General features: G+C 53.9%; 58 protein-coding genes and 1 pseudogene (1 of these 59 only partly in view). 33 read left to right on the top strand and 26 right to left on the bottom strand.

What is annotated here, in order from left to right:
- Both WG929_RS05380 and WG929_RS05375 read left to right on the top strand, forming a co-directional pair.
- Positions 1–980 carry the 3' portion of a fatty acid--CoA ligase gene (locus tag WG929_RS05380; RefSeq protein ID WP_416205198.1) on the top strand. The gene continues 673 nt to the left of window position 1, outside the view, so the window shows 980 of its 1653 coding nt (coding positions 674–1653); its start codon lies off the left edge, out of view; the stop codon is at positions 978–980.
- Between the two features lie 105 nt (positions 981–1085).
- Entirely contained in the window at positions 1086–1736 is a 651-nt protein-coding gene (locus WG929_RS05375; RefSeq protein WP_416205197.1) for a transposase, read from the top strand.
- A gap of 53 nt (positions 1737–1789) precedes the next feature.
- Here the strand turns inward: WG929_RS05375 and WG929_RS05370 are convergent, their stop codons facing one another.
- From WG929_RS05370 to WG929_RS05360, 3 genes and pseudogenes are all read right to left on the bottom strand, one after another.
- A complete protein-coding gene (locus tag WG929_RS05370; RefSeq protein ID WP_416205307.1) occupies positions 1790–1975 on the bottom strand; it encodes a tyrosine-type recombinase/integrase in 186 nt (61 codons plus the stop codon).
- Positions 1976–2119: 144 nt separating this feature from the next.
- A pseudogene (locus WG929_RS05365) lies at positions 2120–2286 on the bottom strand (phage integrase N-terminal SAM-like domain-containing protein); the annotation flags it as partial.
- Positions 2287–2550: 264 nt separating this feature from the next.
- Positions 2551–2901, bottom strand: a complete 351-nt coding sequence (locus WG929_RS05360; RefSeq protein ID WP_416205196.1) for a hypothetical protein — start codon at positions 2899–2901, stop codon at positions 2551–2553.
- Between the two features lie 305 nt (positions 2902–3206).
- Between WG929_RS05360 and WG929_RS05355 the strand changes: the two genes are divergently transcribed.
- From WG929_RS05355 to WG929_RS05330, 6 genes are all read left to right on the top strand, one after another.
- Complete coding sequence (locus WG929_RS05355; RefSeq protein ID WP_416205195.1) at positions 3207–4343, top strand: adenylate cyclase; 1137 nt, start codon at positions 3207–3209, stop codon at positions 4341–4343.
- Positions 4340–4783, top strand: coding sequence for a three component ABC system middle component (locus tag WG929_RS05350; protein ID WP_416205194.1), 444 nt, complete (start codon positions 4340–4342; stop codon positions 4781–4783). Before WG929_RS05355 ends, WG929_RS05350 begins: the two co-directional genes overlap by 4 nt.
- Positions 4780–6795: a DUF3732 domain-containing protein gene (locus tag WG929_RS05345; RefSeq protein ID WP_416205193.1), complete on the top strand. Its 2016-nt coding sequence runs from the start codon at positions 4780–4782 to the stop codon at positions 6793–6795. Before WG929_RS05350 ends, WG929_RS05345 begins: the two co-directional genes overlap by 4 nt.
- A gap of 234 nt (positions 6796–7029) precedes the next feature.
- Positions 7030–7272, top strand: a complete 243-nt coding sequence (locus WG929_RS05340; protein WP_008252702.1) for a type II toxin-antitoxin system Phd/YefM family antitoxin — start codon at positions 7030–7032, stop codon at positions 7270–7272.
- Entirely contained in the window at positions 7269–7532 is a 264-nt protein-coding gene (locus tag WG929_RS05335) for a Txe/YoeB family addiction module toxin (RefSeq protein ID WP_369857859.1), read from the top strand. The genes WG929_RS05340 and WG929_RS05335 overlap by 4 nt, the downstream gene beginning before the upstream one ends.
- A gap of 232 nt (positions 7533–7764) precedes the next feature.
- The gene (locus WG929_RS05330) at positions 7765–8094 is read left to right on the top strand and encodes a transposase (protein WP_416205192.1); all 330 of its coding nucleotides are present in this window, start codon (positions 7765–7767) and stop codon (positions 8092–8094) included.
- Between the two features lie 209 nt (positions 8095–8303).
- On the opposite strand, the gene WG929_RS05325 is transcribed toward WG929_RS05330, so the two are convergent.
- Together WG929_RS05325 and WG929_RS05320 are read right to left on the bottom strand one after the other, a co-directional pair.
- Entirely contained in the window at positions 8304–9242 is a 939-nt protein-coding gene (locus tag WG929_RS05325) for a nucleoside recognition domain-containing protein (RefSeq protein ID WP_369857860.1), read from the bottom strand.
- 368 nt (positions 9243–9610) lie between these two features.
- Complete coding sequence (locus WG929_RS05320) at positions 9611–11011, bottom strand: aminotransferase-like domain-containing protein (protein ID WP_369857861.1); 1401 nt, start codon at positions 11009–11011, stop codon at positions 9611–9613.
- 356 nt (positions 11012–11367) lie between these two features.
- Between WG929_RS05320 and WG929_RS05315 the strand changes: the two genes are divergently transcribed.
- From WG929_RS05315 to tmpT, 9 genes are all read left to right on the top strand, one after another.
- Positions 11368–11850, top strand: a complete 483-nt coding sequence (locus WG929_RS05315; RefSeq protein WP_369857862.1) for an MSMEG_0572/Sll0783 family nitrogen starvation response protein — start codon at positions 11368–11370, stop codon at positions 11848–11850.
- A 13-nt stretch (positions 11851–11863) separates the two neighbouring features.
- Positions 11864–12862: a Nit6803 family nitrilase gene (locus WG929_RS05310; RefSeq protein ID WP_416205191.1), complete on the top strand. Its 999-nt coding sequence runs from the start codon at positions 11864–11866 to the stop codon at positions 12860–12862.
- Positions 12846–14015, top strand: a complete 1170-nt coding sequence (locus tag WG929_RS05305; protein WP_416205190.1) for an MSMEG_0568 family radical SAM protein — start codon at positions 12846–12848, stop codon at positions 14013–14015. Before WG929_RS05310 ends, WG929_RS05305 begins: the two co-directional genes overlap by 17 nt.
- Before the next feature lie 44 nt (positions 14016–14059).
- On the top strand, positions 14060–14659 hold the full coding sequence (locus WG929_RS05300; protein WP_416205189.1) for an MSMEG_0567/Sll0786 family nitrogen starvation N-acetyltransferase: 600 nt from the start codon (positions 14060–14062) through the stop codon (positions 14657–14659).
- Positions 14659–15660 carry a sll0787 family AIR synthase-like protein gene (locus tag WG929_RS05295; RefSeq protein ID WP_416205188.1) on the top strand — a complete coding sequence of 334 codons (1002 nt, stop codon included), beginning with the start codon at positions 14659–14661 and terminating at the stop codon, positions 15658–15660. Before WG929_RS05300 ends, WG929_RS05295 begins: the two co-directional genes overlap by 1 nt.
- A gap of 147 nt (positions 15661–15807) precedes the next feature.
- Entirely contained in the window at positions 15808–16104 is a 297-nt protein-coding gene (locus tag WG929_RS05290) for an MSMEG_0570 family nitrogen starvation response protein (RefSeq protein ID WP_416205187.1), read from the top strand.
- A gap of 71 nt (positions 16105–16175) precedes the next feature.
- On the top strand, positions 16176–17465 hold the full coding sequence (locus WG929_RS05285; protein ID WP_369857868.1) for an MSMEG_0569 family flavin-dependent oxidoreductase: 1290 nt from the start codon (positions 16176–16178) through the stop codon (positions 17463–17465).
- Positions 17466–18062: 597 nt separating this feature from the next.
- Positions 18063–18854 carry a type IV pili methyl-accepting chemotaxis transducer N-terminal domain-containing protein gene (locus tag WG929_RS05280; protein ID WP_416205186.1) on the top strand — a complete coding sequence of 264 codons (792 nt, stop codon included), beginning with the start codon at positions 18063–18065 and terminating at the stop codon, positions 18852–18854.
- Positions 18855–19211: 357 nt separating this feature from the next.
- Positions 19212–19853: a thiopurine S-methyltransferase gene (gene tmpT / locus WG929_RS05275; RefSeq protein ID WP_416205185.1), complete on the top strand. Its 642-nt coding sequence runs from the start codon at positions 19212–19214 to the stop codon at positions 19851–19853.
- A 21-nt stretch (positions 19854–19874) separates the two neighbouring features.
- Here the strand turns inward: tmpT and WG929_RS05270 are convergent, their stop codons facing one another.
- From WG929_RS05270 to WG929_RS05240, 7 genes are all read right to left on the bottom strand, one after another.
- On the bottom strand, positions 19875–20357 hold the full coding sequence (locus tag WG929_RS05270; protein WP_369857871.1) for a MarR family winged helix-turn-helix transcriptional regulator: 483 nt from the start codon (positions 20355–20357) through the stop codon (positions 19875–19877).
- Between the two features lie 292 nt (positions 20358–20649).
- Positions 20650–21411, bottom strand: coding sequence for a class II aldolase/adducin family protein (locus WG929_RS05265; RefSeq protein ID WP_416205184.1), 762 nt, complete (start codon positions 21409–21411; stop codon positions 20650–20652).
- Positions 21412–21423: 12 nt separating this feature from the next.
- Positions 21424–22428 carry a ketopantoate reductase family protein gene (locus WG929_RS05260; protein WP_416205183.1) on the bottom strand — a complete coding sequence of 335 codons (1005 nt, stop codon included), beginning with the start codon at positions 22426–22428 and terminating at the stop codon, positions 21424–21426.
- Positions 22429–22527: 99 nt separating this feature from the next.
- Positions 22528–23343, bottom strand: coding sequence for an ABC transporter ATP-binding protein (locus tag WG929_RS05255; protein WP_435873312.1), 816 nt, complete (start codon positions 23341–23343; stop codon positions 22528–22530).
- A complete protein-coding gene (locus WG929_RS05250; protein ID WP_416205182.1) occupies positions 23340–25142 on the bottom strand; it encodes a branched-chain amino acid ABC transporter ATP-binding protein/permease in 1803 nt (600 codons plus the stop codon). Before WG929_RS05250 ends, WG929_RS05255 begins: the two co-directional genes overlap by 4 nt.
- Complete coding sequence (locus tag WG929_RS05245; RefSeq protein ID WP_369857875.1) at positions 25139–26176, bottom strand: branched-chain amino acid ABC transporter permease; 1038 nt, start codon at positions 26174–26176, stop codon at positions 25139–25141. The genes WG929_RS05250 and WG929_RS05245 overlap by 4 nt, the downstream gene beginning before the upstream one ends.
- A gap of 124 nt (positions 26177–26300) precedes the next feature.
- The gene (locus tag WG929_RS05240; protein WP_416205181.1) at positions 26301–27446 is read right to left on the bottom strand and encodes an ABC transporter substrate-binding protein; all 1146 of its coding nucleotides are present in this window, start codon (positions 27444–27446) and stop codon (positions 26301–26303) included.
- Between the two features lie 682 nt (positions 27447–28128).
- Here WG929_RS05240 and WG929_RS05235 point away from each other — a divergent pair.
- From WG929_RS05235 to WG929_RS05180, 12 genes are all read left to right on the top strand, one after another.
- Positions 28129–29298 carry an amidase gene (locus tag WG929_RS05235; RefSeq protein ID WP_416205180.1) on the top strand — a complete coding sequence of 390 codons (1170 nt, stop codon included), beginning with the start codon at positions 28129–28131 and terminating at the stop codon, positions 29296–29298.
- A 17-nt stretch (positions 29299–29315) separates the two neighbouring features.
- A complete protein-coding gene (locus tag WG929_RS05230) occupies positions 29316–30461 on the top strand; it encodes an acyl-CoA dehydrogenase family protein (RefSeq protein ID WP_416205179.1) in 1146 nt (381 codons plus the stop codon).
- 21 nt (positions 30462–30482) lie between these two features.
- On the top strand, positions 30483–30845 hold the full coding sequence (locus WG929_RS05225; protein ID WP_369857879.1) for an IacB protein: 363 nt from the start codon (positions 30483–30485) through the stop codon (positions 30843–30845).
- A gap of 10 nt (positions 30846–30855) precedes the next feature.
- Positions 30856–31383, top strand: a complete 528-nt coding sequence (locus tag WG929_RS05220) for a nuclear transport factor 2 family protein (RefSeq protein WP_416205178.1) — start codon at positions 30856–30858, stop codon at positions 31381–31383.
- A gap of 61 nt (positions 31384–31444) precedes the next feature.
- Positions 31445–32749: an aromatic ring-hydroxylating oxygenase subunit alpha gene (locus WG929_RS05215; RefSeq protein ID WP_416205177.1), complete on the top strand. Its 1305-nt coding sequence runs from the start codon at positions 31445–31447 to the stop codon at positions 32747–32749.
- 6 nt (positions 32750–32755) lie between these two features.
- Complete coding sequence (locus WG929_RS05210; RefSeq protein WP_416205176.1) at positions 32756–33238, top strand: aromatic-ring-hydroxylating dioxygenase subunit beta; 483 nt, start codon at positions 32756–32758, stop codon at positions 33236–33238.
- Positions 33239–33270: 32 nt separating this feature from the next.
- Positions 33271–34026 carry an SDR family NAD(P)-dependent oxidoreductase gene (locus WG929_RS05205; protein WP_416205175.1) on the top strand — a complete coding sequence of 252 codons (756 nt, stop codon included), beginning with the start codon at positions 33271–33273 and terminating at the stop codon, positions 34024–34026.
- A 163-nt stretch (positions 34027–34189) separates the two neighbouring features.
- Complete coding sequence (locus tag WG929_RS05200; protein ID WP_416205174.1) at positions 34190–35149, top strand: PDR/VanB family oxidoreductase; 960 nt, start codon at positions 34190–34192, stop codon at positions 35147–35149.
- Between the two features lie 27 nt (positions 35150–35176).
- Positions 35177–35683: a flavin reductase gene (locus WG929_RS05195; protein ID WP_369857885.1), complete on the top strand. Its 507-nt coding sequence runs from the start codon at positions 35177–35179 to the stop codon at positions 35681–35683.
- Positions 35684–35886: 203 nt separating this feature from the next.
- Positions 35887–37110: an OprD family outer membrane porin gene (locus WG929_RS05190; protein ID WP_416205173.1), complete on the top strand. Its 1224-nt coding sequence runs from the start codon at positions 35887–35889 to the stop codon at positions 37108–37110.
- A gap of 57 nt (positions 37111–37167) precedes the next feature.
- Positions 37168–38154 carry a dienelactone hydrolase family protein gene (locus WG929_RS05185; protein ID WP_416205172.1) on the top strand — a complete coding sequence of 329 codons (987 nt, stop codon included), beginning with the start codon at positions 37168–37170 and terminating at the stop codon, positions 38152–38154.
- A 110-nt stretch (positions 38155–38264) separates the two neighbouring features.
- Positions 38265–39440 carry an alpha-hydroxy acid oxidase gene (locus WG929_RS05180; protein WP_416205171.1) on the top strand — a complete coding sequence of 392 codons (1176 nt, stop codon included), beginning with the start codon at positions 38265–38267 and terminating at the stop codon, positions 39438–39440.
- Here the strand turns inward: WG929_RS05180 and WG929_RS05170 are convergent.
- The 3 genes from WG929_RS05170 to WG929_RS05160 all read right to left on the bottom strand — a co-directional run bounded on the left by WG929_RS05170 (position 39397) and on the right by WG929_RS05160 (position 42941).
- Positions 39397–40671, bottom strand: coding sequence for an aldehyde dehydrogenase family protein (locus WG929_RS05170; protein WP_435873311.1), 1275 nt, complete (start codon positions 40669–40671; stop codon positions 39397–39399). The genes WG929_RS05180 and WG929_RS05170 overlap by 44 nt on opposite strands.
- Positions 40672–40698: 27 nt before the next feature.
- Positions 40699–42315 (bottom strand): GMC family oxidoreductase, encoded by a 1617-nt coding sequence (locus WG929_RS05165; RefSeq protein ID WP_416205170.1) that lies wholly within the window; start codon positions 42313–42315, stop codon positions 40699–40701.
- Positions 42316–42548: 233 nt separating this feature from the next.
- Positions 42549–42941, bottom strand: a complete 393-nt coding sequence (locus tag WG929_RS05160) for a DOPA 4,5-dioxygenase family protein (protein WP_416205169.1) — start codon at positions 42939–42941, stop codon at positions 42549–42551.
- A 387-nt stretch (positions 42942–43328) separates the two neighbouring features.
- Here WG929_RS05160 and WG929_RS05155 point away from each other — a divergent pair, with 387 nt between their 5' ends.
- The gene (locus WG929_RS05155; RefSeq protein WP_369857896.1) at positions 43329–43607 is read left to right on the top strand and encodes a hypothetical protein; all 279 of its coding nucleotides are present in this window, start codon (positions 43329–43331) and stop codon (positions 43605–43607) included.
- 361 nt (positions 43608–43968) lie between these two features.
- Entirely contained in the window at positions 43969–44187 is a 219-nt protein-coding gene (locus WG929_RS05150) for a helix-turn-helix domain-containing protein (RefSeq protein ID WP_416205168.1), read from the top strand.
- Between the two features lie 148 nt (positions 44188–44335).
- On the opposite strand, the gene WG929_RS05145 is transcribed toward WG929_RS05150, so the two are convergent.
- Genes WG929_RS05145 through WG929_RS05100 form a run of 10 tightly spaced genes read right to left on the bottom strand, consistent with a single transcriptional unit; the run spans position 44336 to position 54459 of the window.
- Complete coding sequence (locus tag WG929_RS05145) at positions 44336–45256, bottom strand: energy transducer TonB family protein (RefSeq protein WP_416205167.1); 921 nt, start codon at positions 45254–45256, stop codon at positions 44336–44338.
- Complete coding sequence (gene exbD, locus WG929_RS05140; protein ID WP_416205166.1) at positions 45253–45672, bottom strand: TonB system transport protein ExbD; 420 nt, start codon at positions 45670–45672, stop codon at positions 45253–45255. Before exbD ends, WG929_RS05145 begins: the two co-directional genes overlap by 4 nt.
- Before the next feature lie 3 nt (positions 45673–45675).
- Positions 45676–46716: a tonB-system energizer ExbB gene (gene exbB / locus WG929_RS05135; protein WP_416205165.1), complete on the bottom strand. Its 1041-nt coding sequence runs from the start codon at positions 46714–46716 to the stop codon at positions 45676–45678.
- A gap of 11 nt (positions 46717–46727) precedes the next feature.
- Entirely contained in the window at positions 46728–48149 is a 1422-nt protein-coding gene (locus tag WG929_RS05130) for an efflux transporter outer membrane subunit (RefSeq protein ID WP_416205164.1), read from the bottom strand.
- 2 nt (positions 48150–48151) lie between these two features.
- A complete protein-coding gene (locus WG929_RS05125) occupies positions 48152–50122 on the bottom strand; it encodes an ABC transporter permease (RefSeq protein WP_416205163.1) in 1971 nt (656 codons plus the stop codon).
- A complete protein-coding gene (locus tag WG929_RS05120; protein ID WP_416205162.1) occupies positions 50122–51228 on the bottom strand; it encodes an efflux RND transporter periplasmic adaptor subunit in 1107 nt (368 codons plus the stop codon). The genes WG929_RS05125 and WG929_RS05120 overlap by 1 nt, the downstream gene beginning before the upstream one ends.
- Before the next feature lie 45 nt (positions 51229–51273).
- The gene (locus WG929_RS05115) at positions 51274–51624 is read right to left on the bottom strand and encodes a hypothetical protein (RefSeq protein WP_416205161.1); all 351 of its coding nucleotides are present in this window, start codon (positions 51622–51624) and stop codon (positions 51274–51276) included.
- Entirely contained in the window at positions 51621–52472 is an 852-nt protein-coding gene (locus WG929_RS05110; protein ID WP_416205160.1) for a DUF3325 domain-containing protein, read from the bottom strand. Before WG929_RS05110 ends, WG929_RS05115 begins: the two co-directional genes overlap by 4 nt.
- Complete coding sequence (locus WG929_RS05105; RefSeq protein ID WP_416205159.1) at positions 52469–52846, bottom strand: hypothetical protein; 378 nt, start codon at positions 52844–52846, stop codon at positions 52469–52471. The genes WG929_RS05110 and WG929_RS05105 overlap by 4 nt, the downstream gene beginning before the upstream one ends.
- Positions 52846–54459, bottom strand: a complete 1614-nt coding sequence (locus WG929_RS05100; RefSeq protein WP_416205158.1) for a PepSY-associated TM helix domain-containing protein — start codon at positions 54457–54459, stop codon at positions 52846–52848. Before WG929_RS05100 ends, WG929_RS05105 begins: the two co-directional genes overlap by 1 nt.
- A 446-nt stretch (positions 54460–54905) precedes the next feature.
- Between WG929_RS05100 and WG929_RS05095 the strand changes: the two genes are divergently transcribed.
- Positions 54906–55205: a hypothetical protein gene (locus WG929_RS05095; RefSeq protein ID WP_416205157.1), complete on the top strand. Its 300-nt coding sequence runs from the start codon at positions 54906–54908 to the stop codon at positions 55203–55205.
- Positions 55206–55607: 402 nt separating this feature from the next.
- On the opposite strand, the gene WG929_RS05090 is transcribed toward WG929_RS05095, so the two are convergent.
- Entirely contained in the window at positions 55608–56138 is a 531-nt protein-coding gene (locus WG929_RS05090; protein ID WP_416205156.1) for a sigma-70 family RNA polymerase sigma factor, read from the bottom strand.
- Positions 56139–56334: 196 nt separating this feature from the next.
- Between WG929_RS05090 and WG929_RS05085 the strand changes: the two genes are divergently transcribed.
- Positions 56335–57085 (top strand): IS5 family transposase gene (locus WG929_RS05085; protein WP_416205155.1). Its coding sequence is split into 2 segments (ribosomal slippage): positions 56335–56664 and positions 56666–57085, totalling 750 coding nucleotides; the frame shifts between segments, so codons are not numbered across the junction.
- Positions 57086–57219: the final 134 nt, after the last annotated feature.

Here is a 57219-nt window from a genome sequence, read left to right as displayed (position 1 = left end):
TCCGTTCCGATGATGTGTACATGCCGATGACGCCGATGTTCCATGTTCATGCCTGGGGTGTGCCTTATGTCGCCACGCTGCTGGGTGCCAAACAGGTATACCCCGGTCGTTATGACCCCAATTTCCTCGTGGGTCTGTTTCAGCGCGAAAAGGTCACCTTTTCCCACGGTGTGCCGACGGTATTGCAGATGATTCTGAACTGTGAGGCAGCAAAGGAGGCGGATCTGTCTGGCTGGAAAATGCTGACTGGTGGCAGCGCCCCGACACTGGGCATGGCGAACGAAATGGCTGAACGCGGCATTCTGTTTTTCACCGCCTACGGCATGTCAGAAACCTGTCCGATTATCACCGCCAGTTACCTGCCTGCCAGTGTGCGGGCCTTGCCGATGCAAGAACAAATGCCTTACCGCATCCGCACCGGTATTCCGGTGGGTCTGGTAGATATGCAGATCCGCGATATGGAAGGGAATGAGTTGCCACACGATGGTGAACAGATGGGTGAGATCGTCGTGCGCGCCCCCTGGTTAACCCAAGGTTACTTCAAGGAGCCGGAAAAAAGCGCCGAGCTGTGGGAAGGGGGCTGGATGCACACCGGCGATGTTGCCAGCATCGAACCGAGTGGCGTGTTACAGATCAAGGATCGTATCAAGGATGTGATCAAGACAGGTGGTGAATGGGTATCGTCACTGGAAATCGAAAGCCTGATCAGCCTGCATCCCGATGTCAGTGAAGTCGCGGTTGTCGGCGTGCCCGACAAACGCTGGGACGAGCGGCCACTGGCCCGTGTTGTCGCCATGAAAGATAGCCAGCTCACTGCGGAGTTGCTGAAGGCGCACCTGCAAGGTTATGTGGACAGTGGTCGTATCAATAAATGGGCGATTCCGGAAATCATTCATATCGTGGCGGAAATTCCCAAAACCAGTGTTGGCAAGATCAACAAAAAACGCTTGCGTGAAATGATCGCCAATGACGAACACTGAATGAGTGGCTAGGAGCCTGTCGGACTCCTAGCAGGCTGTTGATTTTATCCCTGATGTCTACTGGCTTCGGTAAAATGCTCTTTTTCAATGGATTCCCGGACTCCCATGCATGGCGCTGACATTACTCAGGAACCCTTGTCCACCACCATCAAACTGGATGAACGGGTTCCACACGATCATCCTTTACGATCCATCAAAATCCTGTTCGATCAGGCGCTCACCCACATCGGTTGGAAACTCAGCCTAATCTATTCCGAGCGTGGCCGGGAATCCATTCCTCCGGAGCGTTTATTGAGAGCCTTGCTGCTGCAAATCCTCTTCAGTATTCGCAGCGAACGGCAACTGGTCGAACAGATTCAGCACACGCTGGTTATCGGCCTGAGCATTGATGAGCCGGTCCGGGTTTTAAAAGCACTGCCGGGAGCCCATCGTAAAACCGTGGGCGCGGATAAAAACTACGATACCAAAGGGTTTGTGAAGGAATGCAGGAAGCACCGCATCACGCCCCATGTTGCCCGCAATGACAAACGTCCCGGCGGCTCAGCCATCGATGGTCGAACCAGTCATAAAGTGGGATATGCCGCCAGTCAGATTGTGCGTAAACGGGTCGAAGAACCCTTCGGTTGGGGTAAGACCATCGGCCCCTTACGGCAGTTAAAAGTGAAAGGACTGGCGAAGGTCAACAGCGCTCTTGAGATGACCATGATGGCCTACAACCTGGTGCGAATGGCAAAGTTACAGGGTCAATCTGTCTGATAATCCGATAGACAGGGACCGCCGTTCACATCATCAACCGATCCATCGGACTTTCAGTGCCCGCAAAATGCTGGCCGATCACATGGGTATAGATCTGCGTGGTGGCAACATCTGCCGCTGTGTACGGTCAGTGCTCGCCGAGAAAAATCGAAATCCTTGATTCTCAGCCGTAAACATTCAGAAATGCGCAAACCGGAGCCAAATAGCAGCGAAAATATCAGCCGATCCCGATTATTCATCACGGCAAGAATGCGTCCGACCTCCTGCGATGAGATCACCACAGGCAATTTGGCAGGTTTGTTGGCATGTTGAAAGCCCAGGTCGCCCAGAGGCAATTCCAGATACGTGTTATAGAGAACCGCCAACGCATTCAAGGCCAGCTTCTGAGTATTGACCGAGACATGACGATCATTCGCCAGAAACCCCAGAAACTGCACCACCTCAGCAGCCCCCATCTCTTTGGGATGTCTCCGCTTTTGGTAACGATAAAGAACCGAATCCAGTAAACATAGGTTTTCTCGGTTCGCAGGCTGTAGCCGCGGGTGCGCATAAAGCGGCGAATGTCATTGAGAAAGGGGCTGGAAGTCATTGATCACTCCTTGATCTGATGTGTATGCATATCCAGTATAATTGAAAGTTTGCCCAAATCAATGCGCGCTTTTTCAGAAGCCTTGCGCGCTTTCTCGGACGTTGTTATCGTTAAGGCATTGATACACGGAAAGTTGTTGCGCAGGTTTACAGATTAATACGCAAGGCACAAAGGAGTTAATGCGCATGCTCGCTTTCACAGAATGGACTGATCTGGAAATGGATTTTACTTCCTATTATTCAAGTAGTTACGGTGATTTCCCAGAAACCGGCTTGCCCAGAAACCGCGCATGCGCACTAATAAACTGTTAGCCATACATGGAAGATATAAAGTGAACCGAGAAGTCGCAACTACAATTATCAGCATAATTTTTCTTTGTGTGGCTATTATTTTGTTACCTAACCAGTTCCTATTTTCAAAAACAGTACCAAATTCAGTTTGGACTGAGTACTTTTCTTTGCCGTTTGGCGCCGGATGGTTCATTGCATTTATTTCATTAATTCCTGCAATATGGTTTGCAAGCTCTACAGCAAAAGCATTCAAGGGCGGCATTACAGCAGTACTGACATCAGTCATGGTGGCTACCCCAATATCAGTGGCTATGATTGACGGCTCACTCACACTAAACAACTTGCTAAATCAATACATTTGGCTAGGCATCATATGTTTACCGCCATGTATTTTTCATCTTTCATTACGATGGACCGCAAGTGCACTAAAATTAAAATGGCTAACAAACCGCTCAAAACCGACGCCAAAAAGCGGCGCGGTTTAGCGGGGCGTTATACGCTAATGAAAATATTGTGCACATTCGCATTTAAAAAATGGAATCGTTTTGCTATTCGCAATTTACTATAAATGGATATTAGGAACTGAAAGCTATGAGTGGAGGAAAAACTAAAAATTCCGCGTTAACAACCGCCTTAGCTTTTCATTACCAAGTTTTGATTGGCTTGGATAAGTGCTTTGCATTGGAAGAAGGCCAATCCGTATGGTTTGAAAAAGACGGTGATGTGAGTCTTATGTCGCCTGATGTATTAGCTTCATCCCAAACGGAGGTTAAACATTATGCTGATCGGCTTACCGACCATCACGAAAATCTCTGGAAAACACTCAAGAACTGGTTAGCTCCCGAGTTCGATCATACCCAATATGGTGTTTTGGTACTGCATACCACTCAGGCTTTTGGAGCAACCACTCGGCTAAAGGATTGGAATACACAAACACCTGAACAACGTTTGGCTGTGCTACAAGATATTTTTGCCGAACGTACTGATGAACAGCTTAATGCTAAAAAGCCATCTGAAATCATAAAAATACAGAAAGCCGTTGTGGTGGATACAGCTCAAGAATGTTTGATGCACGTACTCGGAAAAGTCGTATTACATGTTGAATCGGCAGATTTAGGAACACTGAAAAAAATATATTTCAATAAGCTCAGTGGCTACATTCCGCCGTCTAATAGGCAAGCTTTTTCTGAAGGTCTAATTGGCTTTATCTATGAGCAGGCCAATGATACCGAATGGGTAATTGATAAAACCTCGTTTGACCAAAAACGAGAGTCCTTGACCGCAAAATGGGGGCCTACTTTATTTACTATTCCTGATTTTGATGTCAGAGATGCAACAGAAGATGAAGTAGATACATATATTGAAGAGTTTTTTGCCCAAAAAATCATTGAGATTGAGTATGACGATGTTTTACCAGAAGCCATAGGTAGCTGGCTTGAACTTAGAAACGCGTTAATCGAGGAACTAAATGGCTATCCTCAATTCAGGGAAGTGGTTAGCCAGTATCGAGAGAGGTGGATTAAAACTTTCTCTGCAAAATATCGCAGTGCTTGCCGAAAAAAAGGTAGTCCAGTAGCAATATCACAAGATCTATTTGATCAAGTCACTAGCGAAATTCCATTCGGTATCGAGGGCTACCCTAATCCAGATATAGTTTTTAGAAATGGTCTTATCCATGATGCAATGGACGATGACGAGCGTAATTTGAAGTGGAGGGTTGAGCCATGAGTAGCATTGTCGACGCTCTGTATGAATTAAAGTACAACCCATTTGAGTATGGTCCATACTTGGCTTCTTTTTATGCGACCCTAGAGGAATCTGAAAACAACTTGTTGCTTGCCCAGTTGGTCATACCGCTTTGTAGCCATCCCTTATATAGCCATAAGCTGTTGAACTCGAACAAGCGAAGCTCTATATTGTCTGTGTTTGACGACAGGCCAAAACTTTATGATCTTCAAGAACGCATTGACGGATTTCAAGCCTTAACGGAACAGTGTATTCAATACTGTTTAGTCAATGATTGGCTAAACGTTAATGAGCAGCGGTTATCCCTAACGAAATCCGATGAGGTTGTTATCACTCAAAAAAGTGCAGAAAAGTTAGGTCGGTTATTTAGTGAGCACTCAGTGGTCGAGATTTATGCGTTTTTAGGAGTGAAACCGCGATGAAAACCCTTATTCATGAAATTGGTGTGATCGATAAGCAAGGGCTCAAACACCCTGTTAGTTTTCAAGAAGGGCTCAATGTTGTTACCGGTAAGTCGTCAACCGGTAAAAGTGCCTTAATTGAAATTTTTGATTATTGCTTTGGTAGCGAAGAGAACACTATTCCCAAGGGGGTGATTACAAACAGTGCTGTGATTTACTATGTCGCGCTTGCTGTTAACAAACAAGATATGGTGATCGCCCGCGACCCCAGTGTTGCAACAAAAGCATTTTTTCGTCGTGTTGACGCATTCGATTCGGAAGAGATTGATCGCGAATACTTTAATGCCAGCTATTTTCGTCCGTTAAGCGAGTTTAAGAAGCATTTAAGAGACTTTTTCCTAGATATTGATGATGTTGATGAATCTTTGGCCGCGAGAGCTAACAGGAGATTTAATCAAAAATCGCCGACACCATCGGTGCGTAGTTTTTCATCCTTTATGCTTCAACATCAAAATTTGGTTGCCAATAAACATGCGTTGTTTTATCGATTCGACGAAAAGGAAAAGCGCGACCAAGCAATTGAACATACAAAAATATTTTTAGGGCTTGTCGATCAAAAATTCTTTCACTTATCACAAGAAAAAGAACGATTAAGTACAGGCTTAAAACGTTTAGAACGGCAAAAAGAAACCAATAAACGTACATCAGAAAGCTATAAACAAAAAGTCGCCCCTGCACTAAGCCAGCTTTTCGCCTTAATGGGGTTTAAAGATGAGCCCATATCACTGCCAAAGGTGCTCCAACATCCTCAAGACGCTAAGGATCAGCTTGATAGTATTATAGTTGCCGAGAAAATAGATCATAATTCCGATGCTATTACACAACGGTATGAGCAGTTGAAAATCGAGCGCAATCAAAAAACTGCTGAGTTACGAAAGTTGCAGCGTCAAACTGCATCAATTAATAAACATATCCAGGAAGAAGAACGATTTGTTGATAATGTAAAACGGTTTAACTCACCTCAGCAGGTTTATATTTCCGACTCGGCATGCCCATTCTGTCATACTGAAAAAGACAGCTTGCGACAAAGTGCAGAGAAGCTTCAGCAGGCCATTGCGAAAGTTTCGGGGAACCTTGCGCAAGCTCGCCCAATGAAAGCAAAATTTGAATCATCTTTGATTGAAGTGCAGCGTGATACAGAGATTGTTAGTAAGTCGCTAACCGATCTCAATCAACAAATAACAGAAATTGAAAAAGCAAATCAGCAGTTATCAGAACAGAAGAGCTTATATGAAAGCATTATTATGCAAAAAGCCAAGCTGTATGCACTTCTTGACACCTTAAATATGGCTGATGACGCTGAACTAGAAAAAGAAATCAAAGAGTTAAAAAAGAATCTCAAGAAGATTGCTGATTCACTAAAAGAGTACGATGTGCAAAAAGGTTTGGCAGCTGCATCGGATAAGGTAAACGAATATATGGCTAGCATAGGTAGCCATTTTGAATTTGAGAAAAGCTATAAGCCAATCAACCTAAATTTTTCATTTGAGACATTCGACCTTTATCATTTAACGCCTGAAAACGAAAAGATTTACCTACGTTCAATGGGCAGTGGTGCAAACTGGCTTTACTGTCATGTAACGTTATTTTTGGCATTGCATAAGTATTTTGCTGAATTAGGTGAAAAATGTGCCATCCCTTCGGTATTGTTTTTGGATCAGCCTACTCAGGTTTATTTTCCTAATTTTAACCGTGATAACTCTGAGTCTTTTGAATCTCAGAAAGCTAAGGAAAACGAACAACGCTCTGCCAATGAACGAGCTGTTGATGAGGATGTTGTTGCTGTAGAAAATTTGTTTAGTCAGTTATCGAACTATTGTAACGAGATAAAAAAGGCTTATGGCTTCAGCCCCCAAATTATCGTCACTGACCATGCTGATGAATTGAAATTAACCAATGGCGTATTGTTTGAGTCTTTGGTCAATGGTAATCGATGGAGAACGCGTGGCTTGATTCATCCTGTTCAAGAATAAAAGCAAGGGAAGAGTCAGTCGGATATGAAGGCGCATTGTTCTAACAGAATGATAACGTGTAGTTGCTCGCCTTTATTATTGCTGTTTCGGGTTAAATGGAGCAGCGTATAACAAGTTGCTGCACTCGGAAAAATTACTCGCTGCGCTCGCAATTTTCCGGTGAGCAAAGCGTTATAGCCTGCTGGTTGACTCGGCGTACGTTTAAGCGTACGCTTAGTTATTTGGAGGTGACTTATGACCACACTTAACGCTACAGAAGCCCGCACTAAGCTCTATGCCTTGATTGACGAGGCATCTGCCAGCCATCAACCTATTGTTATTACAGGGAAAAGGGGGAATGCAGTCCTTCTGGCAGAAGAGGACTGGAACGCCATAAGCGAAACGCTGAACTTGCTGGCTGTGCCTGGTATGCGGGAGTCCATCCGTGAAGGCATGGACGCTGGGCTCGACGAGTGCAATCAGGAGCTTGATTGGTGACCTGGAAGCTCTACTACACCAAGCAGGCTCAAAAAGATGCTCGCAAACTCGCCTCATCAGAGCTTAAAAATAAAGCTCAAGAATTGCTGCAAATTATCGAGCAAGATCCCTATCAGAAGCCGCCGCCCTATGAAAAGCTAATTGGTGACTTGGCGGGTGCATACTCCCGAAGAATAAATATCCAACATCGATTGGTTTACCAAGTGCTAGAAGAGGATAAAGCGGTCAAAATTCTTCGGCTGTGGACTCACTATGAGTAAAAGCTATAACAAATCAAAGCACTCGGACTTGGTAAAGCTGTCACCTTTTTTGTTCCAAAAAAGCCGCCAACTTCACCAAGCCCGTGTTTGAGGCGTTATATTTCCGAGTATGAAACTACTAACGAATAAAGGAATAGATGAGATTGAGGGTGCTCTAGCAGGCTGTTGATTTTATTCCTGATGTCTACTGACTTCGGTAAAATGCTCTTTTTCAATGGATTCCCGGACTCCCATGCGTGGCGCTGACATTACTCAAGAGCCTCTGTTCACCACCATCAAACTGGACGAACGGGTGCCACACGATCATCCTTTACGATCCATCAAAACCCTGTTCGATCAGGCGCTCACCCACATCGATTGGAAGCTCAGCCTGATCTATTCCGAGCATGGGCGGGAATCCATTCCTCCGGAGCGTTTATTGAGAGTGCTGCAAATCCTCTTCAGTATTCGCAGCGAGCGGCAACTGGTCGAGCAGATTCAGTACAACATGCTCTATCGCTGGGTTTGTCGTAAACGCCAATCGAAACACGCCCTAGCCGAATGCCACATTCCATGGCAATAACGCTTCAATATCCTCAACGCCTTGGGCGTTAGGCAGCTCGTTAAAAATTAGGGCTAAATAATCATACACATTCTGATGACCGGAAACAGGGTGGAGAATCCTGCTTCCAGAGGAAAAATCACTCAGAAAACAACCAGATAAGCGTGAATTATCGGGTTGAAAAGCTTCTGTCGGCGAAGCGAATAAGAATTTCAACAGCCTGCTAGGAGTTACAGATACAGCAGCCCGTGACAGACAACCCGAAAGGCGACACCAACCAGTGCGCCATAAATTGCCGGTTTGGCAACCGCAGCAACAGGCTTGCCCGCCGATAACAAAATCGCCACACCGGCGACATCGAGCGGGCAGAGCAGTAGCCCGGCGAGCAGGTTGATTTGTTGCGGCCCGATCAGGCCGTTGGCAAACTGATCCATGGCAATACCCATCATCGCCGTACCACCGGCGACGTATTTGGTGATCGCCAGTAACAGGGTTTCTGGCGGGTAGCCCAGCGTCAGAAAGGCGGGAGCCAGAGCCGCTTCCAGTAGCTCAATCACGCCGGTCAGGCGCACCAGATTGACGGCAACCAGAGCCACCACCAGTAACGGCAAGGCGCCAATGGCAATCTCCCAGGCGTCGCTGCCAGCACGGCGAATCACCGCCATCATGCCCCGTGGCGGTTCCGTCTCGGGCATCAGTTCCTGATCGTTATTCAGTTCCACCAGACTCAGGTGTCGGCCAAAGACGTAATACGTCGCCGCTGCCGCCAGCAGGCCACCACCAAGGGCAATCAGCAGAGTCATCGGGATATTCAGCCCGGCAGCCGCCATCGGGAACACCACGTTGGCTTGCGCCAGCGCCAGTACCATGGCTAATGTCGCCGCGATATGGCGCGGTGCAGAACCCGTACGGGCCATTACCGCCAGCGTTGCCAGTGGCGCTGCAAAACTCACCATCATTACCTGAATCAGCGCAAATACGCCGAGCCCGGTCAGGCCAAACGGCTTCAGCAAGGGCGCGGTCAGCGTGACAATCCGGTTAAGCCAGCCATTGGATTCCATCCAACGCATCAGGCTCAGCATCACAATCATAATCGGCAGTAAGACGAATAACGCCAGCTCGACGGCAGACTTGCCAGAGGCGAGAATCGTTGTGGCAATCTGATCCATGCAAGCTTCCTGAAAGGTGTATTGACTGGCAGCGCAGCTAGGTCGGGCTTCGGGCTGCTCTACTGCGGAAAGCTGAATTTGGCTCTTTTTTGAGCAAATTATTGTTAAATAGAACCACTATTCGCCTCAATTCGCCTCAAATTTGCGCAAACATCGCTCAAGCCAGTCTTTCCCTCGCGACGAACGCCTAAGTCCGACAGGCTCCTGATCCGCCTATGGTACGGAATTGTTGCCGCCAGAGTAGTGGCCCATAGTAGGAGACAGAGTAGGCGACAGAGTCGTGTTCTACTGAGCCAGAGCGGTCTTTGGTGGCAGCGTTTTGGGTCACAGAGTTTTGGGTCACAGAGTTTTGCGGCCGCTGCGGAAGATTAATGCATACCGGTTGCCAGGTAGGCCGGTTGGTCAATCAGATCGGTCACCTGGTGCAGGCTTTCTTGCCACTGATCGCGGCCGATGGGGCCACCAAAACATAAACGCACCGCATCTGGAGGGTTGTTGTCGGTTGAAAAGGCGGCGCTGGAGACCGCGCTGACGCCCAGCTGGCGTAGCTGAACCGCCAGCTCGGAAGGGTTCCAGCCGGAGGCCTTGGGCAATTTTAACCAGAGATGGAATGCGCCTTCGGCTGCCACAATACGCTGCATGCCCAATTGTTCTTCAGCGATCCGCAAGCGGGCAATCGCCTCGCGACGGGTTGCCTTCAACATGGCGTCGGCGGTGCCATCGAGAATCCAACGGCTGACCAATGCATCCGTGAGTGGGCTGGACATCACATTAATTGCCCGCATTGCCGCCGCCACCCGTTGGGAATGCCGCTTGCTCGGTGTGTGCAAAAAGGCAGATCGAACGCCAGGGCCAAAACACTTGGAGGTGCCGGTAATGTACCAGGTCAACTCCGGTGCCAGTTCGGCAAAGCTGGTGGGCGGACTGTCTGCCAGCATGGTGTAGGCATCGTCTTCAATAATCGCAATCGAATAGCGTAACGCCACGTCCGCCAGGACTTCGCGGCGGCTTTGACTCATGGTGCAGGTGGTCGGGTTCTGGATGGTCGGGTTGAGGTAAATAGCCCCGACGGTGCCCTGCTTGCAGGCATCCTCAAACGGGCGTACCAGCGGGCCATCGCTATCGCGTTCCAGGGAATGCAGCTTGATGCCAAATTGCGCGGCAATGGCCTTGATTCCGGGATACGCCAGGCTTTCGACACAGAGCTCCATGCCGGGGTCGATCAGGGTGCTCATCAGGCCGACCAGTGCCGAATGGATGCCAGGGCAAATCAACAGCCGTTCGGCGCTGGCGTCGGGCAGACGCTTGTCCAGCCAGATCAGCGCGGCCTCTTTGTTTTCCTGGGTGCCTCCAAACGCCTGATAGCGCAGCATGGAGTACAAATCCTTTTGTGCCAGAACACTGATGGCGCTGTCGCGCACCTGCTCGATCAGGGTCGGAATCGCCGGTTCGATCATCAGGTTCATGGTCATCTCGTAGCTGCCGAGACTGGGGCGGACACTGGCGGTCTTGCCTTTGACAAAGGTGCCGGAGCCGGGATGGGAGTCAATCAGGCCGCGATTTTTGGCTTCCGCATAAGCGCGGGCGGCGGTGGTGTAGTTAATACCGGTCGCGGCGGCGAGATCGCGCAGGGTTGGCAGCCGGTCTCGTGCCTGCAACCGGCCGCTGTCGACATCTTCAGCGATCAGGTCGGCAATCAAGCGGTAGGCTGGTTGGCCCTTGCTGTTTCTGAGTCGGCGTGTCCAGCGTTGCAATTCGGTATTGTTCATCGCAATAGATCCAATCAATTTTAAGTGATCGTATCACAGCTTTTGATCAGAGCTGGAATATTGCTTTGTAATTATATTGATGGTGTTATTTTGGTGCTATCTCCGGTTTTTTGGCCCTTATTTCGGGCATTTATTCATAATTTAAGCACAATAATTGATGGCTTATTGATCGCATAAAACCGGGTCAGAAAAAATTTAGCGCTTTTTGAAGGGAGACTATTAACGTTTGATTGTATCTTGATTGCAATCAATGTTGGCGATATTGGCAAGCTGATTGCTCTAGTTTGATTGCATTAATTGATCGCATAAGCCGACAGGGTAGCGATCTGATTCTTATATCTAACAGGAGCATGACAATGCCAAAAGTGACTCAGCCAAAACACAAAGACGGTGATTTTTTTGTTGATTACGAAGAAAAGGTATTCGAAGACGTCAAGGCACGAGAAGGTGAGAAAGCCCTGGTCACTTTCCACACCGTTGCGTTCGAAGGTTCCATTGGCCTGGTGAACATGCTGCAAGCAACCCGCTTGCTGCGCAAAGGTTATGAAACGTCCATTTTGCTGTACGGCCCAGGTGTCACGCTGGGGTTGCAACGGGGTTTTCCGACCCTGGGTGATGAAGCCTTTCCGGGTCATCTGAACTACGCCAGCCAGCTGAAAAAATTCATGTCCGAAGGTGGCAAGGTCTATTGCTGCCGGTTTGCCCTGCAAGCCCTGTATGGCCACGGCGAGCCATCCCTGATCGAAGGTATTGTGCCGATTAATCCGCTCGATGTGATGGATCTGAAGTTGCTGCATATGCGTGACAACGCGGTGATTGTCGATACCTGGACTTTGTAGGAGCAACGCGGCCATGACGACCCATCAACAGGTGGTAAGGGCCGCGGCCGTTCAGATCGCTCCGGATCTCCGGAGCCTTGACGGTACGCTGGCCAAGGTATTGGATGCGATGGATGAGGCGGCAGCACGCGGTGTGGAGCTGATCGTGTTTCCGGAAACCTTTTTACCCTATTACCCGTATTTCTCCTTTGTGTATCCGGCGGTGGCCTGTGGTGCTGAACACCTGCGGCTGTATGACGAAGCGGTGGTGGTTCCCGGCCCGGTCACCGATGCCGTCGCAGCGCGTGCCCGCAAGCACAGCATGGTGGTGGTACTGGGTGTCAATGAACGCGATTACGGCAGTCTGTATAACACCCAGCTGATTTTTGATGCTGACGGTCAGCTATTGCTGAAACGGCGCAAGATTACGCCGACCTACCATGAACGCATGATCTGGGGGCAAGGGGATGCAGCCGGACTGACAGTGGCTGCAACCGCCGCTGGTCGGGTCGGCGCATTGGCTTGCTGGGAGCATTACAACCCGCTGGCCCGCTATGCGCTGATGACCCAGCACGAGCAGATTCATTGCAGCCAGTTTCCTGGCTCGCTGGTCGGCCCGGTGTTTGCCGACCAGATTGAAGTGACTATCCGCCATCACGCGCTGGAGTCGGGCTGCTTTGTGGTGAATGCCACGGGCTGGCTGACCGACGAGCAAATTGAGTCGATTACCCCGGACGAAAAACTGCAACAGGCGTTACGGGGTGGCTGCAACACGGCGATTATTTCCCCGGAAGGCAAGCATCTGGCTGCACCGCTGACCAGCGGTGAAGGCATGGTGGTCGCCGATCTCGACTTTGCCCTGATTACCAAACGTAAACGCATGATGGACTCGGTTGGGCATTACGCCCGTCCAGAGTTACTCAGCCTCGCCATTAACGACCAGCCTGCGCAGTATCGCCAGCCACTCGCCGCACCCGCGCTGACGTCTGCTGCTGTTCTTGTTCCGGGAGATCATGATGAATGCCTCAACTGAATCGCAGCAGCACTTGCTGACCGAACTGCAAACTCGTGGATTACGCCTGACGCACCCGGATCAACGCCACGTCAGCCGCCGGGGCGGTGCCGGGCCGTCGGATCATCAGGCGGTGACCATTAATGGCACCACGCTGATGGTGCCGATTTACAGTGAGTCGGCCTGGGAGTCGCCGTTTGCGGTCGCCAGTCTGGAGCAGGGTGAGCAAATCATCCGTCAGCAGGGCGGTCAGCAGATAACGCTTGCAGACGTCACCTTTGCCAGCTCGCCGGGGTTTTATTCCGGGGTGACTGCCGATGGCATTCCGTACTCACAGATTGCCACGTTGCACAGCCGCGATGTGCTGGCCACAACGGTATTGCAAACCTGCATTCGTTACGAAAGTCGCCGCAAGGCCTGCAAGTTCTGTTCGATTGGCCAATCACTGCAGGCCGGACGCACCATTGCCCACAAAACGCCGCAACAACTGGCCGAAGTGGCCAAGGCGGCGGTTGAACTGGATGGCGTCAAACACATGGTGATGACCACAGGCACTCCGGCGACAGCCGACCGTGGGGCCAGCGTCTTGTGCGACAGCGCCCGTGCGATCAAAGCCGCCGTTGATCTGCCGATTCAGGGTCAGTGTGAGCCACCGGACGATCCGGCCTGGTATCAGCGGATGAAAGACGCTGGCATCGACTCTCTGGGTATGCACCTGGAAGTCGTCACGCCGGAACTGCGGCAGCGCATCATGCCGGGCAAGGCCGAGATCAACCTCACCCAGTATATGCAGGCATTTAAAGACGCCGTGGCGGTGTTTGGTCGCGGTCAGGTCAGCACCTACATTCTGGCGGGACTGGGTGACAGCGCCAATGCCATTCTCGATATCAGCTATCGCCTGATAGAGATCGGGGTGTATCCGTTTGTGGTGCCGTTTGTACCGATTCGCGGCACACCGATGGAAGACCATCCGCCGCCCAGTGCGGAGTTTATGGAATCCATCCTCAAGCCGCTGGGCCAGCGTCTGTACCAGAGCAATCTGCTGGCCGCCGATATCAAGGCGGGTTGTGGCCGTTGCGGTGCCTGCTCAACCTTGTCCGGTTATGAGCAAGCGTTGTTGCAACCGGCCACAGTGGCAGCACAGCCCTTGTTGTTTTCCGGTACGTGCAGCTGATCTGAATTCATCCGTCATCTGTCACCCGCAGTGAGGAGTACCCCATGACCTATCCCGACTATTCCGACTACACCATCAAATGGGCAACCCTTCCCTGGGAAGTTGAGCAAGCCCATGCCTTGCGGCGTCAGGTGTTCTGTGAAGAACAGCAGTTGTTTGAAAAAGATGATCGCGACGCCACCGATGATCATGCACACCTGCTGGTGGCATTGGGCAGTTATGGCGGCTGGCACCAGCAAGTGGTGGGCACCGTGCGGATTCACCACCAAGGTGACGGGCTTTGGTACGGCTCCCGGTTGGCGGTCGATCCGGTTTTTCGCAGTCAGGGACAGCTCGGTACAACCTTGATCCAGTTGGCGGTCAGCAGTGCTCACGCACTGGGCTGCCAGTGTTTTATGGCAACGGTGCAGCAGCAGAATGAAGCTCTGTTCCAGCGGCTGAACTGGGCAACCCGACATTACGCAGTGTTGTTCGGGCAGCGGCACGCAGTGATGGAAGCGGATCTGGCGGCGTATCCGCCTTGCCACACCCCGAACAGCGGGTTTGTTTTGCGCGCTCGTCGCCAACCGCGCAATAGCGAATGCTGGGCCGGGCTGCTGGGCATGCCTGCCAGCGGCAGCGCCACTCAACAGGAGGCCAGATAATGTCGCGGCTAACGGAGTCGTTTACTTCCACGGATGCACCGGCCTTGCCAGCGCTGCTGGAAGCGGTACGCCAGCGCAGCGGGCTGGGAATGAAGCAGGATATCCGTCGCGTCAGTGCGCAGTTGCCGGATTTACCCGCCGACTGGCATCCCAATGGTGACGATACCGCCGCGATCCCCCTGGCAGCCAATGGCGGTCGGGGATATCAGTTGCTGGCGATTGAAGGGATGCAGGGGGAGCTGGTGGAACGGGATCCCTGGTTTGCTGGCTGGTGCGGTGTGATGGTCAATTGCAGTGATATTGCCGCCATGGGTGGACGCCCGGCAGCTGTGGTTAATGCCACCTGGAGTTCGGCAGAACCCGGTGTCGTGGAAGAAGTGATTCGCGGCATGCGTGCTGCGGCATTACATCTCGGCGTGCATATCGTTGGCGGACACACCAACGTACGCGCCGCTCACGCCAACCTGGCGGTCGCCATTGTTGGCCATGCCAATCGGCTATTGAGCAGTTTTGCTGCTCGTCCGGGCCAGATCCTGGTGGCGGCAATGGATCAGCGTGGCAGCTTTCGGGGCAACAGCCTGAACTGGAATGCAGCAACGTCCGCTCCGGCGGAGCGACTGCAAGGGGATCTGGCGTTATTGGCGGACATCGCCGACGCCGGACTGGCCGTAGCTGCCAAGGACATCAGTCAGGCCGGTTTGCTCGGGACCTGCACCATGCTGTTGGAAAGCGCTCGTTGCGGAGCGGTGATTGATCTGGCGTCGATTCCGAAACCAGCGTCAGTGTGCTGGCAAGACTGGCTATGCGCCTTTCCCAGCTATGGCTATTTACTGACCACCACAGCCGATCAGCTGGCCGAATTATTGGCCTGCTTTCATCGTCGTGATATTGCCGCTGCGGCGATTGGCAGGCTGACCGAAGGTGGCCAGTTAATGGTCGATTTTAATCAGCAACACGACATTTTTTACGATCTGACGCAACAACCGCTCACGGGTTTCTAGGAGCCTGACAGACTCCTGGCCGTTAGCCGTTAGCCGTTAGCCGTTAGCCGTTAGCCGTTAGCCGTTAGCCGTTAGCCGTTAGCCGTTAGCCGTTATCAGCAGACTATCGACATGCGTTTTTGACAGACGTTTTTTAAGGAGGGCTATATGCCTGCCGTTCATTTTTATCTGCGCTGGCCGGATGGCCAGGAAGAACAATGCTATTCACCATCCACCGTTTTGCAGCAGTACTTCCAGCCGGGCGACACCATGACGCTGGCGGAATTTGTGCAGCGTGCCGATCAGGCACTGGGACAAGCCAGCGAGCGAGTGGCAAGCAAGTACGGTTATTACTGCTCCAGCGCCGCTGACCAGTTAGCAGTGATCCAGCGTCGGGCCGCGAGCTACCCTGATCAGCAGGGCAGCATTGAAATCACGGCAATCCGGGAGTTGGGGGCGTCGTAATGGTTCCAGCAGTCAAGACGCAGAACCAAGCAGAGCAGGGCCAAATAGAGCAACAGCACAGAGAGATCGTTATGAGTACAGCAAGCAAACAGCATGTCGAGGTCGTTGTTATTGGTGGCGGCCAGGCGGGTTTATCGATGAGTTATGTCCTGCAGCAGGCAGGTTTGAACCATATCGTCTTGGAAAAGAACACCATCCTGCATGGCTGGAAACACGAGCGTTGGGATTCTTTTACCTTGGTCACGCCAAACTGGCAGTGCGATTTGCCTGCTCTGCCCTATGACGGTGACGATCCCCACGGGTTTATGAAAGGACAAGAGCTGGTGGCCTATCTGGAACGCTTCGCCAGCAAGGTGAATGCGCCCGTACGGGAAGGCGTAACGGTTAAACAGGTGGTCACCGACGAGCAGGGCCTGTATCACATCGCCACCAGTGACGGAGACTATACCGCTGATCAGGTGGTGGTATCGTCCGGGGGGTACCACATTCCGGTGATTCCGCGGATGGCAGAACGTCTGCCGGAAACGGTGCACCAGATCCATTCTGCCCAGTACAAACATGCCGCCGAGTTGCCGGATGGCGGTGTGCTGGTGGTGGGGTCGGGCCAGTCCGGTGCCCAGATTGCAGAAGACCTGCATCTGGAAGGTCGCCAGGTGTTTCTGGCTACTGGCGATGCCCCCCGTGTGGCCCGTTTTTACCGAGGCAAAGACGTGGTGGAATGGCTTGATGACATGGGCTATTACCAAATATCGGTGAATGAGCACCCGTTGGGTAGCAATGTACGGCAGAACACCAACCACTATGTCACTGGTCGTGATGGCGGTCGGGATATCGATCTGCGTCAATTTGCCATTGAAGGTATGGAGCTGTACGGGTTAATGACTGGCTGGGATGGTACGCAGCTGATATTTGAACCGAATCTGAATCACAACCTGCAAAGCGCCGACGATACCTACAACAATATCAATACACGGATTGACGCCTGGATCGAGAAGCAGGGTATCGAGACCGATATTGGCCCGTCGGTGTACCGCCCGGTCTGGCAGCTGCCTGAAGAGCGCACCCGCTTGAATCTGGCCGACTCTGGCATCTCGACCATCATCTGGTGTATTGGCTTCCGCCCGGAATTCAGCTGGCTTGATGCTGCGGTCTTTAATGGCCAGGGCCATCCGAAACACGAACGCGGCGTGACGCTACAGCCGGGTTTGTATTTTATCGGCTTGCCATGGTTACACACTTGGGGATCTGGTCGTTTTTCAGGGGTTCGTCAGGATGCCGAATACCTGTGTGAACGGCTGGTGAGTTACCAGCAACAACGGGATGCTAGCCAGCAGCAGGCGGCGGCTCCTCTTCCTGCCTGATAGGTACGGCCACCAAACCACCACGATTGCCAGCGCGATTGTACCAGTGGCGTCGTGGTTCTGTCTCTTCTGTGCGGGGGTTCATGACATCCGTTACACCATGTGTTGCTCGGCTCTTTTTATCTGTCTCCGCAGGTCAATCTGGCCTGTCTCGTATCTTTCATTAAAAAATACATATTAATCAATAACTTACTTGTTTTATTGGCAGTATTTAAAGAGCGGTGTTGGCGAACTTGAAAAGGACGCGTCATTTCGCGGCATTCGCCGCCTTGCCCTGATCACCGGCAACAGTCGCGCAGAGTTGTGCAGGATTAAATAGATGTCCTCTATATAACAGCGGTATGTAAGTTGAAGTGTCTTGGCGCAGATAAATGCAACCAATTTATGCCATTTTTAGTTGATTAGTATCATTTTTGTGTGCGATTCGAGGTTTTTTTAGTTTCGTTTATATTGATAGACAATCTTACATTGCCCGGTGGCATTAGCGGCTGTATTTTGGCGCCTATCAAATGCAACTAATGTTTTGGGTCGTTTCTCATCCCGGGAAACAGGCCCGCGAGTTGGTTCGACGGATCGGCGCTTTGCCAAGGAGAACGTATGCTGCCTATAGCAGTCGCTGCGGTGATTTTGTATTTCATGTTTTACAATGTGCTTTATAAAAAGGCTAAGTCTTCTGCTGCGATGACGGATGCAAAGGCGGTGAATATTGCCGGCAGTTTGCGGATGTTGACGCAGCGCTGTATGAAGTGTCATTTGATGGTGGGTGCGAACCTGAATCCTGATACCGCGATGTCACAACTTGAAGCTGCCATCAAGTTGTTTGATAAGCGTCTGGAATTGCTGAAAAAATACGCCCCGTCAGAGGAAATCAAGTACCTGACCAAGCGTGTGGAGCAAGAATGGACAGCGCATCGCGTGCGTTTGCTGGGAACGCCGGACAAGCGTAAAGCCGTCAGCTTGCTACGTGAAAACAACGATTTATTGGAAATGTGTGATGACCTGGTTAACGGCATTGCGCATGCGTCACATAAAAAACTCACCAGTCTGGTGAATGTGGCCGGGCGTCAGCGCATGTTGTCCCAACGGATCGCCAAAAACTGTGTCGCCATTCACTGGGGGTTGGGTTCGGATGACGTTCACCAGGAATTTCGCTTGGCCATCAAAATGTTTGATGAGTCGATGGACAGCTTGATGTCTTCTCGTTTTAATTCTCCCAGAGTTGCACTGGCGCTGGAGCAGGCCTCCAATCGCTGGAAAAGTTATCGGCCCCAGTGTAATGCCGCTTGTTCAGGGTCTTGCATACCACAAAATGTCTACCAGATTACCGATGCGGTGCTGGAAAAAATGGACAACATCACTGGCATGTACGAAGAGATTGCTGATAACTGAGCGGTCAGTCGTGGCAACCTCTGCCTGAACGGTACGGGGATTACCAATAGGATATGACCGCAGGAAAAACGAACCACACCGCGCACCGGGAGGGGAGCAGCCACTTGCTCGGTGTGTATACGCTTGGTTCGCCAATTTTTGCCTTATTTCCCCATCTCCTTTCCTGCTTTCTCTCACGTCTCACGTCTCGCGCCTCACGCCAATGCTGATACTCTGTTGATGCTAGGTTGATACTCTGTTGATGCTATTTTTAGCAGTCCCTTGACCTGACGTCGGCTTGAACTTGTATGCTACAGCATGAGTCATCGCTACCGCGTATGCGCTGGTGATGTGACATAACCGTTTGGGAGCAACAGGATGGACGCAAGTTTCTGGCATGCAAAATGGGAGCGGGGAGAAATTGGTTTTCACAACAGTGAAGCCAACCCTGCACTGATTCGATGTTACGACCATCTGGGTCTGGAGCAAGGGCAACGGGTGTTCTTGCCTTTGTGTGGTAAAACCCTGGATATCGCCTGGTTGCTGGACAAGGGCCTTCGGGTCGTCGGGGCGGAACTGAGTGAGAAAGCCATTCAGGGGCTGTTCCATGAGCTGGGAGTGGAGCCGGCTATTCGCCAGGTCGGGTCTCTATTGCTTTACCAGGCGGAAGCGCTTGATATTTTTGTGGGCGATATTTTTGATCTCAGTGCCGATGTGCTGGGTGCGGTTGATGCCATTTACGACCGCGCCGCACTGGTTGCCTTGCCGCCCGCTCTGCGTCAGCAATATACCGTGCATCTTCGAACGATTACCGCCACCGCCAGGCAACTGGTGATTTGTTACGAATACGATCAGGCGCAGCGGAATGGCCCGCCTTTCTCTGTTGCCAGTGAAGAAGTGCATCAGCACTACGATGACTATTACCGCTTGTCACTGCTGGAAACCCAGGACGTGGCAGGGGTGATGAAAAACCGGTTGACGGCGCATGAGACGGTTTGGGCGTTGCAGCCACTGGTGTAACACCGGTGGCCTGCGATGGTATCAGTGCTCTGGCAAGTTGTGGAACAGGGTTTCCAGCAGCTTGTTCAGGCGTTTGATCTGGGCATCACTCATACCTTTGAAGCTTTCGCGGAACAGGTCGTGGGTGACCAGCTGGATTTTGCTAATGGCTTCGCGACCGGCGTCGGTAATAATAACTTCTGTTACCCGGCCATCATCACTTTTCTGGCGGGTGTCGACCAGTCCGTCGTCCTTCATGCGATAGACGGTTTTGGTCACGGTTGGCAATTTGGCAACCGCATGAATGGCGATTTCGGTAATGCTCGATATGCCTTCTTCTTTGAGGATAAACAGGATGCGCCAGCGTGGAATATCCAGATTGATCTTCTTCAGGGACTTTTCCATGGCCAGTACATAGCGGCCGTGAACCCGGGCCAGCCAGTAAAAAGGGAAATCTTCTTTATGAAAGTCTTCACTGGCGGGGTTGTAGCGTTGACTGCGGGGTGATCGGATGGGCTTGGTCATTCCGGCTCTCAGGCGTGGGGTCTGCAGAAACTGTACAAAAGTTTTACATGCACAGTCAATGAAACCGGCTCAAGGGTGCCCCCTAAAACCACTGCTCGCGACAGGGCGCGCCATTACCCAGGTGGCTTCGTCCTTAGCCGGACACGGGTAAATAAAAAGGGAAGCACCGCCGATCACCCGGTAACCGATGAAGGATGGGGGAGGGGTGTTGGGTGAAAAGCGACCAGTGTCAGCCTTTCACCGCAGCGATGCTTCCAAAACCGTATTACCAAAACCGTGCGGCCGGCATGTATTACCAGCTCGGGCCTTTCTCCGATTCCATTTTGCGTACCATGGCGTTAAAAAATTTGTTGGCGAAACCACTGTCCTTGATCAGCATCTGGGTCAGGTCGGCACAGCGCTGACTGATGGCTTCTTCCAACAGGTTGTCTTCACCACCCAGGGCGCCAGCCGTGACCTGGATTTCGGCCGCACGCTGGACAGTCCAGAGCAGGAACAGGGTGCGTTCAATGTCCATTTCACCAACGGCAATGCCGTGATTCCGCAGTACCAGAATATGCTTGTCGCCCAGGCTGGCGAGCATGCGCTGTTTCTCTTCCTGGAACAGGGTAATGCCTTCAAACGCATGGTAGCCCACGCGCCCGAACAGCTGGGCACCATAAAAGTCGTTATGGGTAAAACCGATTTTTTTCTGTGCTATGGCAGAGACTTCATTGGTATGCGTGTGAATCACGCAGTGGATGTCTTCACGTGCCGCATGGATGGCACCGTGCAGGGCGAACCCGGCCGGGTTGGCATCGTAGGGTGAATCATCCAGCTTGTGGCCATCAACGTCGACCTTGAGCAGATTGGCCGGTGTTATTTCGGTGTAATTGAGACCAAATGGATTGACCAGGTACTGATCGCCCTGGGCTGGCAGACGGGCTGAGATATGGTTGAAAATGGTTTCAGTCCAACCAAAAAAATCGATCAGGTGGTAACAGTGGGCAAGTTTGATACGCAGTGCCCATTCCTCTTCACTGCAGTTATCCGGGCGGGCGATGGTCTGTTGCATGGGATGTTCCTTTTACTGTGCGGTGTTCTGAATAGGGTTGGGGTTGGTCTGAGACGCTGTGCGCGACAGGAATTCGGCCAATGCCAGAACGTGTCGTGTGGTCGGCATGGCAATGCCATTTTTTTCGGCCAGCTCGACCACGGCGTGACCAATGGTCGCCAGCTCCAGCGGAGCGCCGGCTTCAAAGTCTTGCAGCATGGAAGTTTTGACACTGCCCATGCTGGTTCCCATGGCCATAATCGTGGCTGGGTCAAAACGAATGCGAGCACCATGGGAGGCGGCTGCCAACAAGGTTTCGTCCAGCATGCGACGCACCAGTGGTTGCAAATGCGGATCGGAGTAGAGCTGTTCCAGCGTTGCGCCACTGACGACGGACAAGGGATTGGAGGTCAGGTTGGCGATTACCTTGGTCCAGATCTGGTCACGGATAGTGTCACTGGCGCGGGCTTCAATACCGGCCTGTTCAATCACCCGCCGCACCTGTTCCAGCCGGTCTGTCAGCTGGTGGGTAATCTCCCCCATAATCATCAGATGCGGGTTGCTCGCAGCAACAATTCCCGGAGCCTTGCGGGTCGCCGTGATAAACACCACGCAGCCGATCAGATGCTGTTCGGGCACCAGTCGATTCAATTCGCCGTCGGGATCGATGGCATCAATCCGGTCGTTGGCAAAACGGCTGTCGATACCACGAAAATACCACCAGGGCAGTCCGTTCACGACGGGAATGACCACGGTGTCGGCATGTATCATTGGCTGTATCTGTTCAAATATGGCCTGCAGGGCAGGGGCTTTGGTGCACACCAGAATCAGATCCTGGGGGCCAAGCGCCTGGGCAGAATGACTGGCATTGACGGCGACCTGATGCTGGCCGTCGAGATCGGTCAGTTGCACACCGTGGTGTTGCAGCTGCTTCAGGGTCGCTCCCCGTGCCAGTACATTAACGGGCTGTCCTGATGCGGCCAGACGGGCGGCGAGCGTGCAGCCGATCGCTCCGGCACCAGCAATACAGATGCGCATAACATATCTTCCGATAAAAAGTGGGTAGTCCCGCCTGGGCGGGTGCTGTCTTTATCCGGATTGGTTATCCAGATGGGTTGTCTGGTCAAGTTGCCCGGATTAGCTGGAGAGCAACTCCTGGTGTTTGCTGGCCAGACCCAGATACGCTTCGATGACCCTGGGGTCGTTGGCCAGTTCAGCCGCTGGCCCCTGCATGGCAACCTGACCACCTTCCAGCACGTAGGCGTAGTCGGCCACTTTGAGGGCGGCGCGGGCATTCTGTTCAACCAGCAGGATCGACACTCCCTGGCGGCGCAGGTCGGCAAAGATGCGGAAGATTTCTCGCGTAATCAGGGGGGCTAGCCCAAGGCTGGGTTCGTCCAGCATCAATAGCCTCGGTTTGCCCATCATGGCGCGGCCAATTGCCAGCATCTGGCGTTCGCCACCGGACAGCGTGCCAGCCTGTTGCTGGCGGCGCTCCCATAGGCGAGGAAACAGGCTGTAGACTTCGGCCAGGGTTTGTTCGTAGCTGTCGTCACCATTGCGATAGCGCAGGAAGGCACCGAGCAACAGGTTGTCCTCGACACTCATGGTGTTGAACAGCTCGCGTTTTTCCGGTACCAGGCCCAAGCCGCGTCCGACCAGGGTTTCGATTTCAGGGCTGACGTAGTCCTGACCATCAAAGTGGATATTACCCTTGGAGGGCAGCATGCCGATGATGGCAGACAGCAGGGTGGTTTTACCGGCCCCGTTGGGGCCAATCACGGTCACCAGCTGGCCTTCTTTCAAGGTCAGGTCGATGCCGGTGAGGGCTTCCACCTTGCCATAGGCAACACGTAAACCACGTACATCAAGCAGCGCGGTAGAATCAGTCATGGTGTTGGCATGCTCCTGAGGGTGGTTGGTGGCAGTCGAGGTGCGGCGGGACGTTTTCATTCTGCACCTCCCAGATAGGCTTCCAATACTGCGGGGTTGGTCTGAATTTCTTCTGGTAACCCCTCGGCAATTTTTTCGCCAAATTCCATCACCACGATGCGGTCAACCAGTCCCATCACAAAGTCCATGTCGTGTTCAACCAGCAGGATGGCGATGCCTTCGGTCTTCAACTTCTTGATCAAATCCGACAACGCCTGCTTCTCCTGAAAGCGTAAACCGGCGGCGGGCTCATCCAGCAACAGCACGCAGGGATCGGCGCAGAGGGCGCGGGCAATTTCGAGAATGCGTTGCTGACCCAGTGCCAGACTGCCGGCTTCCTCGTAGAGGTAAGCACCAAGACCAACGCGTTCCAGCTGATGTTTGGCCTCTTTTAACAACCGTTGCTCTTCTTCTCGCTCCAGATGCAGAGAGGCGCTGATCACTCCTTGGTTGCCTCGCATATGGGCACCCAGGGCAACGTTTTCCAGCGCTGACATGGCCGGTAGCAGCTTGACGTGCTGGAAGGTACGGCTCATGCCCATGGAGGCGACGGCACGGGAATTTTTGCCTTTCAGACTTTGGCCAAGGAAGCGGACTTCACCCTCGGTTGGGGTGTCGACTGACGATAGCTGGTTGAACATGGTACTCTTGCCGGCACCGTTCGGGCCGATCAGGGCAAGTACTTCTCCGGCATGCAGTTGCAGGTTCATCTTGTTGTTTGCCACCAGGCCACCAAAACGGCGCGTGACATTCATGGCTTCCAGTACCAGCGTCCCCTGGGCTGGTAACGGTCGTCGGGGTAAATCGGCGGCGGCATCATTGACGACGAGGCGGGTATCGGCCTGATAGCGGGCCGGTATCAGGCGGATGACCAGAGACCACAGTCCGCCGGGGGCGCGTTGCATCATGAATACAATCAGCAAGCCAAACACAATGCTTTCGTATTGACCGTCACTGCCCAACAGTATGGGTAGCAGATCTTGCAGCCATTGTTTCAGCATGGTGAGCACACCGGCACCCAACAAGGCTCCCCAGACACTGCCAACACCACCAATCAGAGCCATAAACAGGTAGTCGATACCCATGCTCAGGCCGAAGGGGGTCGGGTTTACAAAGCGTTGGGTGTGGGCATAGAGCCAACCGGACAAGCCTGCAAATAACGCTGAAATAAGGAAAACCGCCATTTTGGAACGGAAGGTGTTCACTCCCATCGATTCCGCCATCAGCTGGCCGCCTTTAAGGGCACGAATGGCACGTCCTTCCCGTGAATTCAGCAAATTGCGGCTGATCAGAATGGCGCCTGTTACTGCCGCCCAGATCAGGTAGAAAATTTTCTCTCCCTTGTCGAGGCTGATACCGAACAGTTGCAGTGACGGCAAGCCACTGACGCCGGTATGGCCACCCATGGAGGAGAGGGTGCCAAACAGGTAATAGAGTGAAATACCCCAGGCAATTGTACCTAACGGCAGATAGTGACCAGAGAGCTTCAAAGTGAGCGCGCCAAGCAGCAGTGCTACCACAGCGGTTAGCAGCAAGCCAAACACCAGGGCGATCCAGGGAGAACCGGCGGTCCATGCCAGCCACTCCGGCAGCTGCTGGGTGGTGGTCAGATAGGCCGTGGTGTAAGCCCCGAGGCCGACAAACGCGGCCTGACCAAAGCTGGTCATACCGCCGACGCCCGTAAGCAGCACCAGTCCGAGTACAACCAGGGCATACAGGCCGATGTAGTTCAGCAGGGTAATCTGGTACGAGGGTAAAACCAGCGGTGACAGAATCAACAGTACCAGTCCCAGCAGCATCATATTGCGTGGCTTGATCATTCGTCGTCCTCCACGTGGTGGCTGGTCATCGAGCGCCAGATCAGGAATGGAATAATCAGGGTGAATACAATAATTTCCTTATAGGTGCTGGCCCAGAACATGGAAAACGCTTCAATCATGCCAACCGCAACCGCACCGATGGCGGCGATCGGATAACTCACCAGTCCGCCAATAATGGCACCCACAAACCCTTTCAGGCTGATGATGAAACCGGAGTCGAAGTAGAGGGTGGTGATCGGCGCAATCAGAATGCCGGAAAGAGCACCGATAAACGCCGCCAGGGCGAAGGTAGCCTTGCCTGCAAAAACCGGGGAAATACCGAGCAGACGGGCACCGGTACGGTTCACCGCTGTTGCCCGTAATGCCTTGCCATAGAGCGTGCGTTCAAAGGCCACAAACAGGGTAATGATCAGCAGGATGGATACCAGGATGACCCAGAGTGTCTGGCTTTTCAGCATTACCGGGCCAAGCGCAAAACTGCTGTCGGAAAATGGCTGGGTACGAGCGCCCTCCGGGCCAAACAACAGCAGACCCACGCCTACCATCGAGACGTGAACAGCAATCGACACAATCAACAGCACCAGCGACGGCGCGTCGGCCAGCGGCTGAAAAAATATCCGGTACATGATGGGACCAAGAGGCACCATTAACGCCAGGGTGAGCAATGCCTGGAATGCCATCGGCAGTTCAGCCAGCGGCAGGGTTTGCATCAGAATCACCATTACCACGGCGTAACCGACCTTGAGCACCATGTGTTGGATTTTGCGGCTATTGATGCGGGTGCGCAGCTGGTCATAAAGATCCATGCCGCAACTGACCAGCATCAGTGCCAGCAGCAGCCATTCGACGGAAGGTGTTTTGCCCAATTGAATGGCGGCCATGGTAAGTGCACCGAAGGTGACAAATTCACCTAACGGTATCAGCAGGATGCGGGTGACGGTAAACACCAGCAAAATCGACAGTGCCAGCAAGGCATAAATAGCCCCATTGGTTAAGCCATCCTGCCCCAGCAAAACGGCGATCTGAAAATTCATTGCTTCTGAGTCCTTGAGTTACTGAGAAAACATGGCCTGGCGGGCGGGCCAACAGCAGTATTTTTTTAGGTATGGGGTCGTTCAGGCGCAAACGATGAAACGTTTGCGCCGGGAGCACGCAGCCTTACTTGACCAGTTTCCAATCACCGTCCTTAACGATAATCAGTTCACGGCCACGCTCATCAAAGCCACTGTGGTCTGCCGGAGTGATGTTGTACACCCCCTGGGTCGCAGCCATTTCGGTGGTTTTTTCGAGGGTGTCACGCAGAGCGGCACGAAACTCGGCGGTGCCGGGTTTGCCCGACTTGAGTGCTGTTGGAATGGCATGCTCCAGCAGTAAACCGGCGTCATAGACGTTACCACCAAAGGTCGCCGGGCTGTTGCCATACATACGCTCGTAGTCGGAGACGTATTTCTGGGCAATTGTTTTTGATGGGCTGTCTGGTACTTCATCCAGAACCAGCATCAGGCTGGCGGCCAGAATGGTGCCCTCAACCGCTTTGCCTCCGAGGCGCAGGAATGGATCCAGGGCAGCACCGTGAGTCTGGTAAATCTGGCCCTTGTAACCCTGATCCTTGAGAGTGGTTTGCGGCATCACCGACGAGCTGCCCGGCGCGGCAATCAGTACGGCATCCGGGTTGGTCATCAGGACTTTCAGGCATTGGCCAGTGATGGAGGTGTCCTGGCGCTGGAAGTGTTCGTTGGCAACGATCTTGATGCCAGCGGCATCCGTCAGGCCTTTCATAACCTTTGACCAGTTTTCACCAAAGGGGTCGGCGGTGCCGATCATACCGATGGTTTTGACGCCGGTCTTTTTCATGTGATCGACCAGTGCGGCAGCGATCAGATCGTCATTCTGGGTGGTTTTGAAAACCCATTTTTTTTGTTCCGTCATTGGTAGCACAACTGCGGCAGTACCGACCGGAGCCAGCATCGGCGTACCGGATTCGGCAGCAAACTGGATCACACCCATGGCGTTGCCGGAGCCGCTTGGGCCAATGATGGCATCCACATGTTCATCATCGATCAGCTTTTTGAAGGCTTTTACGGTGGCGGTTGGGTCGCTGCCATCATCCAGGGGAATGTAGCGGATGCGTTCGCCGCCAGCGGAATCCGGCAGCAGGGCGACGGTGTTTTTCTGCGGGATCCCCACCAGGGCAATCGGACCGGTGGCTGAGGTAACGACCCCGATCTTGATTTCCGCCTGGGCAATAGAACAGCCCAAAGAGGAAGCGAGTACCAGAGTGGTTAGCAGTTTCTTCGACAGCATGACGATCTCCATAGGATGGCAAGGTTGTTTCGTTGTAGGTCGCGACCCTGATTCTGTATGCAGAGTTGCGCGGTGTTGTTTCAGTGCCTTGCGAGCTGGGTAAATAGACCCCTCAGTGTCGAGAGGGGGCGAGTATCTCATAGCAGCATGTGTGCCAGAAAATTTTGGTGCGGCCTGTTTCAGCGTCGCCATCGGGCCTGTTGTCAGTATGGCCGGGTATTGGTCTGAGGGCATGCTGGCATGTTTTTTAGTAGAAAATTCGAGTAAATACGGGCGTTTAGGTGGCATCGGCAATGGATTCTCTGACGCTTGTTTTTATTGTTTTTAATGACGTAAAAGGTGACAATTTTTTTTGAGAAAGTAAAGTTTTACCAAGCTTTGATGGCGATTTCTGGTTGGTGTTTCAGGATCTTTAAAAAGCTGGATAGTCTCTTTTATTTTAAAAAATAACTTATAAATCAATTAGTTATTTATTTTAATGGGATTTTTCGGGTTGGTTTTCAAGGGATTTAAAATGCACCAAAATGATACATTTGAAGCTTTTATGCACCTTGTTGATTCTTGGTAAAATAATTGAATTTTCAATTGACATAAATTTTAAATTTGGTGATTTTATAAAGGCAACAGGGGAGCATGAAGACAGACTTTAGCCTCCCCGGTTAACTCACCAAGGGTACATCTCATGTCAATACTGATTGCTGCTTTGAACCTCACCTCGGCTGATCGCTTTGCTGCGGCTCCGACGGTTGTGGTCAAGGACACGATCGATATCGCCGGTCACCCGACCAGGGCAGGCAGTCGGGCACTGGAGCTGGCACCCGTAGCGCAGCAGCATGCTGAGGTGGTTGATCGGCTGCTGGCTAACGGTTGGAAGATTAACGGCAAGGCTAACCTGCATGAGCTGGCATTCGGTACCACCGGTGTGAACCACTGGACCGGAACAGCAAATAATCCACGCTTTCCCGGCCTGATTCCCGGTGGCTCTTCCAGCGGTTCTGCCGCTGCGGTGGCTGCCGGGTTGAGCGCTGCCGGGGTGGGTACGGATACCGGCGGCTCGGTTCGTATTCCAGCGGCTTGTTGTGGCGTGTTTGGTCTCAAGCCCAGTTATGGTCGCGTCAGCAGAGCCGGGGTTATGCCTGCCGAGTCAACCCTGGATTGCGTAGGCCCTCTGGCGCGGGACATGCCAACATTGACGGCCGTTATGGAAGCGATCTGTTGTGATTTTGTGGCACTGCAACCCGACGCCCCCGCGTTGGCTAATCTGCGTTTGGGCATGGTGGTTGAGCTCAATGCCAGCGCAGCGGTAAAGCACACCGTTGAGGCCGCTATAGCGGCGACGGACCTGCCGCTTCATCTGGTCACTTTGCCAGGTATGGAGCAGGCCTATCAGGCCGGTATGAGCATTATCAATCGTGAAAGCTGGCGCGCCTGCCAGCATTTGCTGGCGTCTGGCCTGATCGGGGACGACGTCGCCCAGCGTTTGCTGGCAGCGGGTCAGACCACGGATCAGGAATTGGCTCTGGCAGAGCAGGTTCGAACTGAATTTTCGGCTGCGGTTGACGCCTTGTTGACCGATTGCCCGGTGTTGGCATTACCCACCATGCCGGATTGCCCGGTATCGATAGAAAACGCTGCCGATACGCGAGCGTTACTGGGTATGACTGCTTTTGTACGACCTTTTAATCTCAGTGGCCACCCGGCCATCAATATTCCCTTGCTCAGTGAGGACGGACTGCCGGTGGGTTTACAGCTGGTGGCCGCCAGGGGAGCTGACGAACTGCTGTGTGCAGTGGCAGCGCTGATAGCCAGTCGGATAGCCAGTCAGATAGCCACTCGAAACAACGAACAGTAACAGGAGACCAGAGAGTCATGTCTGGATATCAGATCGATAAATCCCTCTGGGGTGGGGCGGCATTTGACGCCTTGTTGGACGAGGTGCGTCAGCGCCGACATGAGTTCGAGAGTCAGCGTTATCTCTCTCAGGACATCGTTGAACGTTTCCGCCAGCTTGGCGTTTACCGCGCCATGGTGCCAAGAGCGCTGGGGGGCGACGAGCGCAGCCCGGTTGAATTTTTGCAAATGGTGGAAGCCATCGCCGCTGCGGACGGGTCGGCCGGATGGGTTGCCAGTTTTGGCATGAACCCGGCTTATTTGGCGGCGCTGCCGGTAGCGACCATCGACAAGGTGTGGGCCGACGGCCCGGATGTGGTGTTTGCGGGGGGGATTTTTCCGACCCAGCCGGCGCGGCGAGTGGCGGGCGGTTATATCGTCAGTGGGCGCTGGAAATTTGGCAGCGGTTCGATGGGGGCGTCGCTGATCGGAGTCGGCATCCAGCCGGAGTCTGGTGAGCCTCTGCCACGGATGGCAGTCATGCCTGCTGATCAGGTCACTATTGAACCCAATTGGGACGTTATCGGCATGGTCGGAACCGGCTCTCACGACATGGTGGTGGATGAGGTATTTGTACCAGAAGACTGGACGTTTGTGCGCGGTGGCAAACCTAATATCGAGTCCGATTTTTTCACTTATCCGAGTCTTTCGTTTGCGGCCCAGGTGTTGTCTGTCACCACGGCTGGCCTGGCGCGTGAGGCTCTGGACGTGGTTCAGGGCATGGCCGCTGGCCGCCAGTCAGTAACCGGTGCGCCGAATCTGGGCGAGCGTGAATATGTCCAGATTGAGATCGCCAAGGCCGAAGCCAAATTACGCTCATCACGGGCCTTTTTCTATCAGGTCACTGAAGACGCCTGGAAGACGATCCAGGGCGCTGAAAAACCGTCTCGTGAGCAGGTCAGCCTGATTCGCCTGGCGACCAGCAACTTGACGCATGAATGCGCCGAGGCGATTCGTATTGCCTATCAGGTCGCGGGCATGACCAGCACCTACAACGACCATCCGCTGTCGCGCATTGTGCGTGATTCGATGATGGCCACCCAGCACGCCTTTATGGGTGCCATTACCTACAAAAACGCCGGGGCCATGTTTTTTGGACATGATCCGCTGCCTGGCTACCTCTGATACCGGACTGGAGATATCACCATGACTGACAAGAAACCCCTGCGCGTACTGTTCTGCATGGGCATTAACCAGAACTTTATGGATGCCCCACGGGAAGAACAGCTTGATGTCTGGGCGGCCTTTGGCGAGATGTGGAACGCTATTCACGATATGGATGGTGTGACCGTGATCGGCAATATGGACGACGATCAAAGCATGGTTGGCCCCTCTTCCGGCTATCCGTGGACCACCTACCTGATGGCCGACGTTGCCGATTACGACACTGTAGTGGCCTGCTGCAACCTGTTCCGCAGCACCGCCGTTGGCGCGACCCCGTACAAGTTATGGCGCTACGCCAAAGTAGAAGCGCGTACCGGTCGTGAACTGATCGTCCAACGCAGTTGAGGATACCGGGATGAACGAGATCGAGCGCACCGAGTTTGCCGAGATCCGGCAACGCCTGATTGCCCTGGAAGATGAGCAGGCCATTCGGAGCTGTATCAGCCGCTACATGGATCTGTGTGATGTGCTGGATAGCAGTACACCACTGGCCCAGCTGGCGGATCTGTTCAGCGAAGATGCCATCTGGGAAGGCAAGGGTGGGCGTTATGCCAACAGTTTTGGTGGCCATCAGGGCCGTGACGCGATTGTGGCGATGCTGGGTAAGTATTGCGTGGAACCGCCGCATTTTGCTCTCAACGTCCACTACCTCAGTTCCGAGCTGATTGTGGTGGATGGCGATCAGGCCCACGGCAGCTGGAACATGATTCAGGTATCCACGTTCAGCGCCGGTGGTTCGCACCTTAACAGCGCTCGACTCGAAATCGATTTTTGCAAGGAGCTGGGTCAGTGGCGCATTGCCCACTTCCAGACTCGCAACCTGTTCAGCCGCCCGGTGAGCCATTGGCAAAGCGATGAACCGCTGCCGGTGCCGGACAAGTAACCCGGTTCCGCCGTTCACCTGACTGCCTGCCAACACCGGCCATTAACAAGAGACAAGCACCATGAGCGAATTGATAGAGTTAGCCAACATCAGTCTGAAAGCGGCTGAGATGGTCGAAGAAGGACGCGTCCACAAGTCGCTGTACTCCGACCCGGCAATCTTCGAAGAAGAACTGGATAAAGTGTTCAACAACACCTGGGTGTTTGTCGGGCATGACAGCGAAGTGCCAGACTCGGGCAGCTTCAAAACCTCGTTTGTCGGTCGGCATCCGGTGATTCTGACCCGCGACCGCAAGGGTAATCTGCACGTATTGCAAAACCGCTGCCGTCACCGTGGGGCCACGGTGTGTGAAGGCCGCAAGGGTAAAACCAAAGCGCTCACCTGTCCTTACCATGGCTGGGGTTATGGCCTCGACGGCTCATTACGGGCATTACCGAAGCCGGAAGAATACGACGGCGTGTTCGACAAAAAAGACATGTCGCTGGAAAGCCTGCGCTTCGACACCTATCAGGGCATGGTGTTCGCCACGTTTAACAACGACATCGAACCTCTGCCCGACTTTCTTGGTGGCGCCAAAAAATGGATTGATCTGTTTGCCAAGCAAGGCGGCGGCTATCCGATGAAAGTACTGGGTGAGCACCGCTTCAACTTTCCGGGTAACTGGAAAATCCAGCTGGAAAATACCACCGACGCCTACCATTTTCCGATCGTTCACAAGTCATTTGTCAGCTCCCTGGATGATGCCACGGCGGATATTTTTGACTTCCTCGACGGCGAAGGGTTTGTTGAAGACCTCGGCCACGGCCACAGCGTCATGGTGATGATCCCGGAGCTGGTTGACCTTGAAGCGGATCTTGACCAGCCGATTCCAGCGCGCTTTGAAGCCTTGGCTCAAGCCCTGCGTGACGAAGGCCGAAGCGATGATGAAGTAAAAAAACTGGTGCGTGCTGCCCACGGTACTGGCTTTAACCTCAACCTGTTCCCGAACGTTTCCTGCTCGATGGCCTTCTTCCGCGTGTTGCGCCCGGTCAGTGTGAATGAAACCGAAATTCAGCACGTAGCGCTGGGTGGCGACGGTGCCCCGCAAGCCTTTAATCGCAAGCGTATGCGCCTGCACGAACATTTTCAGGGGCCAATGGGTTTTGGTACGCCGGACGATGGCGAAGCCTGGGAACGGGTACAAAAAGGCTCCATGGCGGGTAACGATGGCTGGATTCTGGTGAACCGGGGTATGACCCGCTTGCGGACTTCCGCCGACGGTAATCCACAAGGGGCGGTGTGTTCTGAAACCGGCATGCGAGCGGCGTATCGGCAGTACAAGAAAGTCATGTCCGCCGCCAGCGTAACAGCACAGCCAGGGGAGTAATAAATCATGAAATCCAATACCGAGTTGCTGGCCAAGGTCACTGAATTTATCGGCTATGAAGCGGATTTGCTGGATCACAAGGGCTATCAGGAATGGTTGTCGCTGTGGACCGCTGCCGGTCTGTACATCGTGCCCACTGACCTGAACGAAAGCGACTATCTCAACAGCCTGAATCTGGCACTGGACGACGCCGACATGCGCCGTATGCGAGTGGCGCGGCTGGAAAATGGTGAATCGGTTTCGGCTGATGCGGTGGGTTACACCGTGCGCATGATGTCCCGTATTCGTGTTCTCGAAGCCGACGAAAACCAGGTGGTTGTCCGCTGTGCCATGACGCTGAACGAGCTGCGTCACGGCAAGCTGGTGACTTACCCGGCCAACATTGAGTACCGCCTGAAGCCCACCAGTGATGGTTTTTATATCGACCAGAAAGTTGTGAAGCTGCTGCATGCCGACGGCTTCTTGCGCACAGTCAGCTTTATTTTCTAACGATCGATCGGTAACCGCGAAAGGATAACTCCATGACGGATTCTGTAACGACTCAGGTTGCCCTGGTGACCGGTGCTGCCCAGGGGCTGGGCAATCATATTGCCCGGCGTCTGCATGGCGCTGGTTACAAGGTGGTGCTGAGTGATATTCATCTGGCCGCCGCCCAGGCCGCTGCCAGTGAACTGGATATCAGTGGTGAAACAGCGATGGCGGTGGCCCTCAACGTCGCTCACAAATGCGATTTTGAGAGCGCCCTCGCGGTGGTACTGGAACAGTGGGGTAGCCTGCAGGTTCTGGTCAATAACGCTGCGGTCACCCGTGCTACTCCGGTGATGGATATCACCCTTGAAGAATTTAACCAGGTGGTGAATATCAACCTCGGCGGCACCTTTGCCGGTTGTCAGGTGCTGGGCGGTTACATGGCCAAACAAGGCTATGGCCGCATTATCAACATGTCATCGCTGGCCGGACAGAACGGCGGCACCAGTACCGGTGCTCACTATGCGGCCTCCAAGGGCGGCATTCTGACCCTCACCAAGGTGTTCGCCAAAGAACTTGCTGGCGGCGGTGTCACCGTCAACGCCATCGCCCCTGGGCCGATCGATTCTCCGATGGTGAAAGCCCTCGTACCGGCAGAGCGCCTGCCTGGCCTGTTGGCCAACATCCCGGTCGGAAAACTCGGCGACGCCGATTTTATTGGCGATGTGGTCGTGCAGCTGGCCAGCCCGCAAGCCTACTTCACCACCGGTACTACCTGGGATGTGAACGGCGGCTTGTTTATGCGCTAAACGATCGCCTCAAACCCGACCTGATAGCCGTGAGAGTGGCTTGCTTGACTTGCCACTCCCAGGCGCGGGCTTGCCCGAGAAACACCACACAACAAGGCTTTTTCTTGCGACCAAGCCGCACAATTTCGACAGTAAAACCGGCGTGGCCGGATGGAGAATACACATGACAGACGAGCTGCTCACGGTCGTCGTCCGCAAGCGCGAACAGCACACTCCAGGTGTTATTACCCTGGAGCTGGTCGACCCACAAGGCCAGCCGCTGCCCGGTTTTGATGCCGGTGCCCATATCGATTTGCATCTGGGTGATGATCTGATTCGTCAGTATTCACTGTGTAACGACCCGGCTGACGTCTCCGCCTATCGGGTGGGTGTATTAAAAGATCCCGCTTCTCGTGGTGGCTCTGTTGCTGTGCACGAGCGTCTGTTTGAAGGCACCGAACTGCAAATCAGCGCTCCGCGTAACCTGTTTCCGTTGGCTCAGACGGACGGCCGTTCGATTCTGATCGGTGGCGGCATTGGCATCACTCCGATGATCGCCATGGCTTATGCCCTGCACGCCGCCAACAAACCGTTTGAGCTGTGGTACTGCGGTCGCTCCCGCAGCTCCTGCGCGTTTATCGATGACCTCACCAGCAGCGCCTTTGCCGAGCAGGTGCACTGCCACTTTGACGACGAACACGACGGCGTCGGGGTGAATCTGGAGGCGGTCTTCGCTGGCTCCGATAGCACCACCCATATGTACACCTGCGGCCCAGCCGGATTTATGGAGTGGGTGATGGCGACTGCCCGCAGCAAGGGTTTTGCCGATGAGCGTATCCATAAAGAATTCTTCCAGGTTGAGGTTGAAACCGGCGGCAGCAGCTTTGAAGTGTACGCCGCAGCCAGCGACCTCAGCGTCACCGTCGGTGAGCACCAGAGCATCGCCCAGGCCCTGACCGAAGCGGGCCTGAAGGTGAAAGTGTCGTGTGAGCAGGGCACTTGTGGCACCTGTCTGTGCGATGTGCTGGAAGGTATCCCGGATCACCGCGACGTCTTCCTGACCGACGAAGAGAAAGAGGACAACGACCAGATGCTGTTGTGTTGTTCACGCGCCAAATCCCCCCGGCTGGTACTCGATATCTGAGCCGGCTGAATGACTGAGGAATTCCCCATGGTTGATACCCGATTGTTTCGTAATGGCATGTCCCTGCTGGGTGGTGCCGTCACTGTGATCACTACCGATGGTGACGCTGGCCGGTTTGGTTTTACCGCCACCGCCGTGACCAGTGTGACAGATGAGCCACCCACCTTGCTGGTGTGCATGAACCGCAATTCCTTTGCGCATGATCACTTCAAAAGCAACGGCGTGTTGTGTGTGAACGTGCTGAGTTCCGCGCATCTGGATGTGTCTGGGGATTTTGCCAATCGCGATCTCACGAGCGAACAACGCTTCGCCAAACATCATTGGAGTTGCCTGGAAACCGGCGCTCCGGCGCTGGAGCAGGCGCTGGTCAACTTCGATTGTCGTATTCACGAGAGCCATGAAATGGGCTCCCACAGCGTTTTTTATTGCCGTATCAGCGAGCTTCGTATCGGTAATGCGGAAGCCGGATTGATGTATTTCAACCGTGCTTATCACCGTTTGAATGAACAGTCGGTATCGCCCGGCATGGCTTGAATCACTTCAGCAGATGATTTTTTGCGTGGCACCAGAGTAACCAATAACAAGAACGCAGCATGGATTTGACTGCGTCGGTAGACGGGGGCAACAGGGCGCATGGCGTCTTGTTACCAGGCGAGAACGCCGGTGAGCACATGCAAGCCGGCATCAAGTTACGCCAGGTATGACTGGTACTCAATGTAGAGCAGAAGGAAACAATGATGATGAAGTGCAATTTGTGTAAAACCGGAATAGTACTGTCAGCCTTGACGGGGCTGGCCTTGCCAACAACCGCCTTGGCTGACTTTGTTGCGGATGGCAAGGTCAAACTCGACCTGAAAAACTTCTATCTGACGCGCAGCTACGATACCGCTGCCGACGATGTGGGCAGCTGGTCCCAGGCTGCCGATTTGCAGTACAGCTCCGGTTATACCGATACCCGTATCCAGGTTGGTCTGGATGCGTCTTCGCAGTTGGCGTACATCATCAGTGCCGATGGTGATGACGGCTCTGTGCCGATTCATGCCGATGGCGAAGCACCGGATACCTACGGCCGCAGCGGTGCCACCTTCAAGGCAAAATATTCCAAAACCGAATTGACCGTCGGGGATCATCGACCACACCTGCCGATTGCCTGGGATGATACCAGTCGCCAGCTGGATACCATTTATGAAGGTGCGATGCTGCAATCAAAAGAGATTGATGGCCTGGCGTTGACGGCCGGTCGTTATTGGGAAGTCGTCACTCGCGAATCATCGGACAAGGAAGGCATGTCAATTTTTCGTGGCAACGATGACAAGCGATCCGATGGCCTGGACTTTTTGGGTGCCAGTTATGACGTTAACAAAGCGTTGAACGTGACCTACTTCCTGGGGACGTTGAACGACTACTACAAGCAGCAGTATGCTGGTCTGACCTATAAAACTCGTTTGGGTGATGTCGGCTCGCGCACCGACGTGCGTTTGTTCCGCGTCAGCGATGACGGTGAAGCTCGCAATGGCGAATACGATACCCAGGCATTTGGTGTACGAGAGTCGTTGAGCATGGGTAATCACGCGGTGATGATTAACTATCAGAAGATGAACAACGACAAGTTCTTCCCAACCCTGAATGGTTATATCCCGCAGCCTTACTTGGTGCAATGGTCAAACCTGGCGTTTGTTCGTCCAGACGAAAAATCACTGGGTCTGGTGTACATGTATAACGCCAAAGACACCTTGCCCGGCCTGAAGATTTTCGCTCGCATGATCAAGGGTACCGATATCGATGTCGGCGGCCTGACGGACGAGAATGAAACCGAGAAGAACCTGTATGTGACCTATAGCTTGCAGCAAGGATCACTCAAGGGCCTGACCTTTGATGTGCGTGGCAACTTTATCGATCGCAGCTTTACCTCTGGGTACGATGAATATCGCGTCACTACCACTTATACCGTTAACTTCTGAGTCTTGACGTCGGGCTGTCGATGGCAATCAGAGGCAGCCCGACGGTGGTGAACAGCTATGATTATGTTAATTACCAGGCGTTTATGCTTGCTTGCAGTACTGCTGGGCTGGTTGTTTTTATCTGCGACCAGTGTCCGGGCAGCGGTTTCTTCCCAGATAATAACGTTCAACACCGTTACCATGTCCGACCAGCAATTGCTGCGCGGCAAGGGCGGTGAGAGTGCCGGTATTGTTGGTGCTCTGAAACTACCAGCGGGTAAAAATAATCCGGTGGTTATTCTGTTGTACGGTGCCAGTGGTTACACCTATGAACTGCAAGACTGGGTTGAGCTGCTGAACCAGCGCGGCATTGGCACCTTTATGGTCGACAGTACCAACGGTCGGATCGAATCCAGCTCCAGCCTGCGTCGGATGGCGCTGATTCGGGATGCCTATGCTGCTCTTGCACAGCTGGCACAACACCCTGGTATCGACCGCAAGCGTATCGGTCTGATCGGCTTCACTCAATCCGGTCAGGCTGCCTTGTATACTGGCATGAAGCGCATGCAATCCTTGTATGGCCAGGCGGATCTGTCGTTTGCTGCGATTGCCTCGTTTTATCCGGATTGCAGCTTTCAGTACCGCGAAGATGATGCGCTGATCGAGGCTCCGGTCCGGATCTACCATGGCGCAGACGATCAGGTGAATGCTGCCGACAACTGCCGTCATTACGTCAGTCGTAGTGCCGGGACGGGTGCCAATATACAGATCACCAGCTATCCGAATGCCGGACACGCGTTTGATCTGATCCGGTCGGACAAGGTTCGAAGCGGTTTGGAGCATTCGTTACGCGGCTGTACGATCCGCGAGGGGGTCAAGGGTATCTTGCTGAATCAGGAGACCGGCAGAGTATTCCGTATGGAAGACGACTGTGTCCAGCCAGCGGGGCCGTGGGCTTATAACGCCGCCGCTGCAAACGATGTACGTCTCAAGCTGCCGCAGTTTTTTACGCAGGTTTTCAAGCTTGAAGAGCCGGTGTCTGCGGCGCGGCTAGCAACGCAGTAGCCGACGTTGCAAATCATCCGCCGGGCGTTGATAAAGAAAAGAACGCAACCGCTGCAACCGATAATGGATGGCGCAGCGGGTTGATGGCGCAACCAGACAGGAAACCGGATATGCGACGATATTACCGTGGTTGCGATATGCAACGTATTCTCAGTGTTGCTGAAATGGCCAGCCTAGCGCGCCATCGGCTGCCGGGTTTTGCCTGGGAATACCTGCAGGGCGGGGCGGAAGACGAAATGACCCTGCAGCGTAATCGGGCGATCTTCAGCCGTTATGAGCTGCAAGGCCGGACGCTGGTGCCTAATGATCCACCGGAACTGGCAACCACTTTGGTGGGTACTCCCAGCCGCTTGCCGATGGCTATTGGTCCCAGTGGTTTTAACGGCATGTTATGGCCCGGTGCCGATATCGAACTGGCACGGACTGCTGCTGCACAGGGCATTCCCTTTACCCTCAGTACGGTTGCCAATGCTTCCATGGAAGATGTTCGGGCGCAGGTGCCGGACGTCGATCTCTGGTTTCAGCTGTACGCACTGAAAGCCCCGGAGCTGGAAAAAGATTTACTGGATCGTGCCATTCGTAGCGGCTGCTCAACGCTGGTGGTCACCAGTGATGCGCTGGTGGTGGGGAATCGTGAATGGGATCGGCGCAATTTTGCCAGTCCGCGTGATCTGACCTTGCGCAACAAGCTGGATGTGCTAGCGCATCCGGGCTGGTTGTGGCGGGTGATGGTGCCCGGCGGATTGCCGACCATGGGGAACCTGGATCCTTATTTACCCGAGGGTGAACGCACTGCGCTGGGGGCCATGCAATTTATTGCGGAGCAACTGGATACCCGACTCGACTGGACTCGACTGGCAGCCATTCGTGCCCGCTGGCCCGGTAAAATAATCCTCAAAGGAGTCATGCATCCAGACGATGCCCAGACGGCGATCGCCTTGGGTCTGGATGGATTGGTGATCAGTAATCACGGTGGCCGTCAACTGGACGGGGTCTGTTCCAGCCTGGGAGCGCTGGCGCGTATCGCCCCGCTGGCAGAAGGGAAAATCAGCCTGTTGCTGGACAGTGGTATTCGACGCGGTGCGGATGTCGTCAAGGCGCTGGCGCTGGGTGCGGAAGGGGTGTTGCTGGCTCGCGCCACGCTGTATGGCGTTGCCGCTGGCGGTGCCTCTGGTGCGGGCCGGGTGCTGGATATTCTGGATCAAGAGCTGGTTCGATGTCTGAACCTGATGGGCTGTACCGCTATCGCTGCGCTGGATAAACACTGGCTGCACAGTAACGTCTGACGTCAGACGGGATTATGGGACTGTCAGTCAGCGGTTTACTCTGCGCTTTAAACAGAAAAAACGGGCAGGAGGCCCGGTTGACGTAATTGTTGGCGATACTCCCTCGGTGAGACGCCCCGTTGGCGTTTGAATGCGCGCGAAAATTGCGACACATCTGAAAACCCCCACTTGAAAGCAATGTCAAACTGGGGCTTGTTGGCGAGCGGCCCAAACACGACGGACTCGTCCAGTGGGACCCGATCGGCGCGGCGCTGAGAGCATTACTGAGCTTGCTGGTTAATTCGTCCAGGCGAGAGGCGTGGACGTAGACACGTTCCGGTGCTGCGCAAACCTGGCCCTGGTGAATATACCCGGTCTGCAACAAGCCACCGACGGCACGGTCGATATCGGCGTCTTTCAGCAAGGCTGCCGTGTTTTTACCCCCCAGTTCCAGCGTGCAGCGGGTCATATCTGCCGCTGCCACCAGGTTGACTTTTTTACCACTTGCGACGGAACCGGTAAACGATACTTTGGCAATATCGGGATGTTCAATCAGTTGGCGGCCAGTCTCGCCAGTGCCATTGAGGATGTTCACAACGCCATCGGGTAGCCCGGCTTCTTTCGCCAGTTCGGCTACACGCAAGATGGTCAGCGGGGTAAATTCACTGGGTTTGAGCACCAGCGTACAACCACACGCCAGCGCTGCGCCCAGTTTCCAGATGGCGATCATTAGAGGGAAATTCCAGGGCACGATGGCCGCGACCACGCCGACCGGCTCACGGCGAGTAAAAGCGGTGTATTGCTCCCCCATCATTGATGGAAATGAGGGTTGCAGGGTTTCGCCGGATATTTTCGTGGTCCAGCCAGCAAAATAGCGCAGGAATATCGCACTTTGCTGAACTTCAAACAGGCGCGACAAATTGATTGATTTGCCACTGCAGAGGGTTTCGAGTTGGGCTATCTGCTCGCCATTGGCTTCAATCAGATCCGCCAAGCGGTTGAGTAGCTGGCCGCGAGCATAGGGATTGAAGTTGGCCCAGACAGTGTCGAAACAGTTTTTTGCCGCCGCGACGGCGGTGTTAAGTTCGGCGCTGGTGGCGGTTGCGACCTGACCGATAACTTCTTCGGTCGCCGGGTTGATGAGACTGATGGTCTCGGCACCGGCAGTAAAACAAGGGGCACCGTTAATATACTGGCCATGCTGCTGTTGCAGGAACGCCAGCGTGGCAGGCAACAATTGAATATCAGGCATACGTTATTCCCTGGTGGTTACGGAGAGTTATTGGGCGCTCAGAATCAGGTCAGCACCGCGTTCGCCAATCATCATGGCAACGGCATTGGTATTGCCGCTGGGTACTTGCGGGCAGATAGACATGTCGACCACACGCAGGTTGGGCACGCCGTGGACTCGCAGTTGCAGGTCAACCACAGAATCCAGCGGTGATTGGCCCAGCTTGCAGGTTCCGCCGGGGTGATAGACGGTCTTGATGTTTTGACGGACAAAGGTTTCCAGGCTTTTGATATCGTCGATGGCGATGTTGTCGGGTTCGATCACGCGTTTGACGATGCGCTTCAGCGCCGGTTGCTCGAAGGCTTTCAGCGCAGTTTGTACCGCACGTACCTGGTTTTTCAGGTCGTCCGGGTGCGACAGAATTTGTGCGTCGATTTCTACCAGATCTGCCGGGTTACTGCTTTTCAGGCGTACTTCGCCACGGGATTTGGAACGTAAATGGCCTACCTTGATGGACACACCATGGGCTTCCGCTTCCGGTTTTTCTCCGGGCGTATTGTCGAAGTTGTCGAGCAGCGGCAAAAAGTGAAATTGCACATCCGGGCGCCCGACGCCTTCGCTGTCGATAAACGCGCCGCCCTCAAGAATATTGGAGGTCATCAGCCCGGAGCGTGTCCACATCCACTGCAGCATGTGTTTGATCGCCGACGCTCCTTTGTCTTCTTCATAGATGGAAATATTGTCTTTGGTGGTGGCATTGATCGACAGATGTTGGTGATCGTGGAAGTTCTTGCCTACTGGTAGCTCAATTCGGGGCTGGATGCCGACGCTGATCAGGTGGGCGCTGGGGCCGATGCCAGACAATAACAAGATTTTCGGGCTGCCAAAGGTGCCGGAGCTGACGATCACCTCCTTGCGGGCACTGGCAGTCACGACGACGCCGCCTTTGATTGAGTAAACCACACCGGTTGCCCGACTGTTGTCGGCGCTACCTTCAATATTGACCTTGTGCACCAGCGCGTGGGTAAGAATGGTCAGCTGTTGGCTACCGGCAACCTGCTTCAGATAGGTCTGTGATGTGCTCTGGCGCTCACCGTTCTTGATGTTGGTCTGATAAAACCCGGTGCCTTCCTGAGATGCGCCGTTAAAGTCATTGGTGTAGGGCAAGCCCATTTGTTCGCAAGCGCGGATACAGGTCTGGGTCAGCGGGTGGCGATAACGATTTTCACCAATATGCACCGGGCCGGTTTCGCCGTGATATTGGTCGCCCAGGCTTTCGTTGGCTTCTGTCTTGCGAAAGTAGGGCAGCACATCATCGTAGCTCCAGCCATTGCAGCCCCAGATGTTGTGCCAGTCATCGTAATCCTGCTTCTGGCCACGAATGTAGATCATGCCATTCACCGAGCTGCCGCCACCGAGTACCTTGCCCTGTGCAATCAGCATTTCGCGGTTGTCGCAGTGTATTTGCGGCAGCGTCATATAGGGCCAGGATTTTTGCTGGAACACCTTGACCACGGTAGCGGGAATCTTGTGGAACAGGCTGTCGTCTTTTTCTCCTGCTTCCAGCAGCAGGACGCTTTGACCCGCTTCAATCAGGCGTGCGGCGATGACGCAACCTGCTGAACCGGCTCCGGCGATGATGTAATCGTATTCAGTAGCAGACATGAGTACCTCGATCGTTGACTGATGGCTCTGCTGAAAGTGTTAAACGCTTTCAGTGGATACATCGATTAAACGCTTCAAGGTGGTGGTCGTGCTTGGCAGCCAGTGCCGCGCACACGACACTCTGTGTCAGCGGAATGGAATTAACTGGATGGCAAGCGGGAGGATTGGACGATGACTTTTTCACTGACAACAGGCTTCGCTCTCTCATTAAGAATGTCCCTGGCAGCCTCCGATCAGAGAGTCTGGTTTGATAACAGGTCGTAAACCACACCAAAATCCGGCAGATTCTCCAGTGTGAGTGGACGAATAGCACCCATCCAGATGGCTCGGTCGCGGTGGTCAATCAAGTCTTGTCCGGTAATCGGGTGAATAAACACTGTAAGACCGTGGCGGTTCAAGGCCAGAAACCCCATCACGCTGGAAAACAGCTCATTGGCAAAGGCCAACTGGCAGCTCCAGTCTGGATGTGGGCCGACAAGTTTCTCATGTACTCGACCCATTTGAATGGCTGGAAATGTCTCGGCCAGGGCGAGACACAGATTGCGGGCTTGCTCCAGAGTGGATGTATCAAAATACACATGGGCATGCCAGCCCTTGATGTGGCGGATATCAATCAGATCAGTCACAAGTGGCTCCTGTGGTGGTTTTGGGTCGTTGTGAGGGTGGGGTTGTGTGGATAGCTGTGTGGGTCGTTATGTGGATGCTGTGTGATTACGTCATCATAAAACTATTCGTCAGGAACATGTGGATATTTTGCTTTGCTGTTGTATGAGCCGCTGCTCAGCACGGCCCTTCCTGGCGACTGGATAGGTAATCGACAGCAGGCAATATAGACAATAGAGGTAAGAGTGAGCGATCGGAGTGGATGGCCGGGGTGGCGTTGGTTTCCGACAGCAAAGATTGATATTGTAGCGCTCTTTTGGCCGGGTCAAACGACAGCCGACGACACTCAAAGCGCCGTTGGCAACGGATTCCCGCCGCAGATCTTCTTATACAGGCTCGCCATAACGTTTATGAAAAACCAACTACAACAGCTGTTTGCTCCTCTTCTTAACCTGTTTGAAAAAGGTGAAGGCGAATACAGCTACAAACCTTCATTTCGCAGAATCTTGCTGGTGGTCGGTTACCTGTTTCTGGTGATTGCCAGTGGAGCGTTATACGTTGCCGTAAAAGCAGCCATGTGGGGCGGTTTACTGCCAGGCAGTATTTTTCTGATTGCAGGCCTGGTCTGCCTGATCGTTGGACTGCTGGGCAGTGATCGAGCCGTGGCTCAAATCTGGAAAAGCAAGTAGGTTGACTGGCCGCTGGAGTTTCTCGTTCTCATGCCCCGCGTGGGAATACAACGGTAACGGGTGAGCAGTCTGGGCTTTTGTGACGCAAAGAACAGGTATAAAGACCTAGTGTCCTTTAACAAAAGATAGTCGAATTAATTGGAGATTCCATGGCCATATATTCTATGGTCTATATGTTAGTGCTCTAAATACGCAAGGAGCCTGTTATGGGACGTCCTATCAAAGTATTAACAATCACTGATCAGGAAAAAATAACGTTGCAGAAGTGGTTACGCCGTCGACAAATGCCTGCGGCAGAACAGATGCGAGCCAGAACTGTTCTATTGAGTACGGAAGGTCTTTCAGGACAAAAAATCGGCGAGTGCGTTGGTGTGACGACAGAGACCGTCAGCAAATAGCGGCGTTGCGGCGTCGTTTTGAGCAGTATCGCGTCGCTGGCTTAACGGATGCTCCGCGCAGTGGGCATCCTCGCAGTATCAATGATGACAAAGTCACCGAAGTAATCAACAAAACATTGCCAACCAAGCCGGCTAACGCAACGCACTGGTCAACCACCTTGATGGCGACAGCACCGGACTGAATGCCATGGCGATCAGCCGAATATGGCGAGCCTTTGGTCTGAAGCCTCACCGTCTGGAGACATTTAAACTCTCTCCGGATCCCCATTTTGTTGCCAAAGTAATTCTCACTGCAGCACACGTGAGTTAGAGGTGTCTATCCAGGAATATTTAACGGTTCAGAAAGAATTCTACGGGTACCACAAATTCCAATTGTTCTCCTGGCATTTCCGCTGGGGGCTTAGGTAGCGGTTGGGCGCGTTCGATTAACGTCAGAGTTTCTTCGTCCAACAGCGGATATCCCGTGCTTTGTTCTATGGCTTTCGCCAGTACATTGCCGTCCCTGTCCATCGTGAAACGCAGATAGGCAACACCTTCCTGCCGGTAGCGGCGTGCCTGAGTCGGGTAGCGTTTGGCTTCATTGAGCTTCAGCATCAAGCTGTTTTGCCAGGTGGGAATGGCGTTGCTGTTGGTCATGGGGGCAGAGATGCCGCGATCGGGGGCGGCTGCCTCGACATCCTCCTGAGGCGCATCCGGTGGTGCACTGGCTGTACTGGCTGGTTTTTCTTCAGGGGGGGCTTCTTCCGGTTCTTCCTGAGGGCGTACCTCTTTCGGCTGCTCTTGTTTCTCAGGCTTCGGTTCGGGTTTTGGGTTGACCGCGACTTCCGGTTTGGTGGCGGGCGGCGCAGGAGGAATCTCCGGTTCAGGCTCGGGTGTCGGTGGGGGCTCTGGTTTGGGCGGCGGTGCGGTGTCCGCCTGTTCGGGGCCTGGCGGTTGTTCCGGTTGAGAGGCGGGTGCCACCGGTGCGGGTGCCAGTTCCACCACCATGGCGGCAGGCGGTGGCGCGGGGATACCGGGTGCACGTTCCGGTATCAGCCACCATGCCAGGGGCGCGCCAAGGGCCACCAGCACGATCAGGAGGGAAGACACCCAGAGGACAGTTTCGTCGCTGACCGGTAGCTGCCAGCCTGCAGTTTTCGACGGCGAGGACTCCCGCATCTCCGGAATGATCGACACTACGTGTTGATGGTGAAACCGTCGGGTGCCATCCAGTATGACGGGGCGCGTCTGGCGCGCCAGATTGTCTTTCACGGTTTCACTCCTTCCAGGGCCACCAGCGCGACTTTTAAATAGCCGGCTTCCCTGAGTGTGTTCATGGTTTGCATTAAAGTGTCGTAATCCACCGTTTTATCAGCCCGAAGAAAAATGCGTGTTTCTGTATCACCTTCAGACGCAGCCTGTAAGGCCTGCGCCAAATTCTGAAGATCCACGGCGTTATTGCCCAATGCCAGGGAATGATCGGCCTTGATCGTCAGGTACAACGGTTTGTCCGGTTTGGGCTGTGGCTGTTCGGTGGATGCGGGTAAATCCACTTTCACATCAACGGTGGCCAAGGGGGCGGCCACCATAAAGATGATCAGCAGCACCAGCATCACATCGATAAACGGGGTGACGTTAATTTCGTGGTTCTCCACCAATTCGTCGTCGTGTTGGATTTTGGCGGCCATGGTTTAAATCTCTTTCTCAAAGTGCTTTCCAGTGACCGCATTACCTGTGACCGAATAGTGACTCAGATCTCTGGATACCAACCTCAAGATGGCTGCGGAGGTGTCGCCCACCAGCGCTTTGTAAGCTGCGATCTGACGGGAAAAATGGTTGTAAATTACTACGGCGGGAATGGCAGCCACTAGGCCCAGCGCCGTGGCAAGCAATGCCTCGGCAATGCCAGGTGCTACCACCGCCAGATTGGTGGTTTGTGCTTTGGAGATACCGATAAAGCTGTTCATGATCCCCCACACCGTACCGAATAATCCGACGAAGGGTGCTGTCGCACCAATGGTGGCGAGGATACCGGTACCTTTGGTGATTCGGCGTCCAGCAGCAGCTTCCAGACGTTCCAGGCTGGATGCAACGCGTTCCTTAACACCTTCGGCATCAGCTAGTGTTTTGGCGGACAGACTCAGCTCTTGGCCAGCCGCATGTGTCAGCTCTGTGCTGCCCTGTCCCTTATCCAGTTTTTCATGCGCGGATTTTAGGCTGTCGGCCAGAGTGACGACGCCCAGCGTTCGCCGTTGGCGTTTGACCAGCACTCGTAACTCACGGGTTTTGGCAATTAGCACCGTCCAGGTCGCAATAGAGGCAATCACCAGACCAATCATGACTGCTTTAACGACCCAATCGGCCTGCATAAACATGCCCCATGGGCTGAGGTCGTGGGGTAAGACCGGACCGCTGCTGGCTGCGACTGGCTGAATTGTGTCTTCGGCGGACCCTGTTTCTTCAGCGTTATCTTCGCTAACGGCGTCGGTTTCGGCTGTCTGGTCGCCTTCACTATCGTGGGTATCAACATCTGGTGTTGGTGTCTGCGCAATAGTCATCTCGCCATCGGCATCCACGCTCACCGATACCGGGTGCTGATCAGCGGTGATGCTCAAGGAACTGCCAACAGGGTTATCCGGGGTTGGGGGAGCGGGTGTCGTTTCGGCCGCACAGGGCAGCACAATCATCAAGGTGGTGAACAACAGCGGTAATCGGTAAATACATTGTGACATTATGGTTTTTCCTATTCAGAAAAGTTTTTCTCTGTATTGCTCGCATTAGTGGCCAGGTACTGCGGTGTCCAACCGCCGCCAAGGGCTCGAAACAGATCGACCCGTGCTTGCAGGCTTTGTTGGCGCAGGAGTGCATGAGTATCTTCGGCATCGAACAGATCGGCCTGGCTATCGAGCAGCGTGGTAAGGGCAATGGCACCAGCCCGATAGCGGCTCTCCGCCAGCGCGTAGGCGCGCCGTGCTAAAACTAATTGTTGCTGTTGAGCCTGCCGTTGGGCGTCGATACCGGCGATGGTATTGAGGGCATTAAGGGTATCGGCAAAAGCTGTGACAATGGCTTGCTGGTAGTTGGCCATGCGCGCATCGCGGATGGCGACCGCCGCATCCAACTGTGCAGCGAGGGCACCACCGTTAAAAATCGGCTGCGTCAATCCCGCCACCAGGGTGTAGATCGGGTCGCGCAATATCTGGCTGATTTGTCCATCGCTGCCGCTGATGGTTATACCCAGGTTTACGGCGGGCAACATAGCAGCACGAGCCACAGTGATATCGGCGTCGGCGGAGCGTAGAGCAGCTTCGGCGCGGGCAATGTCCGGGCGGCGCACCAGCAGCATGGACGGGATACCTGCATCGATGGTGGGTGCGGTCAGCGCCTCCAGGGAGGTGGTATGTAGCTCCAGATCTTCAGTGCGACCCAGTAGCAAATTCAGGATGTTGCGATTTTCCCGTTGTTGCTGGTGCAATCGGGCGACAATATGCTGTTGACCAGCGACTTCACGTTGCTGCTGCACAATGTCCAGTTCGCTGGCGGCACCGGCGTCGACACGGAGTTGAATAATACCGAGCAGGCGCTGAGCGGTGTCTAGATTTTGTTCGGCAATATGTAGCCGTTCTCGAGTGCCTACCCACTGCAGCCATTGAAAGGCGACATTGGCGGTGATGCTCAGGCGGAGTATATCGCGGTCAAAACGGCTGTAGGCCAGCAGTGCCTCGGCACTGGTACGATTGGCCCTGACTCCACCCCAGAAATCCAGTTCATAGCTGGCGATTAAACCGGCATAATATTCGCTGCTGTCGTCGTCCTTTTCGAAAAAACCGTTACGGCCTGCTTCGATGTCAGCCTGTAGTTCGGGCCACAGTGAGGCGCTCGCCAACCGCACAGAAGCCTCCGCCAGGCGTACATTGGCGATGGCGGCTTTCATATCGAAACTCTGTGCGGCAGCCAATGTAATCAACTGATCCAGTTCCTGGTTGCCAAAAGACTGCCACCACTTCTCGGTGATGGCTTCAGCGCTGCCGCCAGACGCTGGTGTTTCCTGGTATTGCCTGGGAAGTGTCGGCAGCTGCTCGGTGGACTGCAAATCGGTTGTGTCGATAGTAGTACAGGCTGTCAGTAAGCCTATAACCGGGGTTAGCAGACGGTATGGTTCCATTGTTATTCCCCTGACAATGCATCTACCGGATTCAGCCGCGCCGCCTGCCGGGCGGGTATCAGGCCGAAGATGATACCGGTGGTCATCGCGCAGAAGATGGCACCCAGCAGGGCGCTGAGAGACGGCGCCACCGGCACTTCTGCCAAGTCCAGTACAATAATGATCGCAAGACTGAGTGCTGCGCCAATGGCGCCACCCAGCAGTGAAACCAGTGCTGCCTCGGTGACGAACTGGCGTAAAATATCCTGCTGGCGGGCGCCGGTGGCCATGCGGATACCGATTTCTCGCACCCGCTCACGTACCGTCATCAGCATCACGTTCATCACGCCAATCCCACCTACCAATAGTGATATGGCGGCGATTAGCACCAGCATCAGGGTCATGCTGTTGCGGGTGGCCAGTTCTGCTTGCAGCCGAGCGGCGTTGCTACTCACCCGGAAATCATCACGACCATGGCGTTCCAGCAGCAGAGTTTTGAGCTGTTGTTCTAGACGGTCTACCTGATCGCTGCTGAGTGCCTCCAGCTGGATATAGCTTTCATTTCGCTGTGCCGGAAATACCCTGACCATACCGGTACGTCGAGGTAGGTACAGGCGTTCATCGTGATAGCTATAGCCCGATTCAGCTCCCTTTTCAGCCATCACGCCAATAATTTCGTAGGGGGCATCCTTGATCAGAACCTGCAGCCCCAGCGGATTGGCGCCTTGGGGGAAAAACTGCTGGTAGACTCCGTAGCCCAATACTGCCACCGGTGCCACGTTACGGTTTTCCTCGGCGCTATAAAAGCGGCCCTGCGCTACCGGCCAGCGGTTGATAGCCGGCATAACTTCGTTGGTGGCGAGAATTTCGTAGCGGCGGCTGATATCACCGAAGCGTACCAGCGCCGGATCGCGCAGAATTGGCATCACGCGAAGCACGTCGGGTAGTTGTGCCATGGCGGCGATATCTTCCTCGGTAATCACCCCGCGGGGGCCACCGTTGTCGGGTACGGTAGAGCTCACATACAACATATTTGGCCCCATGGCATTCATCTCTGTCATCACCTGGCGTTTGGCGCCCTCGCCCACGGCCAGCATCACCACCACCGAAGCCACGCCGATAATAATGCCGAGCAGGGTCAGCAGGGTGCGGGCACGGTTGATCCGCAATACCCGCCAGGCGGCGCGGCAGGCATCGCGCAGTTCATCCCATATGAGCGCAATTGCGTGCGGGTTGCTGGGGTTTGATCTGGGCAGAAGGGCGTCTCCAGTGGGCCGCCTGTGGTTATGTTCACGGGTGTCTTCATGTCGATCCTGGCTATCACTGACAATCCGGCCATCCTGAATGTCGATGACGCGCTGCGCCTGGGCAGCGACTTTGTAGTCGTGGGTGATCAGGATCACGGTGTGGCCCTGTGCGGCGAGGTCGCTCAGTAGGTTCATCACTTCTTCGCCAGTGTTGTTATCCAGGGCACCGGTGGGTTCATCGGCCAATATGATATGCCCGCCGTTGATCAACGCACGGGCGATAGACACCCGCTGTTGTTGTCCACCGGAAAGCTGGGAGGGACGATTGTCCAAGCGTTCGCCCAGGCCAAGGCGCTGCAGCAATTCGGTCGCCCGTACTTGGCGGACGGTTTCGTTCATACCAGCGTAGATAGCGGGCACTTCCACGTTTTCGCGGGCACTCTCGGTGGGGATCAGGTGATAGGCCTGGAACACAAAGCCAAAGGCTTCGCGCCGCAGGGCCGCCAGTTGGTCGCTGTCCAGGGTGGCGATATCCTCGCCATTGAAAAGGTATTGGCCGGAGGAGGGGGGATCCAGGCAGCCGAGAATGTGCATCAGCGTAGACTTACCGGAGCCTGATGCGCCAACGATGGCGACAAATTCTCCAGTCCCGATATCCAAATCAATACCGTGCAGGATGGCCACTTTGGGCGCACCGTTTACGCCGCCATAATGTTTTTTGATGTCTCGTAGGCAGATCAGCGGCATCACCAGCTATCCCTGCGGCGCGCATATTTCCGGGTACTGACCACCATCTGTTCACCCGGTTGTAAACCGGCCAGTACTTCCACGCGTAGACGGTCGCGGCGGCCCACGTTGATCCGGCGCTGTTCAGTGTTGCCATCGGGCAATAATACCTGTGCTAGGTAGAGGCCATTAGCGGACGACTCGGGCATAAGCGCTGCCAGAGGTGCCACCGGCACATCGTTAGCAGCGGTGACCACGAAATCCGTTTCGGTGGTCATGCCCGGCATCAGCGCGCCATCATGATTATTCACGTCAAACAGCACAGTGTAAGTGACGGCGCGGGCTTCAGTACTGTCCTCGGCGGTCGGTTTGGGAGGAGCTGGAAGAACCTGGTCGACCTTGCTGTGCCAAGTACGCTCGCTATTACCCAGCGTGTTAAAACGCACCGGCAAACCCGGTTGAATCCGGTGGATATCGGCTTCGGATACCTTGGCCTGAATACGCATGGTGGAAAGATCAGCAATTTGCAGCAGGGCTGGGGTCTGGTAGTTGGCATTGAGGGTTTGCCCCTCTTTAACGTCGATAGTCAGCACGGTACCGGCCATGGGCGCGTAGATCCGAGTATAACCGAGGCGCGCGGTATCGGCTTTGTGTTGCGACTGGGTTTGCTGAATACTGGCTTGTAGTTGTTTTACCTGAGCCATGGCAACCGTGAGATTGGCTTGGGCGGTTTGGACTTCCTCCTCCGGCGTGGCACCATCAACGAACAGCCGTTGCTGGCGCTTGTGTTGCTGGCTGGCGAGAGTCACCTGGGCCTGACGCTCCTGGAGCTGCGCCTTGAGCATGGCCAGCTCCGCCCGGCCGGCGTCTACTACCGCTTCCAACACGCTGGCATCAATTTCCGCCAGCAGTTGGCCCTTTTCCACGGTGTCGCCTGGCTTTACATGCAGGTAGGTGATCTGCCCGGAGACCTGCACCCCCACATTCACTGAATCGCGGGGTTCCACCGTGCCGATGGCGGCGACCACGGCTTCGATATTACCGGTGGCCAGGGGTTCGGTTTTATACACGGTAACCGGGCGGCTGCTCCACCACCAGAACAGGCCTGCGGTGACAGTGAGTGTCACTAAAAAAAGAAGCCAGCGTTGCGGTTTATTATTCGTCATCATAGGTCAGTTAGAAGTGGATAATTCGGCGTGAAACCGGTGTTTATCGATACCCGGGATGTCGCTCCAATCGACTTCGAACATCTCACCGGGGCCTGCATCCATCAAGACATAGAAAGGACTGGCAGGTAGCTCAAAGTGGAAGCGGGAAGCTTTATCCAGCTTGCCGTTTGCCAGCGTGACGCCGTGATAGGTCAGCACCGTCATGGTGACGCCAACGGCCTCGGAGCCATCATGATAACCACCTTCGCAGATGACTTGGTTCTCTTGCAGTTGGCACTGGCAGACCGGGGTATGGGCATATACAACGGAGCTGTAAACCAGAACGATTGGTAACAGCGTAAATTTAAATCTCATGGTTGGCCCTCTTCCAGAATAAACTGCGTCAGCATCGGCGACAGGCGTTCGATATCAAATCGCTGGTAATACACATCACCGTTGGTGCCCTCTACTGTCAGCCAGATGCCATCGTCAAGGGTGGCAGCCCGGGGGATAGGGATTTCTGCTATCTTTTCTGGGGTTCGACCTTCAAAAGCATTGCCCGTTGCCCTGAGGGAATGCGGTTTACGGATCTTCAGATAGGCCATGCGAATGTCCCGCTCGCAGTTCTCACAAAAGCGAATCACAAAAGCCTTGAGCGGAATATCCATCGCTACGATTTCAGGTGGGTCCTGATTTTCCTCGGCAACCGTAAACGACCAGGGGCCAATTTCCCCGTGCACTGCATCCTCTCGCAGCAGCGGTTTTTGCGGAGTGGTCAGCAATTGCCCGGTAAACCAAGCCAAGGGGATTAACAGTGCAGCGGCGGCAAACACGGTGTGCGTGGTGGGGGAGCGCCACCACGCGCCGGAGCTTTCCGTGTCTGCGCTGCCGTCGCTGCGTGGTTCCCGGAGCGGTTTATGTTTTGATGAACTGATCCTGATTTTCTGTGGCGAAGACCAGCGGGGTAAAACAAACACCAGCATAAGGCCGGCGATACTCAGCCAGCCCAGCCAGGTGACAGTGCCAATATCAAACTGCCAGCGATCAATAGCTAGCGCCAACGCTACGGCCAGCAATAACCAGCCTGCCAGGCGTAAGTACTGGCGCAAGGTATCAGGTAACGGCTGACGAAAAACTGCCTTGCCGTGTTTGGGCATGGCCAGCGCCAGGCCGGTAAACCCCAGTAGACTGGTCACAAATACTGCGATATTCAGTTCCGTCATGCCACTCCCCCCGCAGGCAGCAATAGCCAGGACAGCACCATGCACAGAGCAGTGGCTGTCATCAGGCTAAGCCAGATTGTACGCAGTTGCTTGACCGTGAAAATCCACAGAATCACTACGGTGTACAGGGTAAAGCTAAGCATGGTGGTAGCGGCTACCGCTTCGGCTTGCGGCAATGGCCAAACCAGAGCCAGCAATACCGTCGCCGCCGACGTCAGGGCATAACCACCGACCACAGCCGCTAGCACACGGGACGCCACCATCCAGCGATAACCGCCAATTTTGTTGGCCGCTGTTTTCCCTGTCCCTGTTTTTGAACGTGTTGATTCAAGGCTGATTGTCGCGGGGGTAATTAATTTAGAGATAGTCGACATCAAGCAGCCCCCGCCAGCGTTTCGTTGTTGGCAGTCGTGACCTTCAGCGCGGCTTTTTTCAGCCATAGGCGTTTGACCTGTATCGCTATATAACCGAAGGCCAAACCCAGAACCAGCATGGTTAGGTCAAACCCCGCCAATACCCAATCACCAGCGACCAGGGTGTTCAGCAAATGTTTATCGGTGGTCAGGGCGTTGATAACTGGCAACAGGGCAAAACCAGTCGTTGCCAACCACAGCAGTTCTAACCAGGCCTTGCGAATGTCTCTGAAATAGGCGTAGATCAACGCCTCGCCCCAGATCAGAAACAGAAAGTGCATCTCCCATTCGGCGCGGTCGGCCATGTCCACCGGCAGCAGGCGATTGGCCCAGAAGTAAGCTGCGACGCCAGCGGGTAAGCCAGCAATGGTAGCGGCATTCAAGGCTTCGACCAGCCGTAGACCAAAATGGCCGCTGGTTGCCGAGAGTCTTTTGCGGCGCTTGACGGTCCACAGCACCAAGCCGGTGCCGATCATCCCGGCCCCCAGCAGCCCTGCTACGAAGTACAACCACCGCAGCCAGGGCTCGGCAAAACGACCCTCATGCAGGGCTCGTAGGGTCTCGTTGGTTTTCAGGGTTAGGCCATCGGGCGGGTCCAACGGCAGTAGCTCACCGGTATGGGCATGAAAACGCATTATTTCGGCGTCGAACACTCGCACCTGACCACCGCGCACCCGGCTGATATCCACGCGTGGCTCTTCACCGCCATCGTGCTGGATAAACACTGAGCGCACCTGATTCTGCCCCCAAGCGGCTTCCGCCTGGGCGATCATCTTCGGCACCGAGGCAGTAGGGCGGGTAATGGCCTCGTGACTGTGGTCACCAAATAAATCGTCGAAATAGCGTTCAATGGCCTTGTCGTCCGTACCGTAAATAGCGGCAACACCGGCGGGCATGTAGGTAATGCCAAAGAACACCAGCCCGCTATAGGTAATCATCAGGAAAAACGGCAACGCCATTACGCCGATCACATTATGGGCATCCAACCAACTGCGCTGTCCCTTGCCAGGACGGAAAGTAAAGAAGTCCTTGAAAATATTCTTGTGGGTGATCACTCCGGTCACCAGCGAGATCAGCATAATCATGGTGCAGACCCCCACCAGCTTAAAGGCCAGTTCACGGTCGATATAGTGCAAGGCGTAATGCATCACATAAAGCGCGCCGCCGCCGCCGGTATCTCGGGGGTCAACCGTTTTCACCTGGCCGGCATTCCCAGAGTCAAGCGTCTCTCTACCGAAAATGCCGTGCTCGTGGCCTTCCTTGGGCATGGTTTCCCAACTGATGGAAAACTCCTCCCAGCGACGAAACGCCTGGGAGTGGTGGGGCAGGGTGATGCTCCACCACTCTGCATCAGGGGCGACTTCCTGCAACCGATCCATGGCGGCCGTAGCCAGCTTGCCGTTATCCTGAGGCCCCGGCTGGTACATAGGCAATTCCGGCTGCATCCAACGGGTGATCTCGGAGTTAAAGTACCCGGCGGTACCCGTCACAAACACAAAAAATAGCACCCAGCCCACCGCTAGGCCAGACCAAGTGTGCAGCCAAGCCATGCTCTGGCGGAATCCTTCTTTCACGGCTATAAACCTCTAACAATAATGTTGGTTGATTGACAGTCGTGCCTCAGCGGTTGCCGTAATTGCCCATCGCTGAAAACCACACGAAAGCCCCCGCAGACCATGCTTCGGGAGTTGATTCAATAATGTACTTCTGGCTGAGGATGCCTGCGCATACAGCGCGCGTTTGCTATGTACGCACTAAAACGAATCGGTGCTGCAAAAGAGACAGCTTTTTTAAGAAGACCCTAAGACCAGTCGCTTTTCTTACCCGGCAGGAATGCAGTCCAGATAGGAAACGGGTCGGCGCGGTCAAAATTTAGGAAAAAATCAAAACCGGCATTATTTATCGGGTAGCAGTCTGTTCCGATTGCTGTCAGCGACCCAGATGATCAATAGCGGTGGCAGCATAGTTCCCAAGGCCGCCAGATAAGTTCATAGATGGTAGTAATCAGGAGGGGCATCTCATGCAAACCTGGAAAGCGCTGATACAGGAAGGTAACGACCACTTCCAAAACACCAACTACGGAGAGGCCCCGCTGTGTCAGCATATTCAGGCCTGTGAACGGGCGGCAAACTTTTCCTCCTTTGGCTGGATACCGAAGGAGGCGGTTATCGCGACTCTGGTCAGTTACCACGGTCTGGAGGAAAACCTGAAATACCAAGGCCTGTATCAATCCGCACTGGCGGTATTGCAGAAGGTTTATCAATTTAAATTTATTGAGGGAACGGCTGGGGATGCCAGATATAACGGCTCAACAGCGTGAGACACTGTTGCGCAGTTCCCAGCAGTCCCGCCAGCAGTTGTTGGCTTTCGCGCAGGTCATAAAGCTATCGTATGATGAGGTGTTCACGAGCGAGACTAGCCCATTGTGATATCGGATTGGCAGAGATTCTATACGGGTTGTTAATTGGTCGCTCACAAAACTCTTGAGTCGTGCGGTTGCGTCAGTCGCAGTGGGTTATAGTTTCATCTTCTTGAAAATGGACTTCGGTATAGAGCGAATAATAGACATGATACCCCACCAGAACCAGGGCAGATAAACAGTATTACGCCGTTTATCCACAGCCTTAACAATGCCAGTGGCCACCTGATCGGCGGTGGCTCACAGCGGGCCACGTTTGTCGAAGCATAAGAATATAAGAATTTGGCACGACTCGTAGACTGGTTAGAAATAATCTGCGCAATGAATCAGTGCATCCCTGATCATGAAATTGACCAGCGTCGGTGAGACGCCCAACTCCCTGGCGATGTCCTTTTGGGGAATACCGTATATCCGATGCTGTTCAAAGACATAGCGGGTGCGGTCGGGTAGTTCTGCCAGTACGATTGTCAGTCGCTCCAGTGCCTGACGATCCTCACAGATTTTTTGTGGGGAAATATCGTCAGATTTGACCTCTTCAGGCGCGACATCACTGGATATATGCTTGTGGATCAAGGCCTGTTTGCGAAAGTGATCAATGGACAGATTACGGATGATCTGGAAAAGGTAGTTGAGCTGATCCCTAGAGGAAGAAATTTTGCTTGAAGTGGGGGGCGGGGCGGAAGTCAGCCTGAAGAAGGCATCCTGTACCATATCTTCCGCATAGTGATTGCACCCGGTGAGTTTGTAGGCGAACCGGAGTAATATAGGCAGGTTTTCCGTATAGACCTCAGTCCAGGGCGCGGCTGAGGTGCCATGAGTACTTGCGTCCAGCATAATCTGCTCCAGCGTTGTTAGTGACTGTTATTAGCTAAAAAGTCCTAATTCTTCCACGGGGGGGGATGAATCTTAATAATAATAATTATTATTATCAACTTAAAGATCGAATTTTCTTCAGCTTGGAATAGATTCCATTGTTTCTCTAGAGAATGTTCTCAATTAACTTTCTCGGCGTTTTCGCGATTTGCCCAAGATGAATAGAAACGTACTTCGGGATAGCCAATGGGAACGCATCGAGCACCTGCTTCCTGGAAAAACCACGGATTGCGGTGTCACCGCAAAGAATAATCGCCAATTTGTCGAAGCCGTCCTCTGGATTACCCGAACCGGGTCTCCCTGGCGGGATTTGCCACCGGAGTTTGGTCACTGGCACCGGGTGTATGTTTGTTACAATCGCTGGTCACACAAAGGGGTTTGGAAAGCGGTCTTTGAAGCGCTGAGTGATCAACCGGATCTGGAATATTTGATGGTGGACGGCAGTATTGTCCGGGTTCATCAACACGGTGCCTCAAAAAAACGATCGTGATCAGGAAGCCCAGGGAAAATCACGAGGTGGATTAAGCACCAAAATCCACCTGGCCGTTGACAGTATTGGTAATCCAGTGCGACGGCTTCTCACCGATGGTCAGGCATCTGAATATGGGCAATCAGAGTGCTTGATTGCTGGGTTTTCTGCGGATTATGTCCTGCCTGACAAGGGCTACGATTCAGATGCCTTTATTCAACGGATTGAAAGTCAGGGCAGCCGGGCTGTGATTCCTCCTCGCCATCACCGCAAGGAACAACGCGATTACGATAAGGAGCTTTACAGAGAGCGCAATCTGGTTGGGCGATGTTTTTTGAAACTCAAGCGCTATCGCCGCATTGCTACTCGTTACGAGCGCCTGGCCAGAAATTACTTCTCGATGCTCTGTTTGGTGTCATCCATAATTTGGCTGGCTTAGTTGAGAACGCTCTCTAGTGTCCCTTAACAAAAGTTCACTTGGTATTTATCTTATCTGATAATCGAGCAATGGACTCGATGATCTGGTCAGCAGTTTTTTGCCACACAAAGGGCTTCGGATCATTGTTATAAACG

It is taken from the genome of Oceanobacter antarcticus (assembly GCF_044962685.1).
Taxonomy (GTDB): Bacteria; Pseudomonadota; Gammaproteobacteria; order Pseudomonadales; family Oceanobacteraceae; genus Oceanobacter; species Oceanobacter antarcticus.
This window is presented reverse-complemented; position numbering and strand designations above follow the sequence as displayed.

Bases quoted from the DNA above. Each gene is read 5' to 3' on its own strand.
- WG929_RS05375 (WP_416205197.1), top strand. From the start codon at position 1,086: ATGCATGGCGCTGACATTACTCAGGAACCCTTGTCCACCACCATCAAA.
- WG929_RS05370 (WP_416205307.1), bottom strand. From the start codon at position 1,975: ATGAATAATCGGGATCGGCTGATATTTTCGCTGCTATTTGGCTCCGGT.
- WG929_RS05360 (WP_416205196.1), bottom strand. From the start codon at position 2,901: ATGACTGATGTCAGTACTGCTGTAATGCCGCCCTTGAATGCTTTTGCT.
- WG929_RS05355 (WP_416205195.1), top strand. From the start codon at position 3,207: ATGAGTGGAGGAAAAACTAAAAATTCCGCGTTAACAACCGCCTTAGCT.
- WG929_RS05350 (WP_416205194.1), top strand. From the start codon at position 4,340: ATGAGTAGCATTGTCGACGCTCTGTATGAATTAAAGTACAACCCATTT.
- WG929_RS05345 (WP_416205193.1), top strand. From the start codon at position 4,780: ATGAAAACCCTTATTCATGAAATTGGTGTGATCGATAAGCAAGGGCTC.
- WG929_RS05340 (WP_008252702.1), top strand. From the start codon at position 7,030: ATGACCACACTTAACGCTACAGAAGCCCGCACTAAGCTCTATGCCTTG.
- WG929_RS05330 (WP_416205192.1), top strand. From the start codon at position 7,765: ATGCGTGGCGCTGACATTACTCAAGAGCCTCTGTTCACCACCATCAAA.
- WG929_RS05325 (WP_369857860.1), bottom strand. From the start codon at position 9,242: ATGGATCAGATTGCCACAACGATTCTCGCCTCTGGCAAGTCTGCCGTC.
- WG929_RS05320 (WP_369857861.1), bottom strand. From the start codon at position 11,011: ATGAACAATACCGAATTGCAACGCTGGACACGCCGACTCAGAAACAGC.
- WG929_RS05315 (WP_369857862.1), top strand. From the start codon at position 11,368: ATGCCAAAAGTGACTCAGCCAAAACACAAAGACGGTGATTTTTTTGTT.
- WG929_RS05310 (WP_416205191.1), top strand. From the start codon at position 11,864: ATGACGACCCATCAACAGGTGGTAAGGGCCGCGGCCGTTCAGATCGCT.
- WG929_RS05305 (WP_416205190.1), top strand. From the start codon at position 12,846: ATGAATGCCTCAACTGAATCGCAGCAGCACTTGCTGACCGAACTGCAA.
- WG929_RS05300 (WP_416205189.1), top strand. From the start codon at position 14,060: ATGACCTATCCCGACTATTCCGACTACACCATCAAATGGGCAACCCTT.
- WG929_RS05295 (WP_416205188.1), top strand. From the start codon at position 14,659: ATGTCGCGGCTAACGGAGTCGTTTACTTCCACGGATGCACCGGCCTTG.
- WG929_RS05290 (WP_416205187.1), top strand. From the start codon at position 15,808: ATGCCTGCCGTTCATTTTTATCTGCGCTGGCCGGATGGCCAGGAAGAA.
- WG929_RS05285 (WP_369857868.1), top strand. From the start codon at position 16,176: ATGAGTACAGCAAGCAAACAGCATGTCGAGGTCGTTGTTATTGGTGGC.
- WG929_RS05280 (WP_416205186.1), top strand. From the start codon at position 18,063: ATGCTGCCTATAGCAGTCGCTGCGGTGATTTTGTATTTCATGTTTTAC.
- tmpT (WP_416205185.1), top strand. From the start codon at position 19,212: ATGGACGCAAGTTTCTGGCATGCAAAATGGGAGCGGGGAGAAATTGGT.
- WG929_RS05270 (WP_369857871.1), bottom strand. From the start codon at position 20,357: ATGACCAAGCCCATCCGATCACCCCGCAGTCAACGCTACAACCCCGCC.
- WG929_RS05265 (WP_416205184.1), bottom strand. From the start codon at position 21,411: ATGCAACAGACCATCGCCCGCCCGGATAACTGCAGTGAAGAGGAATGG.
- WG929_RS05260 (WP_416205183.1), bottom strand. From the start codon at position 22,428: ATGCGCATCTGTATTGCTGGTGCCGGAGCGATCGGCTGCACGCTCGCC.
- WG929_RS05255 (WP_435873312.1), bottom strand. From the start codon at position 23,343: ATGAAAACGTCCCGCCGCACCTCGACTGCCACCAACCACCCTCAGGAG.
- WG929_RS05250 (WP_416205182.1), bottom strand. From the start codon at position 25,142: ATGATCAAGCCACGCAATATGATGCTGCTGGGACTGGTACTGTTGATT.
- WG929_RS05245 (WP_369857875.1), bottom strand. From the start codon at position 26,176: ATGAATTTTCAGATCGCCGTTTTGCTGGGGCAGGATGGCTTAACCAAT.
- WG929_RS05240 (WP_416205181.1), bottom strand. From the start codon at position 27,446: ATGCTGTCGAAGAAACTGCTAACCACTCTGGTACTCGCTTCCTCTTTG.
- WG929_RS05235 (WP_416205180.1), top strand. From the start codon at position 28,129: ATGTCAATACTGATTGCTGCTTTGAACCTCACCTCGGCTGATCGCTTT.
- WG929_RS05230 (WP_416205179.1), top strand. From the start codon at position 29,316: ATGTCTGGATATCAGATCGATAAATCCCTCTGGGGTGGGGCGGCATTT.
- WG929_RS05225 (WP_369857879.1), top strand. From the start codon at position 30,483: ATGACTGACAAGAAACCCCTGCGCGTACTGTTCTGCATGGGCATTAAC.
- WG929_RS05220 (WP_416205178.1), top strand. From the start codon at position 30,856: ATGAACGAGATCGAGCGCACCGAGTTTGCCGAGATCCGGCAACGCCTG.
- WG929_RS05215 (WP_416205177.1), top strand. From the start codon at position 31,445: ATGAGCGAATTGATAGAGTTAGCCAACATCAGTCTGAAAGCGGCTGAG.
- WG929_RS05210 (WP_416205176.1), top strand. From the start codon at position 32,756: ATGAAATCCAATACCGAGTTGCTGGCCAAGGTCACTGAATTTATCGGC.
- WG929_RS05205 (WP_416205175.1), top strand. From the start codon at position 33,271: ATGACGGATTCTGTAACGACTCAGGTTGCCCTGGTGACCGGTGCTGCC.
- WG929_RS05200 (WP_416205174.1), top strand. From the start codon at position 34,190: ATGACAGACGAGCTGCTCACGGTCGTCGTCCGCAAGCGCGAACAGCAC.
- WG929_RS05195 (WP_369857885.1), top strand. From the start codon at position 35,177: ATGGTTGATACCCGATTGTTTCGTAATGGCATGTCCCTGCTGGGTGGT.
- WG929_RS05190 (WP_416205173.1), top strand. From the start codon at position 35,887: ATGATGAAGTGCAATTTGTGTAAAACCGGAATAGTACTGTCAGCCTTG.
- WG929_RS05185 (WP_416205172.1), top strand. From the start codon at position 37,168: ATGATTATGTTAATTACCAGGCGTTTATGCTTGCTTGCAGTACTGCTG.
- WG929_RS05180 (WP_416205171.1), top strand. From the start codon at position 38,265: ATGCGACGATATTACCGTGGTTGCGATATGCAACGTATTCTCAGTGTT.
- WG929_RS05170 (WP_435873311.1), bottom strand. From the start codon at position 40,671: ATGCCTGATATTCAATTGTTGCCTGCCACGCTGGCGTTCCTGCAACAG.
- WG929_RS05165 (WP_416205170.1), bottom strand. From the start codon at position 42,315: ATGTCTGCTACTGAATACGATTACATCATCGCCGGAGCCGGTTCAGCA.
- WG929_RS05155 (WP_369857896.1), top strand. From the start codon at position 43,329: ATGAAAAACCAACTACAACAGCTGTTTGCTCCTCTTCTTAACCTGTTT.
- exbD (WP_416205166.1), bottom strand. From the start codon at position 45,672: ATGGCCGCCAAAATCCAACACGACGACGAATTGGTGGAGAACCACGAA.
- exbB (WP_416205165.1), bottom strand. From the start codon at position 46,716: ATGTCACAATGTATTTACCGATTACCGCTGTTGTTCACCACCTTGATG.
- WG929_RS05130 (WP_416205164.1), bottom strand. From the start codon at position 48,149: ATGGAACCATACCGTCTGCTAACCCCGGTTATAGGCTTACTGACAGCC.
- WG929_RS05125 (WP_416205163.1), bottom strand. From the start codon at position 50,122: ATGCCGCTGATCTGCCTACGAGACATCAAAAAACATTATGGCGGCGTA.
- WG929_RS05115 (WP_416205161.1), bottom strand. From the start codon at position 51,624: ATGAGATTTAAATTTACGCTGTTACCAATCGTTCTGGTTTACAGCTCC.
- WG929_RS05110 (WP_416205160.1), bottom strand. From the start codon at position 52,472: ATGACGGAACTGAATATCGCAGTATTTGTGACCAGTCTACTGGGGTTT.
- WG929_RS05105 (WP_416205159.1), bottom strand. From the start codon at position 52,846: ATGTCGACTATCTCTAAATTAATTACCCCCGCGACAATCAGCCTTGAA.
- WG929_RS05095 (WP_416205157.1), top strand. From the start codon at position 54,906: ATGCAAACCTGGAAAGCGCTGATACAGGAAGGTAACGACCACTTCCAA.
- WG929_RS05090 (WP_416205156.1), bottom strand. From the start codon at position 56,138: ATGCTGGACGCAAGTACTCATGGCACCTCAGCCGCGCCCTGGACTGAG.